Origin of the sequence: Streptomyces sp. NPDC006655, assembly GCF_040703965.1 — a bacterium.
Lineage (GTDB): Bacteria > Actinomycetota > Actinomycetes > Streptomycetales > Streptomycetaceae > Streptomyces.
The window spans coordinates 1-55,909 of record NZ_JBEYJU010000018.1 but is presented as its reverse complement, the minus strand read 5'-3'; the positions used below and the strand labels follow the sequence as shown (position 1 = coordinate 55,909).

The window sequence follows — 55,909 nt, the reverse complement described above, 5'->3', positions numbered from 1 at the left end:
GTGGTGCTGCCGCCGCCGGTGCCCTTGGCGAGCGGACCGTGCGAGCCGGAGGTCGGCTCGGCCACGTACGGGAAGTACTTCTCGAAGTTCTTGTCGTTCTTGTCGACCGCGTCGCCCAGGTCGTTCTTGGAACCGACCAGTTCGCCCTCCATCACCTGGAGCGCCTCGTCGATGACGTCGTCGGTGAGCCGGCGCCCGTTCGGGAAGCCCGCGTTGTCACCGTCCAGCACACCGAGCCGCTTGGGCTTGGCGGTGGGCTTGATGGACGTGTTCAGGCGGAGCATCTCCGAGGGAGTGGCGTACGGCTGGAGGGTGTTGAGGCCCTTGACACCCGTGAGGAACACGCTGACGAGGTCGTTGCGGGGTTCCTTCGGCGCCTTGATGTGGTAGATCGCCTCGATGAGCTTGGGCAGTTCCGGGTTGGTGACGTTCTTCAGGAACTGCGCGTCGTCCTTGGGCTGGGACGCGTTGAACTTGTCCTTGTCCTTCTGCGGGTTGACGACCTCGTTGACCAGCGGGTTGCCGAGGCGCGAGACCTGCGTGTAGTAGCCCTGCGCGTTCCGGCGCTGGGTCGTCGCGTAGATGCCGACGGTCGGACGTGACGCCGACTGCCGGATCAGGTCGGTCGGCACCTGGAGGGCGAGCGTGTTGACGTTGTAGCCCTTGAGGGTGTCGTTGCCGACCTCGGAGAGGTTGCCGCCGTACAGCAGGTCGAAGACGCGCAGGTCGGCGAAGAACGGGTCGTCGGCCTGGCCGGCGAAGGTCGCGCCGCCGTTCGAGGTCTTGTAGATGGCCTGCGCGCGCAGCTTCGCGTAGTCCGGCATCGAGGCCTTGCCGACGTCCGACGGGGCGGCCGGGATGTCGCTGGCGATCCGCGTCGTGTACTGGTGCTTGCCGTTCTTGAACTTGAGGAGGTCGAGGTTGTACGACTGCGTGACGTTCAGGTCCGGGTCGGTCAGGTTGTCGACCACACCCGTGTTGTAGAGGAACGTCTTCTTGTTCTTGATCTGCGTCTTGAAGGTGTACCGGAAGACCAGGTCGTCCTTGGCGTCACCGTTGTTGTCGATGTGGATGTCGTACTGGGCGTCGTCCGCGAACTGGTAGAAGTTCGGGCCGCCCGACGGCTCCTCGAACGGGATGTAGTTCGACACGATCGTCGTCGTGTCGGGCTTGTCCGGACTGACGAACGCGTACAGGTCCGTGTTGTCGTACTGCGGGGTCCCCGAGATGAGGGGGGCTTCCCGGTGGGAGGAGGCAGCGGCCACCCCCGGTTCCAGCGCGGCGACGCTGGCGGCTGTGATTCCGCCGGTGGCCAGTGCCCCACAGATGAGGGTGACGAGGCCCTTGCGCCCCGCACCGCTCCTGGAGATTTGAGGTGTCATGCCGTCCGTCCCTCGGTCCCAACTTGCTTGACGGACGGGTATACGGAGCTGGAGGGCCATTTGGATTGGTCGAAAGAAAAAAATCTTTTTTGCTGCTCGACCCGCGTTTTTGCCTCCCGCTTACGTACCTCTGCCGGAGGTGCGTCCAGGTGCGAATGCGTGATACGGGAGGGCGGGCCGGATGCGGCCACAGGAGACGGGACGGGGTGGAGGCGGACGAACTGCTGGTGCTCGTCGCCGGTGGCGACCAGAAGGCGTTCGAGGACCTCTACGGTCTGGTCTCCGGTCCGGTGTTCGGACTCGTACGGCGCGTGGTCCGCGATCCCGCCCAGTCGGAGGAGGTGGCCCAGGAGGTGCTCCTCGAACTCTGGCGCTCCGCACCCAAGTTCGACCCCGGCCGGGGCAGCGCCCTCTCCTGGATCCTCACCCTCGCCCACCGCCGCGCCGTCGACCGGGTGCGCAGCGCCCGCGCGGCCGGCGAACGCGAACAGCGCGAGGCCCTGCGCGCCGGCGAGACCGCGTTCGACCAGGTCGCCGAAACGGTGGAGGCCGGCCTGGAACGCGAATGGGTGCGCCGCTGCCTGGACCGGCTCACCGCCCTGCAGCGCCAGTCCGTCACCCTCGCCTACTACGACGGCTACACGTACCGTGAGGTCGCGGAACGGCTCAAGCTGCCGCTGGGCACGGTCAAGACACGGATGCGCGACGGACTCAGCCGGCTGCGCGAATGCCTGGGAGGTGTGGCGTGAGCCTGGTCGGCCGCCTGCTGCACCGCGAGGATCTGCACTCCCTGGCGGCGCCCTACGCCCTGGACGCCCTGGAGCCCGGCGAGCGGCGCCGCTTCGAGAAGCACCTCAAGGGCTGCGAGCGGTGCGCCGAGGAGGTGCAGGCGCTGACCGAGGACGCGGTACGGCTCGCCTGGTCCACGGCCGCCCCGCCGCCCCTCGCGATGCGCGGCCGGGTGCTGGCCGCCGTCCGGGCGACCCCGCAGGAGCCGGCCCCGGGCCGGGAGCGCGTCCCCAGTCTGCCGCCGCACGTCTGGGGCGTGCAGCCGCCGCCGAAGCGCCGGCGGCCGCGGCCCGTGTTCGTGCCGTTCGCCACCGCCACGGCCGCCGCCGCGCTGGTCGTCGCCTCGCTCTTCGCGGTGCAGGCCGGGCGGACGCAGGACCGGCTCGACGCCGAGCGTGCCCAGTCGCGTGAGATCGCCCACGTTCTGAGCGCGCCCGACGCCCGCGCGGTCGGCGCCGAGGACGCTCAGGGCCGAAGTATCGGAGCGGTTGCGTCCGCTTCGCAGGGGCAGGTGATCGTCACGCTCAGCGGATACGGCGCGCTGCCGGACGGGCGCGTGCATCAACTCTGGCTGATGCGCCCCCGCGCACAACCGCGCTCCCTGGGCCTTTTCCAGGCCGACACGCCCCTGGTCGCCACGGGTCTGGTCAAATCCGCGACGTCACTCGCCGTGACCGTCGAGCCTGCCGGTGGGTCAGCACAACCCACCAGCCAGCCAGTTGTCCAACTCGCCCTGAAATCGGTCGGATTCGGAGAGTGATCGAAGAGGGGTCGTCAACGCCCTTGCGGGGAAGGTGAATCCTGTGACCGCGATACACGGGTGCCCCGTCGGGGCGATAGGGTTACCCTGCCCGGGCCGGGTGGACTCGTACGGGTGGGGAGTGACATGGAGCAGATAACACGCAGCAGGGCGAGGGTCCCTGCGATCACCTGCGGGAGCAGCGCGACCAGTTCGCGTCTCGACCGCCATCTGTCGGTGCTGGCGGGTCCCGCCATACCGCAGCAGCAGGCGGTCGAGGCGACGTCTCTGATGCGTGAGCTGACCGCGCGCACACCCGCACAGCGCAGCGACCGGGGCGCACGGGTCAGCCGTGTCTCGCTCTTCGCACCGCTGCGCAGGCTGCGCCGTTCGCTGTTCGGCGGCAACAGGCACTGACCGCAAGGCCCGCGCTCAGGCGACCACACCGTCCCGGCGCAGCGCTGCTGACTCGGCGTCCGTCATCCCCACGGCACGCAGCAGCGCCTCGGTGTGCTGGCCGAGCGCGGGCACGTCACCCATCCGTGCCCCGTCCCCGCCGGGCAGTGTGATGGGCGGCAGCAGCGCGCGCAGCGGCCCGACCGGTGACCCCACTTCCCGCCACCGCTCCCGGGCCGCCAGTTGCGGATGCTCCGCCAGCTCGGTCAGGTCCCGCAGCCGCGCGCACGCGATGCCCGCCGCCTCCAGCCGCGCCAGCGCCTCCTCGGCGCCGAGCGTCCCGAGGGCCCGGCCCACCAGTTCGTCGGTGCGCGCCCGGTTCGCCACCCGTGCCGCGTTCGTCGCGAACCCCGGATCCGCCCCCAGCTCCGGCCGCCCCAGAACCCGCTCGGCCAGCCGCCGCCACTCCCGGTCGTTCTGCACCGACACCAGCACCCGCCCGCCGTCCGCGGTCGGGTAGGCGTCGTACGGCGCGATCACCGCGTGCGCCAGGCCGGTGCGCTCCGGTGGTGTCCCGCCGTGGATCGTGTGGTGCAGCGGATGCCCCAGCCACTCGGCCAGCGCCTCCAGCATGGACACCTCCACCGGCCCGCCCCGCCCGGTCGTACCGCGCCGCACCAGTGCCGCGAGGACGCCCGAGAAGGCGTACATGGCCGCCGCGATGTCCGCCGCCGGGATCCCCGCCTTCACCGGCTGCTCCGGCGTCCCGGTCACCGACACCAGTCCCGCCTCGCACTGCACGAGCATGTCGTACGCGCGCCTGCCCGCGTACGGCCCGGACGCGCCGTACCCCGAGATGTCCACGGCGACCAGGCGGGGGTGGGCGGCGCACAGGGTGGCCGCGTCCAGCCCGAGCCGGGCCGCGGCACCGTGCGCCAGGTTCTGCACGAAGACGTCGGCGTCCGCGACGAGCCGGCGCACGACGCCCGCGCCGCGCGGGTCCTTCAGGTCCACCGCGATGGACTCCTTGCCCCGGTTGCACCACACGAAGTGCGAGGCGAGCCCGCCCGCGGCGGTGTCGTAGCCGCGCGCGAAGTCGCCGCCGTCGACGCGTTCCACCTTGATGACGCGTGCACCGAGGTCGGCGAGCTGCCGGGTGGCGAACGGCGCGGCCACGGCCTGCTCGACGGCGACGACGGTGATGCCCTCCAGGGGCAGCGGGAGACGGTCCATGACCCGGATCATGTCCCGCGACCGGCGGATCTGTCAGCAGCGCCCGTACCGGTGGAGGAATCCAAGGCCGGTCAGAGCAGCGTCAGCTGACCCGCCGGGCCCTCTTCGGGGTGCTCCAGGACCGACGCCGGTCTCCGGGACGGGTCCGGGGGTGGGAGCACGCCCGCCGCCCTCAGCTCCGTCGCCGTGATCCGTGAGCCGGTCCCGAACTCGTCCCGCCGGGACCGCACGTCCGCCAGCAGGGCCAGTACCGTGATCAGTTCCAGGAGTTCCGACGTCCAGGACTGGGACCAGGCCGCCGGTACGATCGCCTCCAGCGTCCCGGGGGCGCCCGGCCCCGCCGTCCGTGCCGTGAACCACGCCTCCAGGACACGTGCTTCGCCCGTCCGGAAGTCCCAGGCCTCACGCGGGACCGGGGAGATGCGGCCCTCGTCGATGTGGAGGGCCTCCTCCTCGGGGTCGTAGCGGATCGTGAGGGGACGGGACGGCAGCGGGGCCCGGACGTAGGGGCGGCGGCCCCCGGGGAGCTTGGGGCGCTCGCCGTGCCGGCGGAGCAGCCAGAGGGCCCGGTGGCCCAGCTCGACGCCCCGCAACCAGAGGTCGGGGTCCTCGGTGAGGGGGACGGTGTGGTCGGCGCGGACCGTGGCCAGGGTCCAGGCGAGGAGGTCCGGGGCGGTGGCGGTGCGGCCCAGCCGGCCGGTCAGATGGTCCAGCAGGCCGGGGGCCAGGTTGGGTTCCGCGCCGCCGGGGCGGCGGTAGAGCGGGCGGATGCGCCCCGCGCGCAGGGTGGGCAGCAGGGAGGTCGCCAGCAGGGGCAGGCCGTCCGCCGACTCCGCGGACTCCACCACGAAGACCTGGCGGTCGTCGGCCACCCGCCACAGCTCCGGGCGGGCCGTGTCGAGCAGCCGGTGGTCCGGGATCAGCCACCGCTCGTCGAAGGGCGCGGCCAGGACGCGGACCGGGTCCGGGAACGGGTCCGAGGCCTGGGCCAGCCTCTCCGTGCCGGTCGGCTGCCCGGGGAGCTGGGGCACCGCCGAGTGGACCGTCCGGGCGCGCGTCGGCTCGAACAGGCTCTCCCGGTCGGGGCCCTCGGCCTTGAGAAGGGTCTCCCAGCGGCTCTTCAGGGTCGCCGGGTCCGGGGCCGTCGGCCACCCCCGGCCGAGCCGTAGTGGTGCGACGGACCACGGCATGAGGTCCGCGAGCAGCGGAGCGTCGTCGCGCGTCACGCCCGGCATCGTACGACGACTTCAGGTGGCGTCGAGCGTGACCGTGAAGGAGAAACGGTCGCCCCGGTACTGGATGACCGCCAGGTCCAGGACCCGGTCGGCGGTGTCGTAGGTGACGCCCGTGTAGTGCAGGATCGGGCTGAGGAGCGGTACGCGCAGCAGCCGCGCCGTCTCCGGGTCGGCCAGCCGCGCCTCGACCGTGTCCGTGATCCGGCTGATCTCCGCGCCGACGACGTCCCTGAGCACCTTGGTCATCGGCCAGCGGACCAGGTCCTCCGGCGCGATGCGCTCGGCGAGTTCGGGGCGGACGTGGTTGCGGGCGTGGTTGGTCGGCTCGCCCGTCTGTGCGTCGCTGCGCAGCCGGTGGTACGCCGTCACCTCCGCGAGATCCGGGAAGAACTCGGTGAGTTCGCCGGCCACCGGCACCGTGCCGTGGTCCAGCAGCTCCGCCGTCATGCCCGACTGCTGGGCCACGATCGCGTCCACCGAGCCGAGGAGCCGGACCGGGGCGCCCCGCCGGGCGTCCGGTTCGATGAACGTGCCCCGGCGGCGGTGCCGGCTGATCAGGCCCTCGTCCTCCAGCTCCTTGAGCGCCTGCCGCATGGTCAGCACGCTCACGCCGTAGTGCTCCGCCAGCCTCTCCTCGGTGGGCAGCCGCAGCGGGTCCCGGGGCGAGCGGCCGAGTATCGAGGCGCGCAGCGACTGCGAGACCTGGTACCAGAGCGGCAGCTTGCGGTTCAGGACGATCGAGTCCGGGGCGAAGGAGGTCACGGGCCATCCGTACCGTCGGCGGATCTTCCGTGCAAGGGGCGGAAGTGGCGTTCCAGGCCCTGCCAGACGTCGTCGTAGCGCCGCTGGAGGTGCTCGGCGGTCGCCGCCTGCGGGGTGAGGGTCAGCGGCCAGCGGGTCTCGAACATGAACGCCAGGCCGTCCGCCACCTTCTGGGGCCGCAGCTCGGCCGTGCTCGCCCGGTCGAAGGTCTCCCGGTCCGGGCCGTGCGCCGACATCATGTTGTGCAGCGAGCCACCGCCCGGCACGAAGCCCTCCGCCTTGGCGTCGTAGGCGCCCTCGATCAGGCCCATGTACTCGCTCATCACGTTCCGGTGGAAGTACGGCGGCCGGAAGGTGTTCTCGCCCACCAGCCAGCGCGGGGCGAAGACCACGAAGTCGACGCCCGCCAGGCCGGGGGTGTCGGACGGGGAGGTCAGCACGGTGAAGATGGACGGGTCGGGGTGGTCGTACGAGATGCTGCCGAGCACGTTGAAACGGCGGAGGTCGTAGACGTAGGGCACATGGGTGCCGTGCCAGGCGACCACGTCCAGGGGGGAGTGGTCGTAGGTGGCGGTCCACAGGTTCCCGCAGAACTTGTTGACCACCTCCACCGGGCCCGACACGTCCTCGTAGGCGGCGACCGGGGCCAGGAAGTCCCGGGCGTTGGCCAGGCCGTTGGCGCCGATCGGGCCGAGGTCGGGCAGCCGGAAAGGCGCGCCGTAGTTCTCGCAGACGTACCCCCGGGCCGAGGCGTCCAGCAGCTCCACACGGAAGCGGACACCCCGGGGGATCAGCGCCACGTGCGCCGGTTCCACCCGGAGCAGACCGAACTCCGTGTGCAGCAGCAGTCCCCCGTGTTCCGGGACGATCAGCAGTTCGCCGTCCGCGTCGGAGAAGACCCGCTCCATCGAGGCGTCCGCGTGATAGAGATGCACGGCCATGCCGGTGCGCTGGGTCGCGTCGCCGTTGCCGCCCAGGGTCCACAGGCCGGCGAGGAAGTCCGTGCCCGCCGGGGGCGGGGGCAGGGGGTTCCAGCGCAGCCGGTTCGGGTCGGCCGCGAGGTCCGTGAACGGGCCGGTGCGCACCGCGCCGTTGTCGGCGGCCCGGGTGAACGCCGGGTGGGCGGCCGAGGGGTGGATCCGGTAGAGCCAGGAGCGGCGGTTGTGGGCCCGCGGCTCGGTGAAGGCCGTACCGCTGAGCTGTTCCGCGTACAGGCCGAGCGGGGCGCGCTGCGGGGAGTTGCGGCCCTCGGGCAGGGCGCCCGGCACCGCCTCCGAGGAGTGCTCGTTGCCGAACCCGGAGAGGTACGCCAGTTGCTCGGCGCTCTTCCGGGCCTCCGCGCGCCCGGACCCGCCCGCGCCGGAGGTGACCCCATCGCCCATGATCGCTCCCTGAACCTGCCGGCCGTCGATTCCTCTGCATCACCGTAGGATTGCGCGGAGCTCCGTGCAAGAGGGTCCGGGATCATCCCCGAGGAGGGCGGGAACCCGACTTCAGGGGGATCCGGTCGGTGGCCCGCTGTTCTACGCTCCCCGGCATGGGGTGGAAGCGTGGGCTGCCGGGCGGACTCGCGGTCCCCGTATTGCTGCTGGTCGCGGCGGCGGGGTGCGGGACCGGGAAGGCGCACGAGCGGCCGGGGGCGGGGGTGCCCTCACCGGTGGGCAAGGTCCTCGACGACACGGACGAGAGCGGGCGCCACTACCGGGAGATCGGCCGGAAGCAGGCGCCCGAGGTGGACACCGAGGTCACCCCGGACCCGGCCGGCGGCTGGGACGTACGGCTCGACCTGCGCCGCTTCCGGCTCTCCGCGGCCGGCGCCGGGGCGACGGCGGTGGCCGGCCACGGCCTCGCCTACCTCTTCGTGGACGGCGGCCTGGTGACCCGGCTGCGCACCTCGGCGTACCACCTTCCGGCCGGACTCGTCCCGCACGGCACCCACCACGTCACCGCCCGGCTCTACGCGGACGACGGCACGGTGTGGGCGGTGCAGGGCAAGCCGGTGGAGAGCACCGCGGACGTCACGGCGTCCGGCGCCGAGACGACCACCCCGTCGGCGGCGACCCGCCCCGCGAGCGGCGCCCCCACGGGATGAGCGCCCGGCGTTTCGCCGCCCTACCGGGGGGCGAGCTTCACCTGATTCTTACGGAAGGGCATCATGAAGCCCGTGCCCCCAGCGACCCCCCTCCGTAAAGCACCCGTCCAGCGCCGCAGCGCCGAACGGCTGACCAGGATCCTCGACGCCTGCGCCGACCTCCTCGACGAGGTGGGCTACGACGAGCTGAGCACCCGGGCCGTCGCGGTGCGCGCCGGGGTGCCCATCGGCTCGGTGTACCGCTTCTTCGGCAACAAGCGGCAGATGGCCGACGCCCTCGCGCAGCGCAACCTGGAGCGCTACACCGAACGGGTCACCGAGCGGCTGAAGGACGCGCCGAGGGGCGACTGGCGCACCGCGATGGACGCGGTGCTCGACGAGTACCTGGCGATGAAGCGCACCGCCCCGGGCTTCTCGCTCGTCGACTTCGGCAACCAGATCCCGGTCGGCGACCGCCACGCGGAACCGAACCACCGGGTCGCGGACCGCCTGACCGACCTGCTCGCCGCCTACCTGGGCCGTCCCCCGGACGACGTGCTGCGCCGCACGTTCCTGGTCGCGGTGGAGACGGCCGACACCCTGGTCCACCTGTCCTTCCGCATGGCCCCGGAGGGCGACGAGGCCATCATCGCGGAAACCCGCGAACTGCTCAGGGCGTACCTGGCCCGAGTGCTCGACTGACCCGGGCGGGACGCGCCCCTCGCGGGGTGCGGGGCGCAGCCGACATGCGGCTCCGCCGCGCGGGCGCGCCCAGCCCCCACCGACCCGCACCCGAATCACCACAGCCCTCCCCTCTCCACATACCAGCCGGTATGCTCACCCGGAGTACGGCCGCCCCCCGTCGCCGCGCCCCTCCCGGAGGCCCGCATGCCCCGCACCGCCCTGCGCATCTGCCCCCTCTGCGAGGCGACCTGCGGCCTCACCCTCACCATCGAGGGCACCCGCGTCACCGGCGCCCGAGGCGACCGCGACGACGTCTTCAGCAAGGGCTTCATCTGCCCGAAGGGCGCCTCATTCGGCGCCGTGGACGCCGACCCCGACCGCCTGCGCACCCCCCTCGTCCGCAGGGACGGCGAACTGCGCGAGGCCACCTGGGCGGAGGCCTTCGACGCGGTCGCCGCCGGGATCCGGCCCGTCGTCGAGCGGTACGGCGCCCACTCCGTCGGCGTCGTCCTCGGCAACCCGAACGTGCACACCGTGGCCGGCGCCCTCTACCCCCAGGTGCTGCTCGCCACCCTCGGCACCCGCAGCGTCTTCACCGCGTCCACGGTCGACCAGATGCCCAAGCACGTCTCCAGCGGCCTGCTCTTCGGCGACGCCAACGCGATACCGGTGCCCGACCTGGACCGCACCGACCACCTGCTCCTCATCGGCGCCAACCCCCTGGAGTCCAACGGCAGTCTGTGCACCGCCCCCGACTTCCCCGGCAAGCTGAAGGCGCTCAGGGCCCGCGGCGGCACCCTCACCGTCATCGACCCGCGCCGCACCCGCACCGCCCGGCTCGCCGACCGGCACATCGCCATCCGGCCGGGCGCGGACGCCCTGTTGCTCGCCGCGCTGGCCCAGGTCCTCTTCACGGAGGGCCTGGTGGACCTCGGGGACCTCGTCCCGCACACCGAGGGCCTCGACGAACTCCGCGCCGCCCTGGGTGACTTCACCCCCGACGCGGTCGCCCCGGCCTGTGACGTGGACGCCGGCACGATCCGGGTCCTCGCCCGCGAACTCGCCGCCGCCCCCACCGCTGCCGTGTACGGCCGCATCGGCAGCTGCACCGTCCCGCACGGCACCCTCGCCAGCTGGCTGGTCGACGTCCTCAACATCCTCACCGGCAACCTCGACCGGCCCGGCGGCGCGCTCTTCCCGCAGGCCGCCACCGACCGCACGCCGCGCCCGGCGGGGCCCGGCCGCGGCTTCGCGCTCGGGCGCTGGCGCTCCCGGGTGAGCGGACACCCGGAAGCCAAGGGCGAGTTGCCGCTCTCCGCGCTCGCGGAGGAGATCGACACCGAGACCGCCGAAGGGGAGCCGATCCGGGCACTGATCGCCGTCGCGACCAACCCGGTGCTCTCCGCGCCCGACGGCGCCCGCCTCGACAAGGCCCTGGACTCCCTCGACTTCATGGTCAGCGTCGACCCCTACCTCAACGAGACCGCGCGCCACGCCGACGTCGTGCTGCCCCCGCCGCCGCCCTCGCAGAGCCCGCACCACGACTTCGCCTTCAACACCCTCGCCGTCCGCAACCAGGTCCGCTACAGCCGCCCCGCCGTCCCGCTCGAACCCGGCCGGATGGCGGAGACCGAGATCCTGGCCCGGCTGATCCTGGCGGCCGGCGGCATGCACGGCGCCGAACCGTCCGCCGTCGACGACCTGGTCATCGGCCAGACCCTGGGGAAGGCGGTCACCGAGGCCCACTCGCCCGCGCACGGCCGCGACCCCCGGGAGCTCGCCGCCCTGCTCACCGGCGACACCGGCCCCGAGCGCCGGCTGGACATGATGCTGCGCCTCGGCCCCTACGGCGACGGCTTCGGCGCCCGGCCCGACGGTCTCACCCTCCAGCGGCTGCTGGCCCACCCGCACGGCATCGACCTCGGCCCCCTCGCGTCCCGCCTGCCGCAGCCGCTGAAGACCAGGAGCGGCAAGGTCGAGCTGCTGCCGCGGCCCATCGCCGAGGACCTGCCCCGGCTCCGCGCGGCCCTCGGCGACCGCCCCGCCGGACTCGTCCTCGTCGGCCGTCGGCACCTGCGCTCCAACAACAGCTGGATGCACAACGTGCCCGCCCTCACCGGCGGCTCCAACCGCTGCACCCTGCAGATCCACCCCGAGGACGCCGAACGGCTCGGCGTGCGCGACGGCGCCGACGTACGCGTCAAGGGCGCCGGGGGAGAGGTGGTCGCCCCCGCCGAGGTCACCGACGGCGTCCGCAGGGGCGTCGTCAGCCTCCCGCACGGCTGGGGCCACGACCGCTCCGGCACCCGGCTCAGCCACGCCGCGACCGTCCCCGGTGTCAACGTCAACCAGCTCCTCGACGGCAGCCTGCTCGACCCGCTGTCCGGCAACGCCGTGCTCAACGGCATCCCCGTCGAGATCACCGCAACGCCGTGACCTGGAGTTCTGCGCTTATTGCTCGCATGTCAACGTCTTGTTAACGACGTTTGACGCGACCTAACGTCGTCCGCACCGCCGGCCCTGGTGGGAGTTCAAGGGCGAACGTTAGGTGTTCCACTCATGCTGACCATCCTCGGCTTCGCCATGATCGCGACCTTCCTGGTCCTGATCATGCTGAAGAAGATGTCGCCGATCGCGGCGCTCGTGCTGATCCCCGCGCTGTTCTGCGTGTTCGTCGGCAAGGGGGCCAAGCTCGGCGACTACGTCATCGACGGCGTCACGAGCCTCGCCCCGACCGCGGCGATGCTCATGTTCGCGATCGTCTACTTCGGTGTGATGATCGACGTCGGCCTCTTCGACCCGGTGGTCAAGGGCATCCTGAGGTTCTGCAAGGCCGACCCGCTGCGGATCGTCGTCGGCACGGCCCTGCTCGCCGCGATCGTCTCCCTCGACGGCGACGGCTCCACCACCTTCATGATCACCGTCTCGGCGATGTACCCGCTGTACAAGCGGCTGAAGATGAGCCTGGTCGTGATGACCGGTGTCGCCGCCATGGCCAACGGCGTGATGAACACCCTGCCCTGGGGCGGCCCCACCGCTCGCGCGGCGACCGCGCTGAAGCTGGACGCGAGCGACATCTTCGTCCCGATGATCCCGGCGCTCGCCGTCGGCCTGCTCTTCGTCCTCGCCCTCGCCTACGTTCTCGGCCGCCGCGAGCGCAGCCGGCTCGGCGTGCTGACCCTGGACGAGGCGCTGGTGGCGGAGCGGGAGACGGAGACCGTGCTGGTCGGCGCCGGGACCGGCACCGGGAAGTCCCCGGCGCGCGGCGCCGGTTCGGGCTCCGGCACCGGCGCGGAGCTCCCGGGGGAGGACGGGGCCTTCCAGGGCCTGGACCCGCACCGCGACACGCTGCGCCCCCGGCTGTACTGGTTCAACGCGGCGCTCACCGTCGTCCTGCTCACCGCCATGATCATGGAGTGGCTGCCGATCCCGGTGCTGTTCCTGCTCGGCGCGGCCTTGGCGCTGACCGTCAACTTCCCCCAGATGCCGGCCCAGAGGGCCCGGATCGCCGCCCACGCCGAGAACGTCCTCAACGTCTCCGGCATGGTCTTCGCCGCCGCCGTCTTCACCGGCGTCCTCCAGGGCACCGGCATGGTCGACCACATGGCCGAGTGGCTGGTCGGCAACATCCCCGACGGCATGGGCCCGCACATGGCCCTCGTCACGGGCGTGCTGAGCATCCCGCTGACCTACTTCATGTCCAACGACGGCTTCTACTTCGGCATCCTCCCGGTCCTCGCCGAGGCCGGGCAGGCCCACGGGGTCCCCGCCGTGGAGATCGCCCGCGCCTCGATCGTCGGCCAGCCGCTGCACATGTCCAGCCCGCTCGTCCCCGCCGTCTACGTCCTGGTCGGCATGGCCAAGGTCGAGTTCGGCGACCACACCCGCTTCGTCGTGAAGTGGGCCGCCCTGACGTCCCTCGTGGTGCTCGGGGCAGGGATCCTGTTCGGAATCGTCTGAGCCGTCCGTCGGAGGACTTCACCATGGTGCCCGGCAGGAACCGCGGCTGGCTGCTGCGTCTCGTCATCGCCTTCGGCTTCGCGCAGGGGGCGGTGTCGATGGCCCGGCCCGCCGTCTCCTACCGGGCCCTCGCGCTCGGCGCCGACGAGCGGGCGGTCGGCGTCATCACCGGTGTCTACGCCCTGCTTCCGCTGTTCGCCGCCGTGCCGCTCGGCCGCCGTACCGACCACGGCCGCTGCGCGCCCCTGCTGCCGGCCGGCGTGGTGCTGATATCCGGCGGCTGCGCGCTCAGCGGCCTGGCCGGCTCCCTGTGGGCGATGGCCCTGTGGAGCGGGGTGATGGGTCTCGGCCACCTCTGCTTCGTGATCGGCGCCCAGTCGCTGGTGGCCCGCCAGTCGGCCGCGCACGAACAGGACCGCGCCTTCGGCCACTTCACCATCGGGGCGTCGCTCGGCCAGCTGATCGGCCCGGTCGCGGCCGGTGCGCTGATCGGCGCCCCCGACATGGCGGGCAGCAGCGCGCTCGCGCTCGTGGTGGCGGGCGCGGGCGCGGCCGTCGCGCTGACGTCGCTGTGGCGCATCGAGGACCGTACGGCGGTCGCCTCCCCTACGGAGCGGGGCGAACGCGTCGCGGTCGGCCGTATCCTGCGCGCCCGGGGGGTGCCGGCGGGCATGCTGATCAGCCTTTCGGTGCTGTCCGCGACCGACATCCTCACGGCGTACCTCCCGGTGGTCGGCGAGCACCGGGGGATCGCTCCGGCGGTGATCGGCGTGCTGCTGAGCGTGCGCGCCGGGGCGACGATCGCCTGCCGGCTGGTTCTCACGCCGCTGCTGAGGTGGCTGGGCCGGCCGGTGCTGCTGACCGCGACGTGTCTGCTGGCGGCGGTGCTGTGTGCGGGGATCGCGCTGCCGGTGCCGTTGTGGGTGCTCGGGCTGATGCTCGGCGTGCTCGGGTTCTGCCTGGGGGTCGGGCAGCCGTTGTCGATGACGACGGTCGTGCAGGCGGCGCCGGACGGTGCCCGGTCCACGGCACTGGCCCTGCGGCTGACCGGGAACCGGCTGGGGCAGGTGGCGGCGCCGGGGGCGGCGGGTCTGGTGGCGGGGGCCACGGGGGTGGCCGCGCCGTTCGTGATGCTGGGGGCGTTGCTGCTGTTGTCGGCGGGGGTGGCGGTGCGCTCTCCGGCAGGCGTGGGGCCGTCCGGGGACGCGGGTGCGGTGCCGCGGACACGACGCAGGAGCTCGGTGTTGCGCCGGCCGGGCGATATCTGACGGCGCGTCGGGCGTCGATGGCGTGGGCCGTGGGGTGGGTGAGTGATAGTCCAGGCGAAAGGCCGATTTGTATGAAAATCGTCTAACTTGGAGGAGCTTGCATGCCCACCCTCACACTTCCACGCTCCGCCGGTTCCCGCGCGGGCGCCACCGTCGTCCTCACCGCCCTCGCCGCGGCGGGCGCGTCGTGGGTGGCGGCGCCGAACGCGGTGGCCCAGGGGGAGAACGGCGACATCAGGATCCACCGGGTGGGCGTGCCCTTCGGCGTCTCCAAGGACGACCCGGTGGTCTGCCGTTTCTACCTGGACGCCGTCAACTTCGACGTCCTGCCCGCCATCGCCTACACCATCACCCCGCAGCCGCCGCTGCCCACCGCCGCCACCGTCGCGGGCACCATCCAGCTCGCCGGAGGCGCCGGTCACACCGATCCGCTGGGGCTGGCGGACGGTCAGTACCGGCTCACCTGGGTGGTGGCCGGCGCGTTGAAGGAGAAGGTCTTCCGGCTCAACTGCCACGACGGCAAGGAGGACGGGGCGCCGGGCCAGAACGGCCCCAACGGGCAGAACGACCAGAACGGTCACAACGGCCAGAACGGCCAGATCGAGGACAACCAGCACAACGACGCGAGCTGGGGCAAGGGTGACGACCACAACGGCCCGCAGGGCGGTGTGCACGCCGGCGGCGGCGGTCTCGTCGACACGGCGGCCGCGTTCTCGCCCGTGGCCGCGGCCGCGGCCGTGGGTCTGGTCGCGGCCAGTGCCGTGGCGTACGTCCGGCTGATCCGTCGTCGGCCCCATGGCGCCGCGTAGGCGCAGACGCAGGCCCTGGTACCGGACCCGCGCCTACCGCCTCGCCAGGACGGCCCTGCTGGTCATGGCCCTGGTGGCACTGGTCCGGTGCGGGGGGCACGACGACGGGCCGGGCGACCGGGACGCCGTGGCGGGCGCGGGGCCCGACGGGGCCCGCACGGCGGCCAGGCCGCTGCCCCCGCCCCGCCCCCTGCCCAGGTCCCGGCCGACGTCGATGCGCATCCCGTCCCTGGGCGTCGACGCACCGGTCACCGGTGTCCGGCTGGACCCAGGGCGGCAGTTGGAGACCCCGCCGGTCGACGAGCCGAAGCTGATCGGCTGGTACCAGGGCGGCGCCACGCCGGGCGAGTCCGGCCTCGCGGTCGCCGTCGGACACCGCGACACCAGAACCGGACCCGCGGTCTTCGCGGCGCTCGCGCAGGTGAAGCCCGGCAAACGGATCGAGGCCGGGCGCGCGGACGGACGTACCGCCGTCTACACGGTGGACCGGGTGAAGGTCTACGACAAGGCCGGATTCCCCGACAAGGAGGTGTACGGCCCGACCCGCCGCCCGGAACTGCGCGTGATCACCTGCGGTGGCCTCTTCAGCCGCCGGACCGGCTACACCAGCAACGTGGTGGTCTTCGCCCACCTGACCGCGACGGAATGACCACGCGGTACGGACGACCTGGACGAGTGAACCCGGCGCGAAACCGGTGGCAGGGCCGACCGAACCCCCTAAGAAGGGGGCATGCGCACGCAATCTCTCCGTGACCGGTCGGCCCTCGCCCTGGCCGGGCTGCTGCTCGCCGGCGCCCCCACCGCCTACACGGCACTGGCCGACAGCCGCCCCGCCGCCGCGCCCGCGCGCGGCAAGCCGTATGTCGAGACCCGGCTGTTCTTCGGCACCGCCCGCCCCGACGGCGGACCGGCCGTCACCGACCGGGAGTTCACCGCATTCGTCGACAGGGAGGTCACCCCGGACTTCCCCGACGGCCTCACCGTGCAGAACGGGCGCGGCCAGTGGCGGGACGCGCACGGGACCATCGAGAAGGAGCGGTCGTACGAACTGATCCTGCTGTATCCCGAGTCGGCGGCGAAGGGCGGCGACCGGAAGATCGAGGAGATCCGGCGGGCCTACGAGAAGGCCTTCGCGCAGGAGAGCGTGGGCAGGGTGGACGCCCACGCCCGGGTCGACTTCTGACGCCGTCCGCCCCGTCCGGCGCGGACGATGTCTGGCGTGGACCATGTCTGGCGCGGACCATGTCTGGCGCGGACCATGTCTGGCGCGGACCATGTCTGGCGCGCTAAAACTATCGCCGCTAGTTTGTGAGGCGGAGATCCGGCCCGCCAGGAGGAAGCAGCATGAAGGCACACGACGGCCTGTACATCGACGGCGCCTGGCGCGCCGCCGAGAGCCGGGACGTGATCGAGGTCGTCAACCCGGTCGACGAGCAGGTCATCGGCCGGGTCCCGGCGGGTGGCGCGCTCGACGTCGACACCGCGGTACGCGCGGCCCGCGCCGCCCTGCCGGCCTGGGCCGCCACCCCGCCCGCCGAGCGCGCCGCCCGGCTCGCCTCGCTGCGCGACGTCCTGGCGGCCCGCAAGGACGAGATCGCCGAGACGGTCGGCGCGGAGCTTGGCGCACCGCTGAAGTTCTCCCGGGCCGTGCACGCGGCCGTGCCGATCGCGGTCGCGGGCTCCTACGCCGACTTGGCGGCCGGCCATCCCTTCGAGGAGAAGGTCGGCAACTCGACCGTCTACCAGGAGCCGGTCGGGGTGGTCGGCGCGATCACCCCCTGGAACTACCCGCTGCACCAGGTCGTCGCGAAGGCCGCCCCGGCGCTCGCCGCCGGCTGCACGGTCGTCCTCAAGCCCGCCGAGAACACCCCGCTCACCGCCCAGCTGTTCGCGGAGGCGGTGCACGAAGCGGACTTCCCCGCCGGTGTGTTCAACCTGGTCACCGGGCTCGGTCCGGTCGCCGGTCAGGCGCTCGCCGAGCACCCGGGCGTCGACCTGGTCTCCTTCACCGGCTCCACGGCCGTCGGCAGGCAGATCGGCGCGACCGCCGGGGCCGCGGTCAAGAAGGTGGCCCTGGAACTGGGCGGCAAGTCCGCGAACGTCATCCTCCCGAGCGCCGACCTCGCCAGGGCGGTCAACGTCGGGGTGGCCAACGTGATGTCCAACTCGGGTCAGACGTGCAGCGCCTGGACCCGGATGCTGGTGCACTCCGGCCAGTACGACGAGGCGGTGGAACTGGCCGCGGCCGCCGCCGCCACGTACGGCGAGCGGATCGGTCCCGTCGTCAGCGCCGAGCAGCGGGCGCGGGTGCGCGGCTACATCGAGAAGGGCATCGCGGAGGGCGCCCGGCTGGTCGCGGGCGGTCCGGAATCCCCCCGCGAACGGGGCTACTTCGTCCACCCGACGGTCTTCGCCGACGTCACCCCCGAGATGACGATCGCGCAGGAGGAGATCTTCGGCCCGGTCCTGTCGATCCTGCGCTACGAGGACGAGGACGACGCCCTGCGCATCGCCAACGGCACGGTCTACGGCCTCGCGGGCGCCGTCTGGGCCGGGGACGAGCAGGAGGCGGTGGCCTTCGCCCGGCGGATGGAGACCGGGCAGGTCGACATCAACGGCGGGCGGTTCAACCCCCTCGCCCCGTTCGGCGGTTACAAGCAGTCGGGCGTCGGCCGTGAACTCGGCGCGCACGGTCTCGCCGAGTACCTCCAGACCAAGTCCCTGCAGTTCTGAGGAGATCGCCCCGATGGCTACCCAGGTCCGCGCCGCCGTACTGCCCGCCGTGGGCGCCCCTCTGACGGTCACCGGGATCGAGCTCCCGGACCCCGGCCCCGGACAGGTCCGCGTCCGGCTCGCCGCCGCCGGTGTCTGCCACTCCGACCTCTCCCTCTCCGACGGCACCATGCGGGTGCCGGTCCCGGCGGTCCTCGGCCACGAGGGCGCGGGCACCGTGGTAGCCGTGGGCGAGGGCGTCACCCGGCTGGCACCCGGCGACACCGTCGTCCTCAACTGGGCGCCCTCCTGCGGGAACTGCCACGCCTGCGCGCTCGGCGAGGTCTGGCTGTGCGCCAACGCCCTGAACGGCTCCGCCGACGTCCACGCCCGGACGACGGACGGCACCGACCTGCACCCCGGCCTGAACGTGGCGGCCTTCGCCGAGGAGACCGTGGTCGCCGAGTCCTGCGTCCTCCCGCTCCCGGCCGGCGTCCCGCTCGTCGACGCGGCCCTCCTCGGCTGCGCGGTCCTCACGGGTTACGGCGCCGTCCACCACGCGGCGCGCGTCCGCGAGGGCGAGACCGTCGCCGTGTTCGGCGTCGGCGGGGTCGGCCTGGCCACCGTCCAGGCGGCCCGGATCGCGGGTGCGTCCAGGATCGTCGCCGTGGACGTGTCCGCGGCGAAGGAGGACCTGGCGCGGGCGGCCGGCGCCACGGACTACGTGGTCGCCTCCGACACCACGCCCCGCGCGATCCGCGCCCTCACCGGGAAACAGGGCGTCGACGTCGCCGTGGAGTGCGCCGGACGCGCGGTCAGCATCCGCGCGGCCTGGGAGTCCACCCGCAGGGGCGGCCGTACGACCGTGGTCGGCATCGGCGGCAAGACGGAACAGGTCACCTTCAACGCCCTGGAGCTCTTCCACTGGGGCCGCACCCTCGCCGGCTGCGTCTACGGCAACTCCGACCCGGCCCGCGACCTGCCGGTGCTCGCCGAGCACGTCCGGGCGGGCCGCCTGGACCTGGGCGCGCTGGTCACGCAGCGGATCACCCTGGAGGACATCCCGGACGCCTTCGGGAACATGCTCGCCGGTAAGGGCGGCCGGGCGCTGGTGGTGTTCTGAGCGGCCGGTTCCGCGCCGGCCCGCGGGCGGCGACGACCGGGCCGCACCGCCCCTATCCCGTCGTCCCCCGCAGCCGCGTGAACTGTTCGCCCAACCCGTCCAGCAGCGCCCGCAACCCCGTCTCGAACGCCCGCTCGTCGATCTTCTCCTGCTGATCCGCCAGCAGATGGGCCTGGCCCAGATGCGGATAGTCGGCCGGATCGTACGCGCTCGCGTCGTCCACGAACCCGCCGGCGAAGGACCCCAGCGCCGAGCCCATGACGAAGTACCGCATCAGCGCCCCGATCGACGTCGCCTGTGCCGCCGGCCACCCCGCGTCCACCATCGCGCCGTACACCGCGTCGGCGACCCGCAGTCCGGCCGGGCGCCGGCCCGGCCCGCGGGCCAGCACCGGGACGATGTTCGGGTGGTCGCGCAGCGCGGCCCGGTACGACACCGCCCAGTCGTGCAGGGCGGTGCGCCAGTCCCGGCCGTCGCCGGGCTCGAACATCGACAGGTCGAGCTGCGCGCTGACCGAGTCCGCGACCGCCTCCAGGATCTCGTCCTTGGTGCGGAAGTGGTTGTAGAGCGAGGGCCCGCTCACCCCCAGTTCGGCCGCCAGCCGCCGGGTGGACACGGCCGCCAGCCCCTCCGCGTCCACGAGTTCCCGGGCCGCCCGGACGATCCGGTCGGTGCTGAGGAGGGGCTTGCGCGGTCGGGCCATGGCGCACATAGTAGGGCCCGGGAGAATAAACTAGCAGTGCTAATTAAAAGGGTGGTCGCATGGTGAACCTGGGGCTCGGTGAGGAGCAGACCGCCGTACGGCGGCTCGCCCGGGACTTCGTCGAGCGCGAGATCGCCCCGCACGTGGTCGCCTGGGACCGGGCCGAGGAGGTCGACCGGGGCATCGTGAAGAAGCTCGGCGAGGTCGGGTTCCTCGGGCTGACGATCGACGAGGAGTACGGCGGCTCGGGCGGCGACCACCTGTCGTACTGCCTGGTGACGGAGGAGCTGGGCCGTGGGGACTCCTCGGTCCGCGGGATCGTCTCCGTCTCCCTCGGGCTCGTCGCCAAGTCGATCGCCGCCTGGGGCGACGAGGAGCAGAAGCGGTGCTGGCTGCCGGGGCTGACCTCCGGCGCGTACCTCGGCTGCTTCGGCCTCACCGAACCCGGTACCGGCTCCGACGCGGGCAACCTCACCACCCGCGCCGTTCGCGACGGCGACCACTACGTCGTCAACGGCACCAAGATGTTCATCACCAACGGCACCTGGGCCGACGTCGTCCTGCTCTTCGCCCGCTCCACCGACGCCCCCGGTCACCGGGGCGTCTCCGCCTTCCTGGTGCCGGCCGACACCCCCGGCCTCACCCGCCGCGCCGTCCACGGCAAGCTCGGTCTGCGCGGCCAGGCCACCGCCGAACTGGTCCTTCAGGACGTCCGGGTGCCCGCCGCCGCGATGCTCGGCCCGGAGGGCAAGGGTTTCTCGGTCGCCATGTCCGCGCTCGCCAAGGGACGGATGTCGGTGGCCGCGGGCTGCGTCGGCATAGCGCAGGCCGCGCTCGACGCCGCCGTCCGATACGCCGGGGAGCGGGAGCAGTTCGGGACGCCGATCGCCGGGCACCAGCTGGTCCAGGAACTCCTCAGCGACATCGCCGTCGACGTGGACGCGGCCCGGCTGCTGACCTGGCGCGTCGCCGATCTGGTCGACCGCGGGCTGCCGTTCGCCACCGAGTCCTCCAAGGCCAAGCTGTTCGCCTCGGAGGCCGCCGTGCGCGCCGCCAACAACGCCCTCCAGGTCTTCGGCGGCTACGGCTACATCGACGAGTACCCGGTGGGCAAACTCCTGCGCGACGCCCGGGTGATGACCCTCTACGAGGGCACCAGCCAGATCCAGAAGCTGCTCATCGGGCGAGCGCTGACAGGGGTCTCGGCGTTCTGAGTACGCCCTGAGTACGTCGGCGGATGTGGCGCGGCCCACGTTCGCCGATGCTCGTCCCATGAGTGACACACCGGTCAGAAACCAGAACACGGCCGCCTTCTACGGTCAGGCCGTCGCCTCCTTCGGCATCGCCATGACGGCGACGGTCATCGGCATCTTCAGGCTGCACGCCGACGCCTGGGTGCGCGGCTTCCTCGGCATCGCCGTCCTCTACCTCGTCACCTCCGCCTTCACGCTCGCGAAGGTCATCCGGGACCGCCAGGAGGCCGGCCAGATCGTCAGCCGGGTCGACCAGGCACGGCTGGAGAAGCTGCTCGCCGAACACGACCCCTTCGAGAAGCTCTGACCTCACCGAGGACGGCGCACAGCCCTGAGCGGGCACACTAAGCGCTCGCTCAGCTTCGGCGGTATGGTGGAGCTCCGGTACCGAGAGGGGCGAGCGAGCGATGAGTACGGCGGAGGACACGACCGGCGGCGAGATCGAGCCGTGGGAAGAGGTCACCCCTGACGCGGCCAGGCGTCTGCTGGTCGCCGCCGTGGAGGCCTTCGCCGAGCGCGGCTACCACGCCACCACCACCCGTGACATCGCGGGCCGCGCCGGTATGAGCCCGGCCGCGCTCTACATCCACTACAAGACCAAGGAAGAGCTGCTCCACCGGATCAGCCGCATCGGTCACGACAAGGCCCTGGACATCCTGCGGACGGCCGCCCGGCGCGAGGGCACCGCCGCCGAGCGGCTCGCCGACGCCGTCAGCTCCTTCGTCCGCTGGCACGCCGGCCGGCGCACCACCGCCCGGGTCGTGCAGTACGAGCTGGACGCCCTCGGCCCCGACGCCCGCGCCGAGATCCTCGCGCTGCGCCGCCAGGTGGACGCGGAGGTGCGCGGGATCATCAAGGAGGGCGTCGCGGCCGGCGAGTTCGACGTGATCGACGTCCACGGCACCACCCTCGCGGTGCTGTCGCTGTGCATCGACGTGGCCCGCTGGTTCAACGTGAACGGCCCCCGGACCCCCGAGGAGGTCGGCACGCTCTACGCCGACCTCGTGCTGCGGATGGTCGGGGCCGGGTAGCCGCGGGGCCGCTCAGACGTAGTACCGGGACACCGACTCCGCGACGCAGACCGGCTTGTCGCCGCCCTCGCGCTCCACGGTGAACGCGACGGTCACCTGGACACCGCCGGTGACCTCCTCGACGCCGGTGATCGTCGCGGTGGCGCGCAGCCGCGAGCCGACCGGCACGGGGGCGGGGAAACGGACCTTGTTGGTGCCGTAGTTGACGCCCATCTTCACGCCCTCGACCTTGATCAGCTGGGGGCCGAAGAGCGGGAGCAGCGACAGGGTCAGGTAGCCGTGCGCGATGGTCGTGCCGAACGGGCCCGTGGCCGCCTTCTCCGGGTCGACGTGGATCCACTGGTGGTCGCCCGTCGCGTCCGCGAACAGGTCGATCCGCTTCTGGTCGACCTCCAGCCAGTCGGTGAAGCCCAGTTGCTCGCCCACGGCCGCCTTCAGCTCGTCGGGGGAAGCGAAGATCCTCGGTTCTGCCATGTTGCCGGCCCTCTCGCGCTCACGGGTCACACTCGCCTTGTCTAAGCAACTGCTTAGCATGGTCGGCCGCGGGGCCGCTGTCAACGGACCGCGGCCCGCGCCCGATGGGTAGTCTCTGCCGGGTGCCGCAGATTCCCGAGGAGATCCACGAGCTGAGCGTCGGCCAGTTGTCCGCGCGCAGCGGCGCCGCGGTCTCCGCACTGCACTTCTACGAGGCCAAGGGGCTGATCAGCAGCCGGCGGACCGCCGGCAACCAGCGCCGCTACAGCCGCGACACCCTCCGCCGCGTGGCCTTCGTCAGGGCGGCGCAACGCGTCGGCATCCCGCTGGCCACCATCCGCGAGGCGCTCGCGGAACTCCCCGAGGAGCGCACCCCGACCAGGGAGGACTGGGCCCGTCTCTCGCAGGCCTGGCGCGCGGAACTCGACGAACGCATCCGGCAGCTCAACCGGCTGCGCGACCACCTGACCGACTGCATCGGCTGCGGCTGCCTGTCGCTGGCCACGTGCGTCCTGTCCAACCCGCACGATGCCTTCGGCGCGGGGCGGGCGGGCTCCCGCCTGCTGCCGCAGGAGAGGGCGTAGTGCGGGGGAGGGGCGGTAGGGGGGTGCGGCATCCCCGGCGCACCCCCGGACGGTCAGGCCGACATGAGCAGCCGCCCGCGCCTGGCGTAGGCCACGGCCTCGGCGGTGAGCACCGGACGCGGCACCAGGATCCCGCAGTCCGCGCAGACCGGACCGGCGGAGGGCTCGTGGTCCAGGTCGTACTTCCAGACCAGGCGCTCCCCTTCGCACACCGGGCAGCTCGTGCCCGGTTCGCGCTCCAGGGCGGCGATCAGCCGTCGCAGCACCTCGGCGAGCGGTTCGTCGGGATGGACCCGAGGGTCGTCGCACCAGGCCACTCCGAATCCGCCCCAGGTCAGCCGGTGCCAGTCGTCCACGCTGCCCGGGCGGCGCAGCCCGTCGTGCTTCTCCTTCTTGCGGCGGGAGGCGAAGTCGACCTCGTAGGCGAGCCAGACCGCCCGCGCCTCCTCCAACTCGTCCAGTGCGCCCACGAGACGCACCGGATCGGGGGACCGGTCCTCAGGACCGAACCCGGCCCGCGCACACAGATGGTCCCAGGTCGCGCGGTGCCCGTACGGAGCGAACCGCTCCAGGCACTTGCGCAGCGAATAACGCCGCAGCGCCAGATCGCACCGTGGGTCTCGCACCTGTCTCGCCAGACTCCGGAAACCGGCCATCGCCCTGCACCTCCGTCACACCTGTACCTGCACTTCGGTCACTTCGGCGTCGCCGCACGGGCTCCGCGCGACGTTGCCGTATAGACGTATCGACACTCGAATCGGCTCCATCCGATTTCCGATGCCGTCCATAAGGCCGCCCGCCTTGACCGGCGGCCGGTGGCACCGCCGACGCGTGCGACATGTTGAAAACTTGACGCATGTTCATCTTCAATCCCGGGGATACCGGCGGTAACGTCCGGCCCACCCCCGTCGTTGAGGAGCCGCCATGCCACGGCGCACCAGACATCACGCGTTGTTCGACAGACTGAGAACTCCCCGCAGGCTCCCCGGGTTCCTGAAAGCCGCATCCGTATGCGCGCTGATCGCCGGGCTGCTCTCCCCGCTCGCCCAGACCACCGCCGCCGCGGCGGCCTCCAACGACTACTGCGGCGGGCAGTGTTCCGACATCCTGCCGCCCGGCGAGAACGGCAACGCCACTCTTGCCCAGATCCTGCTCAACCAGGCCTTCGGCACCCAGCCGAGCCACGCCGAGGACCAGCTCGGCCCCTACGCCAACCTGGCCAGCGGCTACTCCACCCTCACGGACGCGAAGATCAACACGTTCTTCAACGACGCGTCGTTCGGGGTCGCGTCGGGTCAGGTCGCCTCCACCGAGAGCCCGGCCGGCCGCGGCGACGTGACCATCGTCCGTGACAAGGCGACCGGGGTGCCCCACATCACCGGTACCACCAGATACGGCACCGAGTTCGGCGCCGGTTACGCCGCCGCTGAGGACCGGCTGTGGCTCATGGACGTGTTCCGGCACGTCGGGCGCGGCCAGCTCACCTCCTTCGCCGGCGGTGTCGCCTCCAACCAGGGCCTGGAGCAGGAGTTCTACCGCAACGCGCCCTACACCGAGGCCGACCTCCAGGCGCAGATAGACAACGCCGTCGCGACCAACGGCGCCCGCGGCCAGCAGGCCCTCGCGGACGCCAACGCCTACCTCGACGGCATCAACTCCTACATCGACGCCTCCGACAAGGGCCGTTACTTCCCCGGCGAGTACGTGCTGACCGGCCACAAGGACTCGATCACCAACGCCGGCACGATCGACCACTTCAAGATCACCGACCTGGTGGCGCTGGCCTCCGTGATCGGCACGCTGTTCGGCTCCGGCGGCGGTGGCGAGGTCAACAACGCCATCTCCCTGCTGGCCGCCCAGGAGCAGTACGGGGTGACCGAGGGCACCAAGGTCTGGGAGTCGTTCCGCGAGCGCAACGACCCCGAGGCCGTGCTCACCGTCCATGACGGCAAGAGCTTCCCGTACGGCACCAAGCCCGCGAGCCCGCAGGGCGAGGCGCTGCCGGACACCGGATCGGTGACCACCGAACCGCTGGTCTACAACGCCACGGGCACCGGCGCCGACCAGAGCGCGAGTGCCGCCTCCGCCGCGGCGACCGCCACCGCGCTCAGCTCGGCCAAGCGCGGGATGTCCAACGCACTGGTGGTCAGCGGCAAGTACACCGCGAGCGGCCACCCGATCGCCGTCTTCGGACCGCAGACCGGCTACTTCGCCCCGCAGCTGCTCATGCTCCAGGAGATCCAGGGTCCGGGCATCAGCGCCCGCGGCGCCTCGTTCGCCGGCCTGAGCATGTACGTCGAACTCGGCCGGGGCCAGGACTACTCGTGGTCCGCCACGACCTCCGGCCAGGACATCATCGACAGCTTCGCCGTCGAACTCTGCCAGGACGACTACCACTACCTGTACCACGGCACCTGCACGGCCATGGACAAGGTCGAGCAGACGAACTCCTGGAAGCCGACCACGGCCGACGGCACGGCAGCCGGCTCGTACACCATGCGGGTCTGGAAGACGAAGTACGGGCCCGTCGAATACCGGGCCACCGTCGGCGGGAAGAAGGTCGCCTACACCACCCTGCGCTCCTCCTACATGCACGAGGCCGACTCGATCATCGGCTTCCAGATGCTCAACGACCCCGGTTACGTGAACAGCCCGGGGACCTTCCAGAGCGCGGTGCAGCACATCAACTACACCTTCAACTGGTTCTACGCCGACTCCTCGCACACCGCGTACTACAACAGCGGCGACAACCCGGTGCGCGCGACCGGTGTCGACCCGGAGTTCCCGGTCTGGGGCCAGGCCGCCTACGAGTGGCGGAACTGGGACCCGACCACCAACACGGCCGACTACACCCCGGCCGCGCAGCACCCCCAGTCCGTCGACCAGGACTACTACGTCTCCTGGAACAACAAGCAGGCGCTCGACTACACGACCGCCAGCTGGGGCGACGGCTCGGTCCACCGGGGGAACCTCCTCGACGACCGGGTGAAGAAGCTCGTGGCCGCCGGGGGCGTCACCCGCTCCTCGCTTGTCAAGGCCATGGCGGACGCGTCGCTGACGGACCTGCGGGCCGAGGACGTGGTCCCGGATCTGCTGAAGGTGATCAACAGCAGTACGGTCACCGACTCCACGGCCGCCGCGGCCGTCGGCAAGATCCAGACCTGGCTCGCCGCGGGCGGCAAGCGCACGGAGACGTCGGCGGGCTCCAAGACCTACGCCAACTCCGACGCCATCCGGATCCTGGACGCCTGGTGGCCGCTGCTGGTGAAGGCCGAGTTCCAGCCCGGTCTCGGTTCCGGCCTGTACACCGCGTTGACCGCCAACCTGCCCGTCGACGAAGCCCCGTGGGCCGCACACGGGCCCACCGGCTCACACGCCGGCAGCTCCTTCCAGTACGGCTGGTGGAGTTATGTCGACAAGGACATCCGCTCGGTGCTCGGCCAGAGCGTGTCCGGGCCGCTGGCCGAGCAGTACTGCGGCGGCGGCAGCCTCAGCTCCTGCCGGGACATCCTGATCAGCACCCTGAAGACGGCGGCCGGCACCAGCGCGTCCACCGTCTACCCCGGGGACTCGCTGTGCTCCGCGGGCGACCAGTGGTGTGCCGACTCGATCGTCCAGCGCACCCTGGGCGGCATCAAGCACTACAACATCAGCTGGCAGAACCGGCCCACCTTCCAGCAGGTGGTGGAGTACACCTCGCACCGGTGACACCCGCACGGCGGCGGGGTCACCCGATGCGCCCCGCCGCCAGCACCAACCGCGCCAGCTCGGGGTGCACGATGTCACTGTGCGCCCCGGCCGGCGGACCACCCCGGTTCACCACCGCCGCCGCGTCGACGTTCACACAACCCGACGCGGCGAGCGGTCCGCGCAGCGCCGCCGCCAGGTCCAGGGACCCGGTGCCGGGCACCGCCTGGACGCCGTCGTGGCCCATCGCGCCCCACCGCTCGCCCAGCAGCCGCGCCACGTCCGCGCCCAGGGCCGACTCGCAGTCGTCCGCCATCCGGGAGGCCAGCGGGTACAGCGTGCCGAGCGCCTCGTCGAACCGGGAGTAGCAGCACACCAGCGGGCCGTCGATCCGGTTCTGCCGGCCGTGCAGCACCCCGCCGGCGCGCGGGTCCTGAGGCAGCCGGCCGGCGAACGCGTAGTGCGAGAAGGCGCCTTGCAGCAGGGTCACGGACTTCACCGCGCGCACCCCGTCCGGCAGCCCGCGCAGCGCGAAGGACACCAGCCGGCCGCCGAAGCTGTGCCCGACCAGATGCACCCGCACACCGGGCGCCGCCTGCGCCAACTGCCCGACCACCGGCCCGAGGCCGCGCTCCCCGACGGCGCCCGCCCGCCGCTTCATGGCGTAGTACGTGGCCTGCCGCAGCAACTCCTTCGCCCCGTCCCACGGGTTCGGCAGCGCGAACCCGGCCGCGCACCCGCCCTCCCGCAGGGACGCGACGGCCCCCGCGAACTCCGCGCACAGCCGCGTCGCCTCCCCGCTGAGCAGCGCCGGCTCGCTCTGCGGGACACCCTCCGCGATCGTGTCCGCCGCGAACAGCGGCTGCGCTCCGCCGGGCAGCACCTCGACCAGCAGCCGCACCAGGCGCCCGAACTCCTCCAGCCCGCCGGGCGGCCGCTGGTCCAGCATCCGGGCGAGCTGGTCGACCACCGTGGCCCGCCCCGGGAACGTCTCCAGGAGCGCGCGCCGGGTGTCCTTGTCGAGGACCGGGGCCGGGGACTCCTCGGCCTCCGTGGCCACCACCGACTTCGGGAAGTCGGGGATCGGCTCGTCGCAGAACCGCATCGACGGCCAGATCACCCCGACGTACCCGAGCCGCGCCTTCGGGGCGAGCTTCGGCACCGGGGCGAAGAAGTGCCGGTACAGGGCGGTCGCGCCGGACCGGTCGTTGTTCCAGCCGTGCGCGAAGACGATCAGGTCACGGACGCCGCGGTCCGTGACCTCGGCCAGCAGCCGGTCGCGTTCGGCGCCGTCCGGATCCCCGTCCGCGTCGAAGGTCAGCTCCCAGTAGGGAGCCACGTTCGTCCCAGGGTCAGCCATGGCAGGCTCCTCGCCGCCCGAACCGGTGCGATGTGCGCGCATCGTCCCGCTCCCGGGCGACGTTGGCCATACGCCGCGCCTCACCTGTAGAGGAGAAAATCCTTTCGCACCCGGCGGAAGGCGGCCAGTTCGTCCTGCCAGGCCCCGACGATCTCGTCGGGGCCCGCACCCGCGTCGACCATCGTGCGGACCGTCGTGGATCCGGTGAGCGTGTCGATCCAGTGGTCGGTGCGCCAGGCGAAGCCGCTCCACACCCTCCTGGCGGTGACCAGCAGCGCGACGCCGGTGCGCACGGGGTCGTAGGCGGCCCGGTCGTGCACGTGGATCTGCACCCCGCCGACGGTCCTGCTCTGGAACTTCGAGAACGTCGGCGCGAAGTACGCCTCCCTGAACCGCACGCCAGGCAGTCCGAGTCCGCCCGCCGCGGCGGCCCAGCGGGCGTCGATGCCCTCGGCACCGAGGAGTTCGAAGGGGCGGGTGGTGCCCCGCCCCTCGGAGAGGTTCGTGCCCTCGAAGAGACAGGTCCCGGAGTACACCAGCGCCGTGTCCGGGGTCGGCATGTTGGGGCTCGGCGGCACCCAGGGCAGGCCGCAGGCGTCGTAGAAGCGGTCGCGGTGCCAGCCGGTCATCGGTACGACGTCCAGGGCGACCGGCTGGTCCAGGAACCGCGCGTTGAACAGCCGCGCGAGCTCGGCGACCGTCATGCCGTGCGCCTGCGCGATCGGCTTCCTGCCGACGAAACTGGCGAACTCCTCGTGCAGCACCGGGCCCTGGGCGGTGCGGCCGGTCACCGGGTTCGGCCGGTCGAGCACGACGAAGCGCTTGCCCGCCAGCCGGGCGGCCGCCATGCAGTCGTACAGCGTCCAGACGTACGTGTAGAAGCGGGCGCCGACGTCCTGGATGTCGAAGACGACCGTGTCCACGCCGGAGGCGGTGAAGACGTCGGCGAGGGGCTGTCCGCTCTTGAGGTAGGTGTCGTAGACGGGCAGGCCGGTCGCCGGGTCGTCGTGGCGGCCCTCGGAGCCGCCGGCCTGGGCGGTGCCGCGGAAGCCGTGCTCGGGGCCGAAAACGGCCGTGAGCCGCACGCGGGGGTCGGCGTGCATGACGTCGACGATGTGGCGGACGTCCCGCGTGACGCCGGTGGGGTTGGTGACGATGCCGACCTTTTGGGCGGCGAGGAGGGCGTAGCCGTCGGCGGCGAGGTGATCGAAGCCGGTCTTCAGGGTGCCGTGGGCGTCGGCTGTCGTTGCCGTGGGTACGGCTGTCACGGCCGCTGCGGATGCCGTGGCCGCAGTGAGCAGACCTCTTCTGGACAGGCGCATGGGGTGACCTCCACGTTGAGCGCTCCCGCACGCAGTTTCGCAGGCTGCGGGCCGTATGCGGCTGAGCGCGCAGTTCCTCCCCCAGCCTTCGGCCGGGGGGACCCCCAGCGCCCCCAGGTTGGACCGGTCACCCTTCCCTTTATACATACCGACTGGTTAGTCTGGCCGCTGCTGGGGCCGAACCGTGTCGCGTCGTGTCGAAGGAGACCGATGGTGGGAGCCGTGCAGGATGCCGGAGTCGTCGTCACCGGGGCGGGAGGCGGCATCGGGGCCGCCCTCGCCCGGCGGTTCGCCGCCGAGGGGGCCCGGGTCGTGGTGAACGACCTGGACGGGGACAAGGCCGCCGCCGTGGCCGAGGAGATCGGCGGGATCGCTCTTCCGGGGGACGCGTCCGCCATCGTCGGGCCGGCCCGGGACGCGCTCGGCGGGACCGTCGACGTGTACTGCGCCAACGCCGGGCTCGCCTCCGGCGGGTCCGAGGCGGCCGACCCGGGGGTGTGGGCCGCGGCCTGGGACGTCAACGTCATGGCGCATGTGCGGGCCGCCCAGGAACTGGTGCCGCACTGGCTGGAGCGGGGCGCAGGACGGTTCGTGTCCACCGTGTCCGCCGCCGGGCTGCTCACCATGATCGGCGCCGCGCCCTACAGCGTGACCAAGCACGGCGCGTACGCCTTCGCCGAGTGGCTGTCGCTGACGTACCGGCACCGTGGCCTGAAGGTGCACGCCATCTGCCCGCAGGGCGTCCGTACCGACATGCTCGCCGCCACCGGCAGCGCGGGCGACATCGTGCTCCAGCCGACCGCCATCGAGCCGGAGGCCGTCGCGGACGCGCTGTTCAAGGGGATGGCGGAGGACCGGTTCCTGATCCTGCCGCACCCCGAGGTCGCCGGGTACTACCAGGCCCGGGCCGCCGACCCGGACCGCTGGCTGACCAGCATGAACCACATCCAGCAGAAGTGGGAGGCCACCCGGTGACCCAGCCGCACGCAGAGTCCCGCTACTCCGCCCGTCCCTGGGTGGCCCTGCTCAGCGAGGCCCAGCGGGGCCCGGTCGACCCGCCGGCCTCGCTGGTGCACGCCCTGCGCGCCGCCGTCGCCGAGGCACCCGACCGCACCTGCCTCGCCTACTTCGACGCCCGCCTCAGCTTCCGCGAGGTCGACGAGCTGAGCGACTCCGTCGCCGCCCACCTCGCGGAACGCGGCCTGGCCCGCGGCGACCGGGTCGCCGTGATCCTTCAGAACTCCCCGCACTTCGTGCTCGCGCTGCTCGGCGCCTGGAAGGCGGGTGCGACCGTGGTGCCGGTCAACCCCATGTACAAGTCGGGGGAGGTCGCGCACGTCCTGCGGGACGCCGAGGTGGCCGCGCTGGTCTGCTCGCAGCGGGCCTGGGAGTCGTACCTGCGCGAGACGGCCGCCGGCTCGCCGGTGCGGATCGTGCTCACCGCGAGCGAGCTGGACTTCCAGACCCGCGACGACGCCCGCGTGCTGACCTTCGAACGGCTGCCGCAGGCCGCCGACGCCGAGGACCTGGTGGCGGTCGCCCGCGGGGGCGGCAAGGCCCCGGAAGGGCGGGACCCGGCGTCCGCCGACATCGCCCTGATCAGCTACACCTCGGGGACGAGCGGTGCCCCCAAGGGCGCCACCAACCTGCACGGCAACATCATGTACAACGCCGAGCGGCAGCGCACCGGACTCGCGCTGCCCGACGCGCCGGTCTACTACGCCCTCGCGCCCCTCTTCCACATCACCGGCATGGTCTGCCAGCTCGCCGCCTGCGTCATCAGCTCGGGCACGCTCGTGCTGACCTACCGCTTCGAGCCGGGTGTGGTCCTGGAGGCGTTCGCCGAGCACCGCCCGCAGTACACGGTGGGCCCCTCCACCGCCTTCATGGCCCTGGCCGCCCACCCGGACGTCACCCCGGAGCACTTCGCCTCCTTCGTCGTCATCTCCTCCGGTGGCGCGCCGCTGCCGCCGGCCCTGGTGGAGAAGTTCCGCGCCGGGTTCGGGCCGTACATCAGGAACGGCTACGGGCTGACCGAGTGCACCGCGCCCTGCGCCTCCGTGCCGCCGGGCCTGGAGGCGCCGGTCGACCCGGTCTCCGGGACCCTCGCCGTCGGACTGCCGGGACCCGACACCGTCGTACGCGTCATCGACGACCAGGGCGCCGAGGTGCCCTTCGGGGAGCCGGGCGAGATCGCGGTCCGGGGTCCGCAGGTGGTGCCCGGGTACTGGCGGCGGCCCGAGGCCACCGCAGAGACCTTCCCGGACGGCGAACTGCGCACCGGCGACATCGGCTTCATGGACCCGCAGGGGTGGCTGTACGTCGTCGACCGCAAGAAGGACATGATCAACGCGTCCGGCTTCAAGGTCTGGCCGCGCGAGGTCGAGGACGTGCTGTACACCCATCCGGCGGTACGCGAGGCCGCCGTGGTCGGGGTCCCGGACGGGTACCGGGGGGAGACCGTCAAGGCCTACATCAGTCTGCGCCCGGGTGCCGCAACCGAACCGGACGATCTCGCCCTCTATTGCAAGGAGAGACTGGCGGCCTACAAATATCCGCGCCAGGTGGAGATCCTGCCCGACCTGCCGAAGACGGCGAGTGGGAAGATCCTCCGACGGGAACTGCGTTCCCGACCGCAACAGGGTTAGTGGACCCACGAGAAAGGCAGGTGGCGGCAGTGCCCAGGACGACGGACGGGGACGGGACTCCCGTTCCGCAGCGGCTTCTCGCCGCCGCCACCCGGCTCTTCGCGGAGCAGGGCTACGACCGCACCTCCGTGCAGGAGATCGTGGAGGCGGCCGGCGTCACCAAGGGGGCGCTGTACCACTACTTCGGTTCCAAGGACGATCTGCTGCACGAGGTGTACGCGCGCGTGCTGCGCGTCCAGCAGGAGCGGCTCGACGCCTTCGCGAACGCGGACGAGCCGATCGAGAAGCGGCTGCGGGGCGCCGCCGCCGACGTGGTCGTCACGACCATCGAGAACCTCGACGACGCGATGATCTTCTTCCGGTCCATGCACCATCTGAGCCCGGAGAAGAACAAGCAGGTACGCGCGGAACGCCGGCGCTACCACGAACGCTTCCGCGCGCTCGTCGAGGAGGGCCAGCGCGAGGGCGTCTTCTCCACCGCGACCCCGGCCGACCTGGTCGTGGACTACCACTTCGGCTCGGTCCACCACCTGTCGACCTGGTACCGCCCCGACGGGCCCATGACCCCGCAGGAGGTCGCCGACCACCTCGCCGACCTGCTGCTGCGGGCCCTGCGCCCCTGAACCGCACAGGACCGGCGGCCCCGCCCCCGGGGCCGCCGGTCCTTGTCCGTCCCCGCAGGCGCTGCCTACAGGTACTTCTTCAGTTCCCGGCGGGCCAGCGACCGCTGGTGCACCTCGTCGGGGCCGTCGGCGATCATCAGCGTCCGGGCGCTAGCGTACAGCTCGGCCAGCGGGAAGTCCTGGCTGACCCCGCCCGCGCCGTGCAGCTGGATCGCTCGGTCGATGATGTCCACGACCGCGCGCGGCGTGGCGATCTTGATGGCCTGGATCTCGCTGTGGGCGCCGCGGTTGCCGACGGTGTCCATCAGCCAGGCGGTCTTCAGGACCAGCAGCCGCAGCTGCTCGACCGTCACCCGGGCGTCCGCGATCCAGTTGTGCACCACGCCCTGCTGCGCCAGCGCCTTGCCGAACGCCGTCCGGGACACGGCCCGCCGGCACATCAGCTCGATCGCCCGCTCGGCCATGCCGATCAGCCGCATGCAGTGGTGGATCCGGCCCGGACCGAGCCGCGCCTGGGCGATGGCGAAGCCGCCGCCCTCCTCACCCACCAGGTTCGACACCGGCACCCGCGCGTGGTCGAAGACGACCTCGGCGTGGCCGCCGTGCGAGTGGTCCTCGTACCCGAAGACCTGCATCGCCCGCTTCACGGTGACACCCGGGGTGTCCCGCGGGACCAGCACCATGGACTGCTGGCGCCGGATGTCCGGGCCGTCCGGGTCGGTCTTGCCCATCACGATGAAGATCTTGCAGTCCGGGTTCATCGCCCCGGAGATGTACCACTTGCGGCCGGTGATGACGTAGTCGTCGCCGTCCCGCTCGATGTGGGTGGTGATGTTGGTGGCGTCGGAGGAGGCCACCTCGGGCTCGGTCATGGCGAACGCGGAGCGGATCTCGCCGGCGAGCAGCGGCTCCAGCCACTGCTTGCGCTGCGCCTCGTCGGCGAACTGGGCCAGCACCTCCATGTTGCCGGTGTCCGGGGCCGCGCAGTTCAGCGCGGTGGGCGCCAGGTGCGGGGAGCGGCCGGTGATCTCGGCGAGCGGCGCGTACTGGAGGTTGGTGAGGCCGGCGCCGTACTCGGCGTCGGGCAGGAAGAGGTTCCACAGGCCCTGCCTGCGGGCCTCGGCCTTCAGCTCCTCGACCACGGCCGGGGTGTCCCACGGCGAGGCGAGCGCGGCCCGCTGCTCCTCGGCCACCGCCTCCGCGGGGTAGACGAACTCGTCCATGAAGGCGAGGAGTCGGGCACGCAGTTCCTCGGTGCGCGCGTCGAACGCGAAGTCCATGACGGGTCAGCCTTCCTGAAGAGTCGTCAGTCCGTGGTCGATGAAGACGGGGACGAGTTCGCCGATGCGGTCGAAGCCCTGCCCGAGCGTCTGGCCCAGGGTGTACCGGTAGTGGATGCCCTCCAGGATCACGGCGAGCTTGAACCAGGCGAACGCCGTGTACCAGGAGACCGCGGAGACGTCCCGGCCCGAGCGGGCGGCGTACCGCTCGACCAGCTCCTGGGGGGACGGGTGGCCGGGTGCCTCGGCGGTGGTCGAGACCGGCGAGTCGGGGGCGCCCAGCGGCTGGCTGTACATCACCAGCAGGCCCAGGTCGGTCAGCGGGTCGCCGAGCGTGGACATCTCCCAGTCGAGGATCGCCCTGATCCTGTCGTCGTCGCCGATCAGCACGTTGTCCAGGCGGTAGTCGCCGTGGACGACGGCGGGCGCGGGGGAGTGGGGCAGCCGGCGGCCCAGGGTGGCGTGCAACTCGTCGATGCCGGCCAGCTCCCGGTTGCGGGAGGCGTCCAGCTGCTTGCCCCAGCGCCGCAGCTGCCGGTCGAGGAAGCCCTCGGGCCGGCCGAAGTCGGCGAGGCCCACCTCCGCGGGGTACACGGCGTGCAGCTCCACCAGTGTGTCGACGAGGGAGAGCACCGCGTCGCGGGTGCGCTCCGCGCCGAGCGGGGCGAGCTGACCGGCGGTGCGGTACGGGGTGCCCTCGACGAACTCCATCACGTAGAACGGTGCGCCGAGCACCTCCTCGTCCTCGCACAGCAGCACCGGCCGCGGCACCGGCACCTCGGTCGGGTGCAGCGCGCTGATCACCCGGTGCTCGCGCCTCATGTCGTGCGCGGTGGCCAGGACGTGACCGAGCGGCGGCCGCCGCACCACCCACTTGGAGGTGCCGTCGGAGACCGCGTAGGTGAGGTTCGACCGTCCGCCCTCGATCAGCCTTCCGGTCAGCGGACCGGCCACCAGGCCGGGCCGTTCGCGTTCGAGCAGGCCGCGCAGCCGGTCGAGATCCAGTCCGGGCGGGTGGTCGGGGCTCATGCATCGCTCCTACGAACGAACGAACAGGACCCGACTCATGATGCCGACCGGTCGGTATGCCGTCCAGTGCGTGGGCCAAACGTGACCGGGACCACCCTCTGCTCCGGTCGGGACGAGGCGGCTCCCCGTGCGCGCAGGACGGGGAGCCGCCGATCGGGACCGCGCCGGATCAGTGGTCGTCCCAGTGACCGTCGTGCTCGGCGTGCCGGTGGCCGTCGTGAAGATAGTCGACATGGTCGCCGTGCAGGACGCCGGTGTGCCCGCAGCCGTCGCCGTGCCGGTGCTCGTGGCCGTCGTGGGTGACGTGCGCCTCGGGCTCGCACTCGTCCCAGTGGCCGCCGTGCTCGCGGTGCAGGTGCCCGTTGTGCGCGTAGTCGACGTGGTCGCCGTGCGGCACCTGGTCGTGGCCGCAGCCCGGCCCGTGGCTGTGACCGTGCGCGGTGTGTTCCTGGTGAAGGGTGGTCATGGTGCTCACCTTCAGGGGTCCGGAAAGGCGGGGATGCGGCGGGACGCCGACGGACAGGCTGCCACGCACGAGCCGCATATCCGGCCATTCCGGTTGCGTGGCGTCCGAGTACCCCCGGGCGTCCTATACGACCAGCGCCGTGGCGCAGACCGCGACGGCGACCGTGCACAGCACCGCCGCGGTCGCCTGCCGCGGGGCCAGCGCCGGGGGGCGGCCGTCGGCCGCCAGGGCGCGGATGCGGCGGTTGGCGACGAGCAGGAACCCCAGCCACAGCACGCAGACGGCCGCGCAGGCCACGACCCCGACGGCCGAGGTGCTGTCGTGCAGGGCGGCCTTCGCGGCGAGCGTCGCGGCGACGGTGGCGGAGAGCGTTGTACGGCGCCAGGCCAGCCGGGTCCGCTCCGGCTGGAGTCCGGGGTCCCGGGCCGGCTCGGTCACCCCTCCCACCCCACGAGCACGACGAGCACCATCGCCACGGCGACCACGGCGACGACCACGCTCAGCAGGGCCGGGAACCGGGACACCGGCAGGTCCTCGCCGCGCCGCATCGCCCGCTCGCAGCGCATCCAGTGGTTCACGGCGCGCAGGGAGCACAGCACGCCCGCGGCGAGCAGGGCGAGCGCGAGGCCGACGCGCCAGCCCCAGCGGAGGTCCGGCAGGAACTGGTCCACGGCGAAGCCGCCGCCGATGAGAGCGAGGGCGGTGCGCAGCCAGGCCAGGAAGGTCCGCTCGTTGGCGAGGGAGAAACGGTAGTCGGGGGTCGTCCCCTCCTGCCGTACCACCTCGGGGGCGAACCACAAACGGACGTTCCGCGCGAATTCGATCACGTGTAGCAAGACTACCGGGGGTGCGGCGCCGTGGCCGGGTCCGGGGCGCCTCAGCTCCGCCACTCCCGCAGCCGCCCCCACGCCGCCAGCCCGTCCGGCACCCACTCCCACTCGCCGAGCCGGGTGGCCAGCTCCTCCTCGCCGAGGAAGTCGTGCCAGGCGACCTCCTCCACCTGCGGCCGCACCGGCAGCTCGCAGCGGACCTCGTACACCGCCGACCACCAGCTCTGCCCGCCCCCGTTGTCGTACAGGAACTTGAACAGGAACGCCGGCCGGGGCAGACCGGTCACGCCCAGTTCCTCCTCGGCCTCCCGCAGCGCCGCGTCGTCGTAGGACTCGCCCGCGCCCACCACACCCCCGACGAACATGTCGTACAGGGAGGGGAAGACCAGCTTGGTGGCGGTGCGGCGGTGGACGAAGATCCGGCCGGACGCGTCCTTGGCCTGGATGAAGACGCAGCGGTGCCGCAGGCCCCGGGCGTACGCCTCGCCGCGCGGGGCCTGCCCGGTCACCCGGTCGTTCTCGTCGACGATGTCGAGGATTTCGTCAGCAGCGTTCATGCCGCCATCCAAGCAGGCCCGTGGGGGAGGGCGTCAGCGCGGCTGGAGGTCGAGCGACGGCTCCCGCGGCGCCGCCCCCCGCGGCATGGCCGGATGCAGCCCGAGCAGCACGATGCCCGCCACGACCGCCGCGAGCCCCGCCGCCTCCCAGGCCAGCGCCCCGGTGTCGGTACGCAGCCGGTCCCCGAGGAAGCCCACCCCGCACAGGATCCCGGTGAGCGGCTGGGCCGCGGTCAGCGCCGGCAGCGACATCCGCAGCTCCGCCGTCTCGAACGCGCTCTGCACGAGGATCAGCCCGGTCACCCCGAGCACCAGGACGCCGTACGGCTGCCAGCCGGTCAGCACCTCCGTGATGCCGCCTTCGGAGAAGCGGGTGCTGGTGACCCGGGTCAGCGCGTCCTGGACGCCGTAGAGCAGGCCGGCGGCGAGGGCGAGCAGGGTGGGTCCGGCGCTGAGCCTCGACCGCTTGGCGCAGGTGGTGAGCGCCAGGGCGATGCCCACGACCACGCCGATGATCAGCCAGTGGCGCAGCGGGTCGGCGATCGCGTGACCGCCGCGTGGCTCGCCCGCCAGGATGAACGCGGTGACACCGCCGGCGAGCAGCAGCAGACCCGCCCAGCCCTGGTGGCTGAGGGGGTGCTTGGTCTGGTGTCTGGAGAGCGCGAGGGCGAACAGCAGGTTCGTGGCGAGCAGCGGCTCGACGAGGGAGATCTCGCCCTTGCCGAGGGCGACCGCCCCGAGGACCATCCCGGCCACCATCAGGCCGATGCCGCCCAGCCAGCGCGGCACCTTCATCAGGTCCAGCAGCAGCCGGGGCGAGAGGAAGTCGCTGAGCGGAGCCTGCTGCGCGACGTTCTGCTGGAGCACGAACCCGAAGCCCAGGCAACAGGCCGCGCTCACGGCGAGAACCAGAACCAGTACGGACACGCTGCGTACCTCGATCATGCGGCCGGGCTACGGGGTGCGTAGTGGCCGACTGTAGCGCTGCCGGATGGGTGATGCTCCGGGAGTACCCGGAACCGGGCGACGGACTCGGTCACGGTGCCCGGGTCGATCGCGGAGGGTGGCGCCGGGCGTCGGACCGCACTGCCATGGTCCGACGCCCGGGCGGCCCGCGCCATGGCGTACGCCACAGCCGGCACCCGAAGCCCTGCGGTCACGGTACGCCAACCGGGCCCCCGTTGACGTCAAGTTCCCGCCGTTCCAAGGTAGTTGAACAATAGACCAGTGGACCTCAGCTTGACGCAAAGTCTTGGCTGGGGGTTTGCTGTGCGTGATCGGCCGATGGCAGCCCGACAACCAGGAAGTTCCGCGGTGCCCCCAACCCCGCCCCTCGTAGGCCCAGGCAGGGCCGTCGCCGAAGGTCCCCGCGCGGCCACGCACCCCCGATGCGCACACTGTCCGGACGACGCCCTCGACGACGCCGAACTCATCTCCGCACGGGCCGCGTTGGCCCAGGGCCGCTGGCAGTCCGCCCGCTCCCTGTTGCTCCACACGGGTGAGGACTGGGACCGCCGGGGCCACCGGGTCGTCGTCCTCGCCCGCGAGCCCTACGCCATCGCCTGGTCCCGCGAGTGGCTCCTGGCCGAGCCCGGCGCGCCCGGCGCCGCCACCCTGTACGCGCTGACCCTGGTCCGGCGGGCGCTGCGCGGCAAGGAGTCGCCCGAGCGGGCCCGCGAGGCCTGCGGCAGTGCCACCGCGCTCGCCCCCGCCGACCCCACCCCGTGGCTCGGCCTGCTCCTGCTGGCCCGGCACCTCGGCACCGACGAGGAGGTCCGGCGCGCCTTCGCCGAGGTGCGCCGCCGCCACCCCGAGCACCATCACGCCCACCACCTGATGGCGGCCCGGATCGCGGAGACCGAGTCGCAGGGGTCGTACGAGCTGTGCGCCTTCGCGGAGCGCTCGGCCGCCCAGGCCCCGGCTGACTCCCCGCTCGCCGTCCTCCCGGTCGTCGCGTACAACGAACGGCACCGGGTGCTGGCCGCCACCGGCGGGGCGCCCGCCGACCCGGCCGCCGCCGGTCACTGGGCCGAGCCGTCCGCCCGGCGCGCCCTGACCGCGGCCTTCGACTGGTGGCTGGAGTGGGGCATCGAGGAGCACCCCCGCCGCCACATCGACCTCAACCACCTCGCCCACGCCACCTCGGGCGCCGGCCGGTACGCCGAGGCCGCCGCCCTCTTCCAGCGCATCGGCCGGCACAGCACCGAGGTGCCCTGGTCGTACCCGGACCGCGACCCCTGTGAGGCGTTCCGGGCGGCCCGGGCACGCGCGCTCGGAGGTTCATGAGAAGAGGTTGTGGATTTCTTACGGCCGCCGGTTTTCGGGACCACGGCCGCCCCGACGGTGTTCGAATGAGTACGTGAACTCTGAACTGTCCGAGGAGCCGCGGCACACCGAGGAGGGCAGCCCGGTCGGCCGCCGGGTGTTCCTCGGCACCCTCGGTCTCGGCGCGCTCGGCGTGGTGACCGCGCCCGTGCTGCAACGGATCACCGAGTCGGTACTCGGCACCTTCTCCGGCAAGGACCCCACCGGCCTCACCGGACTGCTCCCGAACGGCGGCGGGTTCCGCTACTACTCGGTGACCGGTTCGGTGCCGGACAGGACCGCCGCGAACTACCGGTTGCGGATCGGCGGCCTGGTCGACGAGCCGCGCACCTACAGCCTCGCCGACCTGCGGGCCCTGCCGCAGACGCGGCTGGTCAAGGACGTGCAGTGCGTGACCGGCTGGCGGGTGCCCGACACGCCCTTCGAAGGCGTGCGCCTCTCGCACCTCCTCGACCTGGCCGGCGTCAAGGACACCGCCAGGGCGATCCACTTCACCTGCTTCGACGGCGCGTACACCGAGAGCCTCACCCTCGACCAGGCGCGCCGGGCGGACGTCCTGGTCGCCCTGCGCATGCAGGACAGACCCATCGGCCACGACCACGGCGGCCCGGTCCGCCTCTATGTCGCCCCGATGTACTTCTACAAGTCCGCCAAGTGGCTCTCCGGCATCACCGTCACCGACAAGGTGGAACCGGGCTACTGGGAGAAGCTCGGCTACGACGTCGACGCCTGGGTCGGCAAGTCGAACGGACGCGACGATGAGCCTACGAGCTGAGGCGCCGCCGGCTGCGGACCGGCTGCACCGCTTCACCGCCGCCGAGCGCTGGGTGCACCGCACGACGGCCGCACTGATGGGCGTCTGCGTGGCGACGGCCGCCTGCCTCTACGTCCCGCAGCTCGCGGTCCTCGTCGGCCGCCGCGAACTGGTGGTCCGGATCCACGAGTGCGCGGGCCTCGCGCTCCCGGTCCCGGTCCTCCTCGGCCTCGCCTCCCGCGCCTTCCGCAGGGACCTCGGCTTCCTGAACCGCTTCGGCCCCCACGACCGGCTCTGGCTGCACGCCGCCCTGGCCCGCGACCGCCGGCCGTCCTCCCGCCCGGCGGGCAAGTTCAACGCCGGGCAGAAGATCTACGCGAACTGGATCGCCGGCGCCAGCCTGGTCATGCTCGTCACCGGCCTGATGATGTGGTTCACCCATCTCACCCCGCTGATGTGGCGCACCTCGGCCACGTTCGTCCACGACTGGCTGGCCCTGACGATCGGCGTCGTCCTGGGCGGCCACATCGGGATGGCCCTCGCCGACCCGGAGGCGAGACGGGGTCTGCGCACCGGGTCGGTGAGCCGTGAGTGGGCCGGACGTGAGCATCCGCTGTGGCGGCCGTAGCGCAAGGCCCGCCGCCACAGCGGATGCCCGCTAGATCACCAGGGACAGCAGCAGCACCAGGCCGCCCGCCACCACGGAGATGATCGTCTCCATCACCGACCAGGTCTTGATCGTCTGGCCGACGCTCAGGCCGAAGTACTCCTTCACCAGCCAGAACCCGGCGTCGTTGACATGGCTGAAGAACAGCGAGCCCGCGCCGATGGCCAGCACGAGGAGCGCCGTGTGGGCGGTCGACATGTCGGCCGCCAGCGGGGCCACCAGGCCGGCCGCCGAGACGGTGGCCACCGTCGCCGAGCCCGTCGCGAGCCGGATCGCCACCGCGATCAGCCAGGCCAGCAGCAGCGCCGGGATCGACCAGTCCTTGGATATCTCCAGGATCATCTGGCCCACACCGCAGTCGATCAGCGTCTGCTTGAAGCCGCCGCCCGCGCCGACGATGAGGAGGATGCCCGCGATGGGCATCAGGCCCTTCTCGACGGTCGCCGAGATCCGTTCCCTGGAGAACCCGGCGGCGCGGCCCAGCGTGAAGATGCCCACGAGCACCGCCGCGAGCAGGGCGATCAGCGGGGAGCCGACGACGTCGAAGACGCGCTGTACGGTGTGCGCCGGGTCGTCGACGACGACGTCCACCAGAGCCTTGGACAGCATCAGCACGACCGGCAGCAGGATCGTGGCGAGCGTGGCGCCGAAGCCGGGACGCCGCTCCAGCTCCTCCGAGGGACGGGCGGCGATCATGCGGTCGGGCACCGGCACGTCCACCCAGCGGGCGGCGACCTTCGAGAAGAGCGGGCCGGCGACGATCACGGTCGGGACGGCGACCAGGACGCCGAGGGCCAGGGTCACGCCCAGGTTCGCGTGCACCGCGTCGATCGCGACCAGCGGGCCGGGGTGCGGCGGCACCAGGCCGTGCATCACGGACAGACCCGCGAGCGCCGGGATGCCGATGCGCATCAGGGAGTAGTGGCCGCGCTTGGCCACCATCAGCACCACCGGGATCAGCAGCACGATGCCGACCTCGAAGAACAGCGGCAGCCCGATCACGGAGGCGATCAGCACCATCGCCCACGGCATCGCACGCCCGGACGCCTTCGCGAGGATCGTGTCGACGATCTGGTCCGCGCCACCGGAGTCGGCGAGCAGCTTGCCCAGGATCGCCCCGAGCGCGATCAGGACACCCACTCCGGCGACGGTGGTGCCGAGCCCGGTGGTGAAACTGGTGATCACCTTGTCCAGCGGTGCCCCGGCGAACGCGCCCAGCGCGAGCGAGCCGATGGTCAGCGCCAGGAAGGCGTGGAGCTTGAACTTGGTGATGAGCAGGACGATGACGGCGATGCCCGCAAGCACGGCGATGCCCAGGCGGGCGTGTCCGGCCGAGGTGATGGGCGCGACGGTGTCCGCTGCCAGCATCTCGACGCTGAGTCTGGTCACGGGGGTTCCTTGTAGTTGTGTGGCCGACTGGGGGTGACGCGGATTACCGCGCGGTGAGGTCGGGAAGCGTGTCCAGCGCGCGGACGGCCCGGGCGGTGATCTCCTCGGGGGTGCCCGAGACGTCCACCGCGACACCCGGCTCGTCCGCCGCCAGCGGTTCGAGCGCGGCGAACTGGGAGTCCAGCAGCGCGGTCGGCATGAAGTGACCCTGCCGGTGCGACATCCGGTCCGCGATGAGCTCCCGGTCCCCGGTGAGGTGCACGAACAGCACCGCGGGGGCGGCGGCGCGCAGCCGGTCGCGGTACGACCGCTTCAGCGCGGAGCTGCTGACCACCCCGCCGAGCCCTTCCCGCCCGTGCGCCCAGGCGCCGATGGCGTCCAGCCACGGCCACCGGTCGGCGTCCTCCAGCGGGTGTCCGGCCGACATCTTGGCGATGTTGGCCGGCGGGTGGAAGTCGTCGCCCTCGGCGTAGGGGACGCCGAGCCGGGCGGCGAGCAGAGGACCGATCGTGGTCTTGCCCGTGCCGGCGACGCCCATCACCACGACGACGTGGGGGGTCCGCATCACTGCCTCGCTGTCTTCCTCGACATGGGACACCGGCAGACGACATCCGGTGTCGGCCTCACTGAAACCCATTAGGTACGACGAATTCAAGAGTGTGTGACATATAAGTCTGACTTTTTGGCTCTGTGATCCGCTCTGTACGCTGAGTGCATGAGCACACCGGGCAGGGGGCTGCACGGCCGCGTACTGGACACCCTCGGCCCCGAGATCACCGCGGGCGAGTACCCGCCGGGCAGCGTTCTGCGCACCGACGAACTGGCCCAGCAGTTCGAGGTGTCGCGGTCGGTGATGCGCGAGGCGGTCCGGGTCCTGGAGTCCATGCACCTGGTCGAGTCCCGCCGCCGGGTGGGCGTCACCGTCCGGCCCAAGGCCGAGTGGAACGTCTACGACCCACAGGTGATCCGCTGGCGGCTGGCCGGCGCCGACCGCCCGCACCAGCTGCGCTCGCTCACCGTGCTGCGCTCCGCGGTCGAGCCGGTGGCCGCCCGCCTGGCCGCGAAGCACGCCACAGCCGAGCAGTGCGCCGCGCTCACCGAGTGCGCCCTCGGCATGGTGGCCAACTCCCGCGGCCACCGCCTGGAGCAGTACCTCGTCCACGACATGGCGTTCCACCGGGTGATCCTCACCGCGTCGGGCAACGAGATGTTCGCCCGGCTCGGCGACGTCGTGGCCGAGGTCCTCGCGGGCCGCACCCACCACGAGGTGATGTTCGAGGACCCGGCCCCCGGCGCCGTCACCCTGCACGTGCAACTCGCGGAAGCGGTACGGGAGGGCGACGCGGACCGCGCGGAACGGCTGACCCGCGAGATCACGGTGGGCGCCCTGGAGGAACTGGACGTCCTCGCGCCCTGACCGGGGCGGTGCGTCCTGACGGGCGCTACTCGTCCGGGAGTCCGGACGGGCGCTACTCGTCCGGGAAGTCGCCGTCCACGTACACCCACGCCCCGTCCACCCGCTCGAACCGGCTGCGCTCCAGCAGGGAACCGCCCCGGTAGGACGCGCGGAAGGTCACCGTACCGGTGGTGTGGAAGGCCGAGCCGTCGGTCGTCCCGAGGATCTCAAGACCCGTCCAGCGCATCGCCGGTTCGAGGTCCAGGCCCGGCGGACGCGTCCGCGGATGCCAGGTCCGCAGCAGATAACCCGCGTCCCGCTCGACGAAGGCGCTGTAACGCGAGCGCATCAGCCGCTCCGCCGTGGGCGCCGCCGCCTCACCCCGGTGGAAGCGGCCGCAGCACCGCTCGTACGGCTCCGGGAGGCCGCAGGGACAGGGGGAGCCGTGAGCCGGTGCGGGGGCGGGCTGCCGCCGGGGCTGCGGGGTGCGTCGGGCCATGGTCCTATGTTCGCCTACGCCGACTCGGCATTGGTGGGCGGCTGTGCGGGGCGCGCCGGGACCGGCTGGGTCGGCAGCGCGGGCAGCGCCGTGCGGTGCACCCAGGCGTCGAACAGCCCGTCGAGCGGCTCGTCCGCGAAGCGGTTCACGTGCGCCGTGAACGTCGCCGTCGTCACCGCCCCGCCCCGGTGCAGCCCCGTCCAGGCCCGCAGCATGTGGAAGAACCGGTCGTCACCGAGCGCGCAGCGGATCGCGTGGACCGTGACCCCGCCGCGCTCGTAGAGCCGGTCGTCGAACATGGCCTTCTTGCCGGGGGCGGCGATCCGGATGTCCTGCGGCAGCCCGGACAGCAGCCGGTGGGCGACGGCCGCCAGTTGCTGGGCGCTCCGGCCGCCGGACCGCTCCGACCACAGCCACTCCGCGTACTTCGCGAGCCCCTCGTTCAGCCAGATGTGCCGCCAGTCCGCGATGGACACGCTGTTGCCGAACCACTGGTGCGCCAGCTCGTGCGCCACCAGCCGCTCCGAACCCCGCGCCCCGTCCACGTGGTTGGCGCCGAACAGCGACAGTCCCTGCGCCTCGACGGGGACGTCGAACTCCTCGTCGGCGACGAGCACGGCGTACTCGTCGAAGGGGTACGGCCCGAACAGCCGCTGGAACAGGTCCATCATCGCGGGCTGGCGGGCGAAGTCCCGGGAGAACTGGGGCAGCAACTGGGCCGGTATGTGCCCGTGCATCGGCACCCCGCCCAACCCCGGGTCGCCGAGCAGCACGGTCTGGAACTTGCCGATCGCGAGGCTCACCAGGTAGCTCGACGTCGGCGCGGCCTGCTCGTACACCCAGGTCGTCGTCGACGCCTTCGTGGTGCGCGTCAGCAGCCGGCCGCCGGCCACCACCGAGTACGCCGACGGGCAGGTGACCGAGATCAGGTAGGACGCCTTGTCGGCCGGCCGGTCGTTGCACGGGAACCAGGAGGGCGCGCCGATCGGCTGGCTCGCCACCAGCGCGCCGTCCGTCAGCTCCTCCCAGCCGATCCCGCCCCAGGGGCTGTTCACCGGCCGCGGGTTGCCCGACCAGTGGATCTCCACGGTGAACGCGGCACCGGCGCGCAGCGGCTTCGCGGGCTTGATCCGCAGCTTGCCGCCCCGGTGCGTCCAGTGCGGCTGGCGGCCGTCCACCCGGATCCGGCCGATCTTGAAATCGGCCAGGTTCAGCTGGAACTCGGGCAGCGCGGCACGGCCCGCGATCGCGTTGATCCGGGCCATGCCGGACAGGCGGTTGGGTCCGGGCCGGTAGTCCAGCGTGAGCTCATAGCGATGCACCCGGTACCGGGGATCGCCGTTGTCCGGGAAGTACGGGTCCGGACCCGCCGACTGCTGCACTGCCACTTCCGCGTTCGCTCCCTGCGCTGTGCTCGAACCGTCTCTCGGTGCGCCGACGCCCGCGGCCACCGTCGGACGGCCCGCGCTCAGGGACGCCATGCCTCGATCGGGTTGCCGAGCCAGCGGGTGTCGTCGGGAACCGACTCCGCCGCCATGACGAGCGACGCGGGACCCAGGGTGGTACGGGCCCCGATCGTGCTGCCGGGCAGCACGATCCCGCCAGGACCCAGCGTGGCGCCCTCACGGAGAACCACAGTATCCGTCCGCAAGATCCGGTCGTGGAAGAGGTGAGTCTGCAGGACACAACCGCGGTTCACGGTGGCCGCGTCCTCCAGGGTCACCAGATCGGTCTCCGGCAGCCAGTAACTCTCCACCCAGACACCCTCGCCGATGCGCGCACCGAGCCCGCGCAGCCAGGCCGTCATCACCGGAGTACCCGGAACCGAGCCGGCCAGCCACGGCACCGCCAGCACCTCCACGAAGGTGTCCGCCAGCTCGTTGCGCCACACGAACGCACTCCACAGCGGGTGCTCCCCGCTGCGGTGCCGTCCGACCAGCGTCCACTTGGCCACCACGGAGACCAGGCCCGCCACCGCACCGGCACCCAGGAGCACCACGCCCGACAGCAGCGGCGCCCACCCGCCCAGCGCGCACAGCGCGGCCACCGTCAGGCCCGCCAGCGCCACCGAGCACAGCACCGGCAGGATCCGGCACGCCTCCACCAGCGCCCGCGCCCACAGCAGCCGCGCCGGCGGCTCGTAGGTGCGGCTCTGGTCGCCGTCGGCCGTGCTGCGCGGCAGCTTCACCGGCGGCAGCCCCAGGTACGACGTGCCCTTCTTGGCCTTCTTCGGCGTCGCCGACAGCACACCCACCAGACCGCCGTCAGGCACACTGCGCCCCGGCGCGGTCATCCCGGAGTTCCCGAGGAACGCCCGCCGGCCGATCTCCGCACGGCCGATCCGCACATAGCCGCCACCGAGCTCGTACGGCGCGGTCAGCGTGTCGTCGGCCAGGAACGCGCCCTCGCCGACCGTCGTCAGGCTCGGCAGCGCGAGCACGGTCGACACCTCGGCGCCCCGGCCGATCCGCATCCCGAGCAGCCGCAGCCACACCGGGGTGACCAGACCGGCGTACAGCGGGAACAGCGTCTCGCGGGAACGGTCCATCAGCTGGGACACCGTCCACGCCTGCCAGCCGACCCGGCTGTGCGTGGGGTGCGTACCGACGCGCAGCCCCAGGCTGAGCAGCCGGACGGCGACCAGGATCAGCAGGGCGTACGCAAGACCGAACGCGAGGGTGGCCGGGACCAGGGCGACCGCCGCGCCCCGCAGGGCCTCGCCCAGACCGTCCCCGGGGGCCACGAAACGCCCGGCGACCAGCAGTGCGGCGGCGCCGGACAGCACGGGGAGCGCGCTCAGACCGAGACCGGTCAGGCCGTACATCACCCGCCAGTGGGTACCGCGTCGCGGGCGCTGCTTCGGCCAGTTCCGCTTGGCCTTGCCCAGCTTGACCGCCGGGGCGCCGGCCCAGCGCTGGCCGGTCGGGACCTGCCCGGTGACCGCCGAACCCGGGGCCACCTCGGCGCGCTTGCCGACCCGGGCGCCGGGGAAGAGCATGCTGCGGGTGCCGACGACCGCGTGGGCGCCGATCCGGACCGCGCCGATCACCAGCCGGTCGCCGTCCAGCCAGGAGCCGGACAGGTCCACCTCGGACTCCACGGCCGCGCCACGGCCCACCTTGAGCAGCCCGGTCACCGGCGGCAGCGAGTGCAGGTCCACCTCGGGCCCGATCCTGGCACCCAGCGCCCGCGCGTACCGCTCCAGCCACGACCCGGTCAGCGTGGTCGCCCCGGCGAACTCGGCGAGCCGCTCGGCCGTCCACAGCCGCAGGTGCACCGAGCCGCCGCGCGGGTACCGGCCCGGCTGCACGCCCCGCAGCAGCAGCCGCGCGCCACCGGCCGCGATCGCGATCCGGCCGGGCGGGGTGAACAGGGCCACGGCCCCGGCACCCACCAGCCACCAGGGCGCGGTGGGCAGCCAGCCGTAGCCGGACAGCAGGTTGCCGAGCGCGGCCAGCACCACCGTCCAGCGCAGCCCGAGCAGCGTGAACAGCGGCAGCAGCACCATCAGCTGCACGAACTGGGCGCGGCGCGGCACCGGCACGATCGTCCGCCGCGCGCCGTCGTCCTGCGCGGACGCCTCCAGCCGGCGGGCCAGCTTGCGCAGCACCGGCTGCTGGTAGATGTCGAGGACGGCCGCGCTCGGGTAGCGGGTGCGCAGCCGGGTGGTGAGCTGGGCGGCGGACAGGCTGCCGCCGCCGATCGCGAAGAAGTCGTCAAAGGCGCTGTTCACCGGGGCGCCGAGGACCTCGGTCCACTGCTCGGCGAGCCACGCCTCGGTGCCGTACAGCTGCTCGGCCGGGCCGCCGCTCTCCAGGCCCTCCAGGGGCCACGGCAGTGCGTTGCGGTCGACCTTGCCCGAGGTGCGGGTGGGCAGCTCGGCCACGGGCGCGAGCAGCGGCACCAGGGCCGCGGGCAGCTCGGCGCGCAGCTTCTCGACGGCCGCCGCCCGGTCCCAGCCGTCCTGGGTGACGACATAACCCACCAGCAGCTGGTTGCCGCCGCGCGCGGTCCGCACGGCCGCCGCGGCGCCCGCGACACCGGGCAGCGCCTGGAGGGCCGCGTCGACCTCGCCGAGCTCGATCCGGCGGCCGCCGAGCTTGATCTGCTCGTCGGCACGCCCGAGGAACACCAGCCCCTCGCGGTCGGCCCGCACCAGGTCACCGCTGCGGTACGCCCGCTGCCAGCCCAGCGACTCCAGGGGCGCGTACTTCTCCGCGTCCTTCTCGGCGTCGAGGTAGCGGGCCAGGCCGACCCCGCCGATCACCAGCTGGCCGCTCTCGCCCATGGCGACCGGCTCGCCCGCGTCGTCCACGACGGCCAGTTCCCAGCCCTTCAGCGGCAGCCCGATGCGGATCGGCTCCTCGCCGGTCATCAGGGCGGCACAGGCGACCACGGTGGCCTCGGTGGGCCCGTAGGTGTTCCAGACCTCGCGGCCCTCGGTGACCAGCCGCTGCGCCAGCTCCGGCGGACAGGCCTCGCCGCCGAAGATCAGCAGGCGTACGTCGTTGAGCGTCTCGGGCTCCCAGAGCGCGGCCAGCGTCGGCACGGTCGAGACGACGGTGATCTCCTGCTCGACCAGCCAGGGTCCGAGGTCGGCGCCGCTGCGGACCTGGGAACGCGGGACGGGCACCAGACAGGCGCCGTAGCGCCAGGCGAGCCACATCTCCTCGCAGGAGGCGTCGAAGGCCACGGACAGGCCCGCCATGACCCGGTCGCCGGGGCCGATCGGCTCCTCGGTGAGGAACAGCGCGGCCTCGGCGTCCACGAAGGCGGCGGCGCTGCGGTGGGTGACGGCGACGCCCTTGGGTCTGCCGGTGGAGCCGGAGGTGAAGATGATCCAGGCGTCGTGCTCGATGCCGGGGCGGTCGGCGGTACGGGCTTCCGCGCGGCGCACCTCGATCTCCAGACCCGCGCCGAGCACGGCGGCGACCTCCGCCTCGCCGAACACCAGGGCGGCCCGCTCGTCCGGGTCCTCGGCGTCCACGGGGACGTAGGCGGCACCGGCCGCGAGCACCCCGAGGACGGCGACGTACAGGTCGTTGGTGCCCGACGGCACCCGGACGCCCACCCGGTCGCCGAGTCCGATCCCGGCCCCGGCCAGCCGTCGCCGCAGCTGCTCCACCTCCACCGCGAGCGCGCGGTAGGAGAGCTGGGCGGTGCCGTCGTCCAGCGCGGGCTCGTCGGGATGGGCCCGTACACTCGCCTCGAACACGTCCACGAGCGTGCGCGGCGGCGCCGCCGCGCCGGCCGAGAACCGTGCGGTGTTCCCGAACTCCTCGCGGATCTCTTCGTCGAGCAGGCCGAGAGCACTGCTCTCGTCTATCGCTGCCATCCGGTCCTCGCGTCTCGTTCCCGGAACCCTCCGGGGCGCCGGCGGGCCCTCAGGTCTGCCTGGGGTTGTCCGGCTCCGGCTGGGTACAAGCCGGAAATTTTAGTACGACGCTAGGCGCGCGGTCCGGTCCCGGCCACCGCAGAGCGGCCGTTCGTGACACTCGCTTGAATCTTGAAAAACCGCTGACCTGGAGTTATCCGCCTGGGACGAGAGATGGCCCACACAGCGTGATGCGGACCAACTCCGTGTGTCCGGCGGCGGGCACGACGACGGCCGGTGCCGTGGCGGGGAGGGGAGAGGATCGCCGCGGAACCGGCCGTCGTCGTGGGGGCGGGCAGGTGGTCACACGGCACTGACCTCGGCCCAGATGGACTTGCCCCAGGGCAGGTTGCCCACGCCCCAGCGGCCCGAGCACAGCGCGTCGAGGATGAGCAGTCCGCGCCCGCGGTCCCGCTCCACGGAGATGGGCCGCAGCCGCGGGTGACGGCCCAGCGGGTCGTGCACCTCCACCCGGGTCCGGGAGCCGTCGCTGTCGATGACGAGCCGCACCGGATCGTCCGGGTCGGTCTCGTAGCGCAAGGAGTTGGTGACCAGCTCGCAGGTGACCAGCGCGACGGCGTCGATGTGGTCACGGGAGGCGTCCGGTAGGTGGTGCGTGATGAAGTCACTCACGTACCGCCGTGCCGCCCCGGCCGACTGGGGTTCGCTCGCCAGTAACAGGACCGGCGGCGGGGCGACTTGCAGTGCACGGGGTTCGGTCGTGGTGCTCCGCTGGCGTTCGATCATGTGGATCCCCTCACGGGCATGTCCCAACGCAGGCACGGTGGTTCGCCATGCGAGTGCGGTCACTTTCGTATTTCCCGGATTCATGGTGCCTTCCCGGCACAGTCGATCGCAATACGTACCGCGTCATGTGAAAAATTGCGCACCGAGTCGAGAGAGTTGCGGCACAAGTCGTCAGCCGGTGGCGAGGGTTGGGGCGGCACGGCAGACTGTCGGGCAGTTCACCGCAGAGAAGGGGGAACCCGTGAGCACGCCCACGGTGCGTCGGCGTCGGCTCGGTGCGAAGTTGCGCGACCTGCGCGGCGAACTCACCCTCGACGAGGTCGCGGAGCACTCCGACGGCGCGTTCGTCTCCTCGAAGCTGTCCCGGATGGAGACCGGCAAGACCGCTCCCAAGGCGGCGGACATCCAGGCGCTGCTCGACCTGTACGCCGAACTCGGCCGTGACGTCAGCGACGAGCTGCGCGCGGCCCTGATCACGCTCACCAAGGAGGGTGGCAGACGCGGTTGGTGGCACTCCTACCGGGGTGTCCTCACCCCGGTGTACGAGGACCTCATCAGCCTGGAGGCCGAGGCGGAGACGGTCTCCACCTGGCAGCTGGGCATGGTCCCCGGACTGCTCCAGACCGCGGAGTACGCCCGCGAGATCATCCGGGCGACCGCCATGTCCGAGGCGGTCGAGGCACGGGTCGACGCGCTGGTCGAGGTACGGCTCGCACGCCAGGCCGTCCTCACCCGCGACAGCGACCCCCTGGCGCTCTGGGCGATCATCTCCGAACAGGCCCTGCGCTCCACGACCGAGGATCCCGCCCTGATGTACGAGCAGTTGGGGCGCCTGCTTACGATGGGGCGGCGCCCGAACATCAACATCCAGGTGTTGCGCTCGGACGCTCCCCTCCACGCCGGGCTGACCGGCACCTTCAGCATCCTGGGCTTCGGTCCGCACACGGACCTGGACGTCGTCCACCAGGAAGGGCTGACCTCCGCCCTGTACATCGAGGAACGTGATCGGGTCTCCACGCACCGGGCCGCGTGGCAACGCCTCACGTCTGCCGCCGAGTCCGTCGAGGCGTCGGTGGAACTGATCACCCAGATAAGGAAGAACGAATAAGGAATGAAGCACGCTGACGACGCGTCGACTCTGCCGGTGACCTGGTGGAAGTCCTCGGCGTCCGCATCACAGTCCGACTGCGTGGAATGCGGGATCGTCGACGAGGCGACGGTCGCCGTCCGCGACAGCAAGCGGCCGTACGGGCCCGCGCTGCTGCTCGGCCGGCCGGCACTCTCCGCGTTCACCGCGACGCTGGCCCTCGGCGACGGCCGAATAGACCGCCGCGGCTGAGCAGACCCCCGAGACCTCACGAGCGGGTGCGGCCGGAGCCACCGGGAGGTGGTCACCCGCCCGCACCCCGGAAAACCAAGAAACCCCTGCTCAGCAGGGGTTTCTTGGTTTTCTCATGTGTCCGAGGGGGGACTTGAACCCCCACGCCCGATAAAGGGCACTAGCACCTCAAGCTAGCGCGTCTGCCATTCCGCCACCCGGACAAGGTGTCTGTCGTGCGGGGTTTCCCTCGCGGCGACGAAGGAAACACTACCAGGCTTTCCGGGATGGCCGATCACCCCCAGTCCCGGGCGCGGCCGGGCGTGAACGGCGTGTGACGGGCCGGGACCGGCCTTGGGGCGGAGCCGGAAGGGAGGGAGGATGGCAGGGACCGGCCGGCAGTGACAGCAGGAGGAATCAGCGTGAGCGAGACGGACACGGCCAGGGGCGTCACCGGTGAGGACGAGGTCGTGGACCTCTGCCGCGAGCTGATCCGGTTCGACACCAGCAACTACGGCGACCACTCCGGTCCGGGCGAGCGCAAGGCCGCCGAGTGGGTCGCGGAGAAGCTCGCCGAGGTCGGGCTCGAACCGAGGATCTTCGAGTCGCACCCGGGCCGCGCCTCCACGGTGGCCCGCATCGAGGGCGCGGACCCGTCCCGCCCCGCCCTGTTGATCCACGGACACCTCGACGTCGTACCGGCCAACGCCGACGACTGGACCCACCACCCCTTCTCCGGCGAGGTCGCGGACGGCTGCGTGTGGGGCCGGGGTGCCGTCGACATGAAGGACATGGACGCCATGACCCTGGCGGTCGTCCGCGACCGGCTCAGGAGCGGCCGGAAGCCGCCCCGGGACATCGTGCTGGCCTTCCTCGCCGACGAGGAGGCCGGCGGCACCTACGGCGCCCGGTTCCTGGTCGACCGGCACCCGGACCTCTTCGAGGGCGTCACCGAGGCGATCAGCGAGGTGGGCGGCTTCTCCTTCACGGTGAACGACCAGCGGCGGCTCTATCTGATCCAGACGGCCGAGAAGGGCATGCACTGGATGAAGCTCAAGGTGGCCGGGACCGCCGGGCACGGCTCGATGATCCACCGCGACAACGCGATCACCGAGCTGTCCGAGGCCGTCGCCCGCGTCGGACGGCACCGGTTCCCGGTCCGGGTCACCAAGACCACCCGGGCCTTCCTCGACGAACTGGGCGACGCGCTCGGCACCGAGCTGGACCCGGAGGACATGGAGTCGACGCTGGCCCGGCTCGGCGGCATCGCCAAGCTCATCGGCGCGACGCTCAGCAACACCGCCAACCCGACCCAGCTGAACGCCGGTTACAAGGTCAACGTCATCCCGGGCGAGGCCACCGCGCATGTGGACGGACGGTTCCTGCCGGGCCACGAGGAGGAGTTCCTCGCCGACCTCGACCGGCTCCTCGGTCCGCACGTGGTCCGCGCGGACGTGCACTCCGACAAGGCGCTGGAGACGTCCTTCGACGGGGCCCTGGTGGAGGCCATGCAGTCCTCGCTGCTCGCCGAGGACCCCACGGCCAAGGCGGTCCCCTACATGCTCTCCGGCGGCACCGACGCCAAGTCCTTCGACGACCTCGGCATCCGCGGCTTCGGCTTCGCCCCGCTGAAGCTGCCGCCGGAGCTGGACTTCGCCGGCATGTTCCACGGCGTGGACGAGCGGGTGCCCGTGGACGGGCTCCAGTTCGGCGTGCGCGTCCTCGACCGCTTCATCGACGCCTCGTGAAGCAATGGCTCGGGCTAATCGGGCGACTGTGCGAGTTCGACTGAGAAGAGTGAATGCGACGATAAGCTCGTAGCTCCATTAGTTCCTCCTCGTTACACATCATGCGATCCGCTACTTGGGATCGCATTGCCAACAAGGAGGAATAAATGCTCAAGAAGGTCGTCGCCGCTGCGGCTGCCACTGGTGGTCTGGTTCTCGCGGGTGCGGGCCTGGCCGTCGCCGACTCGGGTGCTCAGGGTGCCGCCGTGGGCTCCCCGGGTGTCATCTCCGGCAACGTGATCCAGGTTCCCGTGCACGTCCCGGTGAACGTCTGCGGCAACACGATCTCCGTGATCGGGCTGCTGAACCCCGCCTTCGGCAACACCTGCATCAACAAGTGACGCCGACTCCCTGAGGGGCGTCTTTCCGTCGGCCCCGGAGCGCGCGCCACGCGCTCCGGGGCCGACCGGTTTTCCGCGGTTCTTTCCGCGAGGAATGCACGGTCAGGATCCAAGGCAGGGGGGAATTCAGAAATGCGACAGGGTACCCGCAAGGGCCTTATGACAGTGGCCGCGGCGACCGGCGTGATCGCCGCGGCGAGCGGCTACGCCCACGCCGACTCGGGGGCCGTCGGCTCCGCCGGCGACTCACCGGGCGTGCTGTCCGGCAACACGGTGCAGGCGCCGGTGCACGTGCCGGTGAACGTCTGCGGCAACACCGTCAACGTCGTCGGCGTCCTCAACCCGGCGATGGGCAACAAGTGCGCCAACCGTGGCGGCGGGGGCGGCGCGACCGGGGACTACGGCTCGGGCGGCTACGGCGACTCGGGCGGCTACGGCGACTCGGGCGGTCACGGTGGTTCGGGCGGTCACGGCGGTTCGCACGCCGGCGGCCACGCCGGCGGCTCGCCCGGGGTCGGATCGGGCAACACGGTCCAGGCGCCGATCGACGTACCGGTCAACGTGTGCGGCAACAGCGTCAACGTGATCGGCATCGGCAACACGGCCGTGGGCAACGACTGCGCCAACGGCGCGGGTTACGGCGACGCCGGCGGCTCGGGCGGCTCGGGCGGCTCGGGCGGCTCGGGCGGCCACGGTGGTCATGGGGGTCACGGAGGCCATGGGGGCCACGGAGGGCACGGGGGTCACGGTGGCCATGGAGGTCACGGGGGCCACGGTGGCCACCCCGGCAACCCGGGGACTCCGGGCCAGCCGGGTACGCCAGGTACTCCTGGAACCCCCGGTACTCCTGGTCACCCGGGGACTCCGGGCCAGCCGGGCACCCCGGGCCAGCCGGGCACTCCTGGAACTCCCGGTCGCCCGGGCCAGCCGGGTGCTGGTACTCCGGGCAACCCCGGAACCCCCGGAACCCCTGGCACTCCCAGCCACCCGGGCTCGCCGGGGCACCCTGGGGGCGGCGGGACCGTCCCGGCCGGAGGTCACGGCTCCTCCGTCGTCAGCCCGGTGGGCAGCAGCTCGGTGACGCAGCCGGTCAGCGGCGCCGCGCAGCTCGCGCACACGGGCAGTGACCTTCCGGTGGGCCTCGCGCTTCCGGCGGGCGCCGGCGCGCTGCTCGCGGGCGCGATGCTCTACCGCAAGGCGCGCGCCAGGGCGTAGCACACGCACGGTGACGCACCACCGCGGTGCGTGGCACGGAAGCGGCCCCGCCGGCGCGGGGCCCCTTCCGTCAGTCGGCCAGTCTCACCATGTGGCACGCACCTGGCGGATGATCCGCCGGCGCAACCGCACCCTGCGGCTGCCGTCGCGCATGAGGCTCAGTCGGTCCAACTCCCAGTGTCCGTACTCGGCATGGTCCGTCAGCAGACGTGTGGCCTCCTTGCGGGACACCCCGCGAGGTACGTACACGTCGACAAATTCGTATTCCGGCATCGCATCTATTGTGCGGGCTGGTGCCCGGTACGGATAGCGTCTGCACTATGTCTGATGCTGCGCAGCCCACCGCTGCCGAGGTACGCGCCGCCGCCGAGGCGGTCAAGACCGCGCTCGACCGCCATCTGGCCGCGGTCGAACGCAGGTCGGGGGAGGACGACCCGGCTGTCTACGAGGCGTTCAACCAGCTGGCCGCGGCCGCCGAGGTCTACGACGAGCTCCTGTACGACCGCTACGACGAGGTCACACCTTTCGAGATCCCCGGCACCGAGGACTCGCTGCCACCGTACGCGGGGCCCGAGGAACCGAACGCGATCAGCGTGCTGATCCGCCGCGACTACGCCGTGGCGGAACCACAGCGGCTGCTGGCGCAGGCCCAGCGGGTCCAGGCCGCGGAGTACGACGGTCCCGCCGTCGGCGAGGAGGCCGCCGGCACCGTCCACAGGGCGCTCGGGGTGCTGTTCGGCGAGTTCGAACCGGACGAGATCGCCTCCCGGCACAAGGAGTTCGGCCTGGAGGAGGGGGACTCCACGCTGTGGGTGACCGCGGCGGAGGACCCGGCCGAGCCCGGCGAGTGGCTGGACGCGCCGTTCGAGGGCGTCGATCCGCAGCTGGTGGTGTGCCGCTTCGACGTCAGCGCGGTGTTCGACGACGAGGACCCGGAAGACGCCGAGGAGGCCGGGGAACCGGAGGACGACCTCGACCTCGACCTGGAGCCACTGGACGCCGAGCTCGCCGAGGACGGCTCGGCGCTCGTCTTCACCCAGTACGTCGGCATGGCACGCCTGATCACCGGGCACCTCCAGGCCCGCGC

Annotated in this window: 54 protein-coding genes, 1 tRNA gene and 1 pseudogene (1 of these 56 cut by a window edge); 31 read left to right on the top strand and 25 right to left on the bottom strand. The window is 72.2% G+C overall.

The window, feature by feature from the left end; all coding sequences use genetic code 11:
• On the bottom strand, window positions 1-1,382 hold the 5' portion of the coding sequence (locus AB0958_RS13475; protein ID WP_366890536.1) for a DUF4331 domain-containing protein. The gene continues 148 nt to the left of window position 1, outside the view; 1,382 of the gene's 1,530 nt are visible here — the first part of the coding sequence; its start codon is at window positions 1,380-1,382; its stop codon lies beyond the left edge, outside the window.
• Window positions 1,383-1,588: 206 nt separating this feature from the next.
• On the opposite strand from AB0958_RS13475, the gene AB0958_RS13470 reads away from it, so the two are divergent.
• The 3 genes from AB0958_RS13470 to AB0958_RS13460 all read left to right on the top strand — a co-directional run bounded on the left by AB0958_RS13470 (window position 1,589) and on the right by AB0958_RS13460 (window position 3,327).
• Window positions 1,589-2,131, top strand: a complete 543-nt coding sequence (locus AB0958_RS13470) for a sigma-70 family RNA polymerase sigma factor (protein WP_366890535.1) — start codon at window positions 1,589-1,591, stop codon at window positions 2,129-2,131.
• A complete protein-coding gene (locus tag AB0958_RS13465) occupies window positions 2,128-2,931 on the top strand; it encodes an anti-sigma factor (protein WP_366890534.1) in 804 nt (267 codons plus the stop codon). The genes AB0958_RS13470 and AB0958_RS13465 overlap by 4 nt, the downstream gene beginning before the upstream one ends.
• Window positions 2,932-3,057: 126 nt before the next feature.
• Window positions 3,058-3,327: a hypothetical protein gene (locus tag AB0958_RS13460; RefSeq protein ID WP_358977447.1), complete on the top strand. Its 270-nt coding sequence runs from the start codon at window positions 3,058-3,060 to the stop codon at window positions 3,325-3,327.
• Between the two features lie 15 nt (window positions 3,328-3,342).
• Here the strand turns inward: AB0958_RS13460 and AB0958_RS13455 are convergent, their stop codons facing one another.
• From AB0958_RS13455 to hmgA, 4 genes are all read right to left on the bottom strand, one after another.
• The gene (locus tag AB0958_RS13455; RefSeq protein ID WP_366890533.1) at window positions 3,343-4,539 is read right to left on the bottom strand and encodes a CaiB/BaiF CoA-transferase family protein; all 1,197 of its coding nucleotides are present in this window, start codon (window positions 4,537-4,539) and stop codon (window positions 3,343-3,345) included.
• 71 nt (window positions 4,540-4,610) lie between these two features.
• Complete coding sequence (locus tag AB0958_RS13450) at window positions 4,611-5,774, bottom strand: type ISP restriction/modification enzyme (RefSeq protein ID WP_366890532.1); 1,164 nt, start codon at window positions 5,772-5,774, stop codon at window positions 4,611-4,613.
• A 12-nt stretch (window positions 5,775-5,786) separates the two neighbouring features.
• Entirely contained in the window at window positions 5,787-6,536 is a 750-nt protein-coding gene (locus tag AB0958_RS13445) for a GntR family transcriptional regulator (RefSeq protein WP_366890531.1), read from the bottom strand.
• Window positions 6,533-7,918, bottom strand: coding sequence for a homogentisate 1,2-dioxygenase (gene hmgA / locus AB0958_RS13440; RefSeq protein WP_366890530.1), 1,386 nt, complete (start codon window positions 7,916-7,918; stop codon window positions 6,533-6,535). Before hmgA ends, AB0958_RS13445 begins: the two co-directional genes overlap by 4 nt.
• A gap of 155 nt (window positions 7,919-8,073) precedes the next feature.
• Between hmgA and AB0958_RS13435 the strand changes: the two genes are divergently transcribed.
• The 10 genes from AB0958_RS13435 to AB0958_RS13390 all read left to right on the top strand — a co-directional run bounded on the left by AB0958_RS13435 (window position 8,074) and on the right by AB0958_RS13390 (window position 19,163).
• Window positions 8,074-8,628, top strand: coding sequence for a hypothetical protein (locus tag AB0958_RS13435; protein WP_366890529.1), 555 nt, complete (start codon window positions 8,074-8,076; stop codon window positions 8,626-8,628).
• Between the two features lie 63 nt (window positions 8,629-8,691).
• Entirely contained in the window at window positions 8,692-9,309 is a 618-nt protein-coding gene (locus tag AB0958_RS13430) for a TetR/AcrR family transcriptional regulator (protein WP_366890528.1), read from the top strand.
• A gap of 186 nt (window positions 9,310-9,495) precedes the next feature.
• The gene (locus AB0958_RS13425; RefSeq protein ID WP_366890527.1) at window positions 9,496-11,727 is read left to right on the top strand and encodes a molybdopterin oxidoreductase family protein; all 2,232 of its coding nucleotides are present in this window, start codon (window positions 9,496-9,498) and stop codon (window positions 11,725-11,727) included.
• A gap of 87 nt (window positions 11,728-11,814) precedes the next feature.
• On the top strand, window positions 11,815-13,251 hold the full coding sequence (locus AB0958_RS13420; protein ID WP_366890526.1) for a citrate:proton symporter: 1,437 nt from the start codon (window positions 11,815-11,817) through the stop codon (window positions 13,249-13,251).
• Window positions 13,252-13,274: 23 nt separating this feature from the next.
• Window positions 13,275-14,519 carry an MFS transporter gene (locus tag AB0958_RS13415; RefSeq protein WP_366890525.1) on the top strand — a complete coding sequence of 415 codons (1,245 nt, stop codon included), beginning with the start codon at window positions 13,275-13,277 and terminating at the stop codon, window positions 14,517-14,519.
• A gap of 101 nt (window positions 14,520-14,620) precedes the next feature.
• Entirely contained in the window at window positions 14,621-15,328 is a 708-nt protein-coding gene (locus AB0958_RS13410) for a hypothetical protein (RefSeq protein ID WP_366890524.1), read from the top strand.
• Complete coding sequence (locus tag AB0958_RS13405) at window positions 15,315-15,977, top strand: class F sortase (RefSeq protein ID WP_366890523.1); 663 nt, start codon at window positions 15,315-15,317, stop codon at window positions 15,975-15,977. The genes AB0958_RS13410 and AB0958_RS13405 overlap by 14 nt, the downstream gene beginning before the upstream one ends.
• An 81-nt stretch (window positions 15,978-16,058) precedes the next feature.
• Window positions 16,059-16,511, top strand: a complete 453-nt coding sequence (locus AB0958_RS13400; protein WP_366890522.1) for a DUF3574 domain-containing protein — start codon at window positions 16,059-16,061, stop codon at window positions 16,509-16,511.
• A 161-nt stretch (window positions 16,512-16,672) separates the two neighbouring features.
• Entirely contained in the window at window positions 16,673-18,061 is a 1,389-nt protein-coding gene (locus tag AB0958_RS13395; protein ID WP_366890521.1) for an aldehyde dehydrogenase family protein, read from the top strand.
• 13 nt (window positions 18,062-18,074) lie between these two features.
• Complete coding sequence (locus AB0958_RS13390) at window positions 18,075-19,163, top strand: Zn-dependent alcohol dehydrogenase (RefSeq protein WP_366890520.1); 1,089 nt, start codon at window positions 18,075-18,077, stop codon at window positions 19,161-19,163.
• Between the two features lie 52 nt (window positions 19,164-19,215).
• Here AB0958_RS13390 and AB0958_RS13385 read toward each other — a convergent pair whose 3' ends face one another.
• Complete coding sequence (locus tag AB0958_RS13385) at window positions 19,216-19,866, bottom strand: TetR/AcrR family transcriptional regulator (RefSeq protein ID WP_366890519.1); 651 nt, start codon at window positions 19,864-19,866, stop codon at window positions 19,216-19,218.
• A gap of 62 nt (window positions 19,867-19,928) precedes the next feature.
• On the opposite strand from AB0958_RS13385, the gene AB0958_RS13380 reads away from it, so the two are divergent.
• The 3 genes from AB0958_RS13380 to AB0958_RS13370 all read left to right on the top strand — a co-directional run bounded on the left by AB0958_RS13380 (window position 19,929) and on the right by AB0958_RS13370 (window position 22,150).
• Window positions 19,929-21,080 (top strand): acyl-CoA dehydrogenase family protein, encoded by a 1,152-nt coding sequence (locus AB0958_RS13380; protein ID WP_366890588.1) that lies wholly within the window; start codon window positions 19,929-19,931, stop codon window positions 21,078-21,080.
• A gap of 58 nt (window positions 21,081-21,138) precedes the next feature.
• The gene (locus tag AB0958_RS13375; protein WP_360523908.1) at window positions 21,139-21,426 is read left to right on the top strand and encodes a YiaA/YiaB family inner membrane protein; all 288 of its coding nucleotides are present in this window, start codon (window positions 21,139-21,141) and stop codon (window positions 21,424-21,426) included.
• Between the two features lie 100 nt (window positions 21,427-21,526).
• On the top strand, window positions 21,527-22,150 hold the full coding sequence (locus AB0958_RS13370; RefSeq protein WP_366890518.1) for a TetR/AcrR family transcriptional regulator: 624 nt from the start codon (window positions 21,527-21,529) through the stop codon (window positions 22,148-22,150).
• Window positions 22,151-22,162: 12 nt separating this feature from the next.
• Here the strand turns inward: AB0958_RS13370 and AB0958_RS13365 are convergent, their stop codons facing one another.
• Window positions 22,163-22,624: a MaoC family dehydratase gene (locus AB0958_RS13365; RefSeq protein WP_366890516.1), complete on the bottom strand. Its 462-nt coding sequence runs from the start codon at window positions 22,622-22,624 to the stop codon at window positions 22,163-22,165.
• A 122-nt stretch (window positions 22,625-22,746) separates the two neighbouring features.
• Here AB0958_RS13365 and soxR point away from each other — a divergent pair, with 122 nt between their 5' ends.
• A complete protein-coding gene (gene soxR / locus AB0958_RS13360) occupies window positions 22,747-23,208 on the top strand; it encodes a redox-sensitive transcriptional activator SoxR (RefSeq protein ID WP_366890515.1) in 462 nt (153 codons plus the stop codon).
• Between the two features lie 53 nt (window positions 23,209-23,261).
• On the opposite strand, the gene AB0958_RS13355 is transcribed toward soxR, so the two are convergent.
• Window positions 23,262-23,864, bottom strand: a complete 603-nt coding sequence (locus AB0958_RS13355; RefSeq protein WP_366890514.1) for a hypothetical protein — start codon at window positions 23,862-23,864, stop codon at window positions 23,262-23,264.
• 268 nt (window positions 23,865-24,132) lie between these two features.
• Between AB0958_RS13355 and AB0958_RS13350 the strand changes: the two genes are divergently transcribed.
• Window positions 24,133-26,916 (top strand): penicillin acylase family protein, encoded by a 2,784-nt coding sequence (locus AB0958_RS13350; protein WP_366890513.1) that lies wholly within the window; start codon window positions 24,133-24,135, stop codon window positions 26,914-26,916.
• A gap of 19 nt (window positions 26,917-26,935) precedes the next feature.
• On the opposite strand, the gene AB0958_RS13345 is transcribed toward AB0958_RS13350, so the two are convergent.
• A complete protein-coding gene (locus tag AB0958_RS13345) occupies window positions 26,936-28,255 on the bottom strand; it encodes a serine-threonine protein kinase (RefSeq protein WP_366890512.1) in 1,320 nt (439 codons plus the stop codon).
• 80 nt (window positions 28,256-28,335) lie between these two features.
• On the bottom strand, window positions 28,336-29,577 hold the full coding sequence (locus tag AB0958_RS13340; RefSeq protein WP_366890511.1) for a DUF1343 domain-containing protein: 1,242 nt from the start codon (window positions 29,575-29,577) through the stop codon (window positions 28,336-28,338).
• Window positions 29,578-29,787: 210 nt separating this feature from the next.
• On the opposite strand from AB0958_RS13340, the gene AB0958_RS13335 reads away from it, so the two are divergent.
• Genes AB0958_RS13335 through AB0958_RS13325 form a run of 3 tightly spaced genes read left to right on the top strand, consistent with a single transcriptional unit; the run spans window position 29,788 to window position 32,848 of the window.
• Window positions 29,788-30,552, top strand: a complete 765-nt coding sequence (locus AB0958_RS13335; protein ID WP_366890509.1) for an SDR family oxidoreductase — start codon at window positions 29,788-29,790, stop codon at window positions 30,550-30,552.
• Window positions 30,549-32,225, top strand: coding sequence for an AMP-binding protein (locus tag AB0958_RS13330; protein ID WP_366890508.1), 1,677 nt, complete (start codon window positions 30,549-30,551; stop codon window positions 32,223-32,225). Before AB0958_RS13335 ends, AB0958_RS13330 begins: the two co-directional genes overlap by 4 nt.
• Window positions 32,226-32,254: 29 nt before the next feature.
• Window positions 32,255-32,848 carry a TetR/AcrR family transcriptional regulator gene (locus tag AB0958_RS13325; protein ID WP_360531488.1) on the top strand — a complete coding sequence of 198 codons (594 nt, stop codon included), beginning with the start codon at window positions 32,255-32,257 and terminating at the stop codon, window positions 32,846-32,848.
• Between the two features lie 65 nt (window positions 32,849-32,913).
• Here AB0958_RS13325 and AB0958_RS13320 read toward each other — a convergent pair whose 3' ends face one another.
• The 7 genes from AB0958_RS13320 to AB0958_RS13290 form a co-directional block, all read right to left on the bottom strand.
• Window positions 32,914-34,128 carry an acyl-CoA dehydrogenase family protein gene (locus tag AB0958_RS13320; RefSeq protein WP_366890507.1) on the bottom strand — a complete coding sequence of 405 codons (1,215 nt, stop codon included), beginning with the start codon at window positions 34,126-34,128 and terminating at the stop codon, window positions 32,914-32,916.
• Between the two features lie 6 nt (window positions 34,129-34,134).
• Window positions 34,135-35,157 carry a phosphotransferase family protein gene (locus tag AB0958_RS13315; RefSeq protein ID WP_366890506.1) on the bottom strand — a complete coding sequence of 341 codons (1,023 nt, stop codon included), beginning with the start codon at window positions 35,155-35,157 and terminating at the stop codon, window positions 34,135-34,137.
• A gap of 169 nt (window positions 35,158-35,326) precedes the next feature.
• On the bottom strand, window positions 35,327-35,623 hold the full coding sequence (locus AB0958_RS13310; protein WP_360530091.1) for a hypothetical protein: 297 nt from the start codon (window positions 35,621-35,623) through the stop codon (window positions 35,327-35,329).
• A 123-nt stretch (window positions 35,624-35,746) separates the two neighbouring features.
• On the bottom strand, window positions 35,747-36,070 hold the full coding sequence (locus AB0958_RS13305) for a DUF202 domain-containing protein (RefSeq protein WP_366890505.1): 324 nt from the start codon (window positions 36,068-36,070) through the stop codon (window positions 35,747-35,749).
• Entirely contained in the window at window positions 36,058-36,450 is a 393-nt protein-coding gene (locus tag AB0958_RS13300; protein ID WP_123978318.1) for a DUF202 domain-containing protein, read from the bottom strand. The genes AB0958_RS13305 and AB0958_RS13300 overlap by 13 nt, the downstream gene beginning before the upstream one ends.
• A gap of 50 nt (window positions 36,451-36,500) precedes the next feature.
• Window positions 36,501-37,010, bottom strand: coding sequence for an NUDIX domain-containing protein (locus AB0958_RS13295; protein WP_366890504.1), 510 nt, complete (start codon window positions 37,008-37,010; stop codon window positions 36,501-36,503).
• Between the two features lie 33 nt (window positions 37,011-37,043).
• Entirely contained in the window at window positions 37,044-37,937 is an 894-nt protein-coding gene (locus AB0958_RS13290; protein WP_361332935.1) for a DMT family transporter, read from the bottom strand.
• Window positions 37,938-38,324: 387 nt separating this feature from the next.
• Between AB0958_RS13290 and AB0958_RS13285 the strand changes: the two genes are divergently transcribed.
• The 3 genes from AB0958_RS13285 to AB0958_RS13275 all read left to right on the top strand — a co-directional run bounded on the left by AB0958_RS13285 (window position 38,325) and on the right by AB0958_RS13275 (window position 40,717).
• A complete protein-coding gene (locus AB0958_RS13285) occupies window positions 38,325-39,296 on the top strand; it encodes a hypothetical protein (protein ID WP_366890503.1) in 972 nt (323 codons plus the stop codon).
• Window positions 39,297-39,369: 73 nt separating this feature from the next.
• The gene (locus AB0958_RS13280) at window positions 39,370-40,110 is read left to right on the top strand and encodes a molybdopterin-dependent oxidoreductase (RefSeq protein ID WP_366890501.1); all 741 of its coding nucleotides are present in this window, start codon (window positions 39,370-39,372) and stop codon (window positions 40,108-40,110) included.
• Window positions 40,094-40,717: a cytochrome b/b6 domain-containing protein gene (locus AB0958_RS13275; protein WP_366890500.1), complete on the top strand. Its 624-nt coding sequence runs from the start codon at window positions 40,094-40,096 to the stop codon at window positions 40,715-40,717. The genes AB0958_RS13280 and AB0958_RS13275 overlap by 17 nt, the downstream gene beginning before the upstream one ends.
• Window positions 40,718-40,747: 30 nt before the next feature.
• On the opposite strand, the gene AB0958_RS13270 is transcribed toward AB0958_RS13275, so the two are convergent.
• Both AB0958_RS13270 and AB0958_RS13265 read right to left on the bottom strand, forming a co-directional pair.
• The gene (locus AB0958_RS13270) at window positions 40,748-42,145 is read right to left on the bottom strand and encodes a gluconate:H+ symporter (RefSeq protein WP_366890498.1); all 1,398 of its coding nucleotides are present in this window, start codon (window positions 42,143-42,145) and stop codon (window positions 40,748-40,750) included.
• Between the two features lie 43 nt (window positions 42,146-42,188).
• Window positions 42,189-42,710 carry a gluconokinase gene (locus tag AB0958_RS13265; protein ID WP_366890587.1) on the bottom strand — a complete coding sequence of 174 codons (522 nt, stop codon included), beginning with the start codon at window positions 42,708-42,710 and terminating at the stop codon, window positions 42,189-42,191.
• 150 nt (window positions 42,711-42,860) lie between these two features.
• On the opposite strand from AB0958_RS13265, the gene AB0958_RS13260 reads away from it, so the two are divergent.
• On the top strand, window positions 42,861-43,562 hold the full coding sequence (locus AB0958_RS13260; RefSeq protein WP_366890497.1) for a FadR/GntR family transcriptional regulator: 702 nt from the start codon (window positions 42,861-42,863) through the stop codon (window positions 43,560-43,562).
• Between the two features lie 52 nt (window positions 43,563-43,614).
• Here AB0958_RS13260 and AB0958_RS13255 read toward each other — a convergent pair whose 3' ends face one another.
• From AB0958_RS13255 to AB0958_RS13240, 4 genes are all read right to left on the bottom strand, one after another.
• Entirely contained in the window at window positions 43,615-44,040 is a 426-nt protein-coding gene (locus tag AB0958_RS13255; protein WP_366890495.1) for a YchJ family metal-binding protein, read from the bottom strand.
• 14 nt (window positions 44,041-44,054) lie between these two features.
• Window positions 44,055-45,428, bottom strand: coding sequence for a M1 family metallopeptidase (locus AB0958_RS13250; protein ID WP_366890494.1), 1,374 nt, complete (start codon window positions 45,426-45,428; stop codon window positions 44,055-44,057).
• A gap of 80 nt (window positions 45,429-45,508) precedes the next feature.
• Window positions 45,509-49,375 carry a Pls/PosA family non-ribosomal peptide synthetase gene (locus AB0958_RS13245; RefSeq protein WP_366890492.1) on the bottom strand — a complete coding sequence of 1,289 codons (3,867 nt, stop codon included), beginning with the start codon at window positions 49,373-49,375 and terminating at the stop codon, window positions 45,509-45,511.
• A 342-nt stretch (window positions 49,376-49,717) separates the two neighbouring features.
• Window positions 49,718-50,161, bottom strand: coding sequence for an ATP-binding protein (locus AB0958_RS13240; RefSeq protein ID WP_132889101.1), 444 nt, complete (start codon window positions 50,159-50,161; stop codon window positions 49,718-49,720).
• 241 nt (window positions 50,162-50,402) lie between these two features.
• On the opposite strand from AB0958_RS13240, the gene AB0958_RS13235 reads away from it, so the two are divergent.
• Together AB0958_RS13235 and AB0958_RS13230 are read left to right on the top strand one after the other, a co-directional pair.
• Window positions 50,403-51,269, top strand: coding sequence for a helix-turn-helix transcriptional regulator (locus AB0958_RS13235; RefSeq protein WP_358977527.1), 867 nt, complete (start codon window positions 50,403-50,405; stop codon window positions 51,267-51,269).
• Window positions 51,270-51,272: 3 nt separating this feature from the next.
• Complete coding sequence (locus AB0958_RS13230) at window positions 51,273-51,500, top strand: DUF397 domain-containing protein (protein ID WP_366890491.1); 228 nt, start codon at window positions 51,273-51,275, stop codon at window positions 51,498-51,500.
• Between the two features lie 118 nt (window positions 51,501-51,618).
• On the opposite strand, the gene AB0958_RS13225 is transcribed toward AB0958_RS13230, so the two are convergent.
• Window positions 51,619-51,703, bottom strand: a tRNA-Leu gene (locus AB0958_RS13225).
• 198 nt (window positions 51,704-51,901) lie between these two features.
• Here AB0958_RS13225 and AB0958_RS13220 point away from each other — a divergent pair.
• The 3 genes from AB0958_RS13220 to AB0958_RS13210 all read left to right on the top strand — a co-directional run bounded on the left by AB0958_RS13220 (window position 51,902) and on the right by AB0958_RS13210 (window position 54,822).
• Window positions 51,902-53,227, top strand: a complete 1,326-nt coding sequence (locus AB0958_RS13220) for a M20/M25/M40 family metallo-hydrolase (protein WP_366890489.1) — start codon at window positions 51,902-51,904, stop codon at window positions 53,225-53,227.
• 146 nt (window positions 53,228-53,373) lie between these two features.
• Window positions 53,374-53,607, top strand: a complete 234-nt coding sequence (gene chpH / locus AB0958_RS13215; RefSeq protein ID WP_046732802.1) for a chaplin ChpH — start codon at window positions 53,374-53,376, stop codon at window positions 53,605-53,607.
• Between the two features lie 132 nt (window positions 53,608-53,739).
• Window positions 53,740-54,822: a chaplin gene (locus AB0958_RS13210; RefSeq protein ID WP_366890487.1), complete on the top strand. Its 1,083-nt coding sequence runs from the start codon at window positions 53,740-53,742 to the stop codon at window positions 54,820-54,822.
• A gap of 84 nt (window positions 54,823-54,906) precedes the next feature.
• Here AB0958_RS13210 and AB0958_RS13205 read toward each other — a convergent pair whose 3' ends face one another.
• Window positions 54,907-55,095: a DUF5703 family protein gene (locus tag AB0958_RS13205; protein WP_046732800.1), complete on the bottom strand. Its 189-nt coding sequence runs from the start codon at window positions 55,093-55,095 to the stop codon at window positions 54,907-54,909.
• A gap of 47 nt (window positions 55,096-55,142) precedes the next feature.
• Between AB0958_RS13205 and AB0958_RS13200 the strand changes: the two are divergent.
• Window positions 55,143-55,826, top strand: a pseudogene (locus tag AB0958_RS13200) (hypothetical protein); the annotation flags it as partial.
• Between the last annotated feature and the right edge of the window lie 83 nt (window positions 55,827-55,909).

Coding starts and splice junctions, on each gene's coding strand:
- AB0958_RS13460 (WP_358977447.1), top strand. CDS start 3,058: ATGGAGCAGATAACACGCAGCAGGGCGAGGGTCCCTGCGATCACCTGC.
- AB0958_RS13455 (WP_366890533.1), bottom strand. CDS start 4,539: ATGGACCGTCTCCCGCTGCCCCTGGAGGGCATCACCGTCGTCGCCGTC.
- AB0958_RS13450 (WP_366890532.1), bottom strand. CDS start 5,774: ATGCCGGGCGTGACGCGCGACGACGCTCCGCTGCTCGCGGACCTCATG.
- hmgA (WP_366890530.1), bottom strand. CDS start 7,918: ATGGGCGATGGGGTCACCTCCGGCGCGGGCGGGTCCGGGCGCGCGGAG.
- AB0958_RS13435 (WP_366890529.1), top strand. CDS start 8,074: ATGGGGTGGAAGCGTGGGCTGCCGGGCGGACTCGCGGTCCCCGTATTG.
- AB0958_RS13430 (WP_366890528.1), top strand. CDS start 8,692: ATGAAGCCCGTGCCCCCAGCGACCCCCCTCCGTAAAGCACCCGTCCAG.
- AB0958_RS13425 (WP_366890527.1), top strand. CDS start 9,496: ATGCCCCGCACCGCCCTGCGCATCTGCCCCCTCTGCGAGGCGACCTGC.
- AB0958_RS13415 (WP_366890525.1), top strand. CDS start 13,275: ATGGTGCCCGGCAGGAACCGCGGCTGGCTGCTGCGTCTCGTCATCGCC.
- AB0958_RS13410 (WP_366890524.1), top strand. CDS start 14,621: ATGCCCACCCTCACACTTCCACGCTCCGCCGGTTCCCGCGCGGGCGCC.
- AB0958_RS13405 (WP_366890523.1), top strand. CDS start 15,315: ATGGCGCCGCGTAGGCGCAGACGCAGGCCCTGGTACCGGACCCGCGCC.
- AB0958_RS13400 (WP_366890522.1), top strand. CDS start 16,059: ATGCGCACGCAATCTCTCCGTGACCGGTCGGCCCTCGCCCTGGCCGGG.
- AB0958_RS13395 (WP_366890521.1), top strand. CDS start 16,673: ATGAAGGCACACGACGGCCTGTACATCGACGGCGCCTGGCGCGCCGCC.
- AB0958_RS13390 (WP_366890520.1), top strand. CDS start 18,075: ATGGCTACCCAGGTCCGCGCCGCCGTACTGCCCGCCGTGGGCGCCCCT.
- AB0958_RS13385 (WP_366890519.1), bottom strand. CDS start 19,866: ATGGCCCGACCGCGCAAGCCCCTCCTCAGCACCGACCGGATCGTCCGG.
- AB0958_RS13375 (WP_360523908.1), top strand. CDS start 21,139: ATGAGTGACACACCGGTCAGAAACCAGAACACGGCCGCCTTCTACGGT.
- AB0958_RS13370 (WP_366890518.1), top strand. CDS start 21,527: ATGAGTACGGCGGAGGACACGACCGGCGGCGAGATCGAGCCGTGGGAA.
- AB0958_RS13365 (WP_366890516.1), bottom strand. CDS start 22,624: ATGGCAGAACCGAGGATCTTCGCTTCCCCCGACGAGCTGAAGGCGGCC.
- AB0958_RS13355 (WP_366890514.1), bottom strand. CDS start 23,864: ATGGCCGGTTTCCGGAGTCTGGCGAGACAGGTGCGAGACCCACGGTGC.
- AB0958_RS13350 (WP_366890513.1), top strand. CDS start 24,133: ATGCCACGGCGCACCAGACATCACGCGTTGTTCGACAGACTGAGAACT.
- AB0958_RS13345 (WP_366890512.1), bottom strand. CDS start 28,255: ATGGCTGACCCTGGGACGAACGTGGCTCCCTACTGGGAGCTGACCTTC.
- AB0958_RS13340 (WP_366890511.1), bottom strand. CDS start 29,577: ATGCGCCTGTCCAGAAGAGGTCTGCTCACTGCGGCCACGGCATCCGCA.
- AB0958_RS13335 (WP_366890509.1), top strand. CDS start 29,788: ATGGTGGGAGCCGTGCAGGATGCCGGAGTCGTCGTCACCGGGGCGGGA.
- AB0958_RS13320 (WP_366890507.1), bottom strand. CDS start 34,128: ATGGACTTCGCGTTCGACGCGCGCACCGAGGAACTGCGTGCCCGACTC.
- AB0958_RS13315 (WP_366890506.1), bottom strand. CDS start 35,157: ATGAGCCCCGACCACCCGCCCGGACTGGATCTCGACCGGCTGCGCGGC.
- AB0958_RS13310 (WP_360530091.1), bottom strand. CDS start 35,623: ATGACCACCCTTCACCAGGAACACACCGCGCACGGTCACAGCCACGGG.
- AB0958_RS13295 (WP_366890504.1), bottom strand. CDS start 37,010: ATGAACGCTGCTGACGAAATCCTCGACATCGTCGACGAGAACGACCGG.
- AB0958_RS13275 (WP_366890500.1), top strand. CDS start 40,094: ATGAGCCTACGAGCTGAGGCGCCGCCGGCTGCGGACCGGCTGCACCGC.
- AB0958_RS13265 (WP_366890587.1), bottom strand. CDS start 42,710: ATGCGGACCCCCCACGTCGTCGTGGTGATGGGCGTCGCCGGCACGGGC.
- AB0958_RS13260 (WP_366890497.1), top strand. CDS start 42,861: ATGAGCACACCGGGCAGGGGGCTGCACGGCCGCGTACTGGACACCCTC.
- AB0958_RS13255 (WP_366890495.1), bottom strand. CDS start 44,040: ATGGCCCGACGCACCCCGCAGCCCCGGCGGCAGCCCGCCCCCGCACCG.
- AB0958_RS13245 (WP_366890492.1), bottom strand. CDS start 49,375: ATGGCAGCGATAGACGAGAGCAGTGCTCTCGGCCTGCTCGACGAAGAG.
- AB0958_RS13240 (WP_132889101.1), bottom strand. CDS start 50,161: ATGATCGAACGCCAGCGGAGCACCACGACCGAACCCCGTGCACTGCAA.
- AB0958_RS13230 (WP_366890491.1), top strand. CDS start 51,273: ATGAAGCACGCTGACGACGCGTCGACTCTGCCGGTGACCTGGTGGAAG.
- chpH (WP_046732802.1), top strand. CDS start 53,374: ATGCTCAAGAAGGTCGTCGCCGCTGCGGCTGCCACTGGTGGTCTGGTT.
- AB0958_RS13210 (WP_366890487.1), top strand. CDS start 53,740: ATGCGACAGGGTACCCGCAAGGGCCTTATGACAGTGGCCGCGGCGACC.
- AB0958_RS13205 (WP_046732800.1), bottom strand. CDS start 55,095: ATGCCGGAATACGAATTTGTCGACGTGTACGTACCTCGCGGGGTGTCC.